This window comes from Bacillus sp. ATD, assembly GCF_050585765.1.
Classification (GTDB): domain Bacteria; phylum Bacillota; class Bacilli; order Bacillales; family Bacillaceae; genus Bacillus; species Bacillus stercoris.
Window position 1 is genome coordinate 56848 of record NZ_JBOBQH010000005.1, and the last position, 57671, is coordinate 114518.

A 57671-nucleotide genomic window follows, 5' to 3' on the forward strand; every position below is an offset into this window, starting at 1 on the left:
AACACCTTGCTTTATTTCGCTTGTTAATCGGCTCTATGGCATTATTGCTTTTTGCTGTTTTGACTCGGATGCGCCTACCCGACTTGAAAGACATTCCTGCCATTTTTCTTTTAGGGTTTTTAGGTTTTGCACTCTATCACATTTTGCTGAACATTAGTGAAAAAACAGTTAGTGCCGGAGTTGCAAGCTTACTCGTTACTACAGCACCGATCTTCTCAGCCATGCTATCCCGCCTGTTTTTTAGAGAGCATTTTGGATTTGCGAAATGGATTGGCTCTATGATCAGTTTATTGGGTGTGTCATTGATTGCATTTGGGTCTGGAGACTATACTTATTCAATGAAAGGTATTTTGTTCATCCTGCTGGCCGCTTTTTCGGAGAGTATTTATTTCGTTTTTCAACCCCGCTATATAAAAAAATATGGCTTTATCCGATTCGTTACATTTTCAATTTGGGGCGGAACAATACCTATGCTTATGTTTCTGCCAGGCTTAGGCGGAGAGATGATAAACGCCTCTACGAACGCAACATTGTCAATTGTTTATTTAGGTTTATTGCCAACAGTTGTGCCATACTTTGCCCTTGCATATGTCACTTCACTCGTCGGGGCTTCAGAAGCAACCCTTTCACTTTATGTTACACCCGCTTTAGCCTTGGTCATATCTTGGATTTGGATCGGCGAGATACCCACATTGATCTCTCTGCTCGGCGGAGTGGTTACAGTTGGCGGGGTATGTTTTACCTACCTAAAAGTAAATAAAATGAATAAAATTTTCATCACCCATTTTTCTGCTAAAAGGATTAAAAAACTCTAAAACAAAAAAGATACCAACATCGTTTGGTATCTTCTTTAAAGGCTCTTTCTTAAGATTATCCAGAAAAGTAAATAGAGTATTCAGTTACCGGCTTAAATCCTAGTTTAGCTGCTAATGCAATGGACGATTTGTTGCAAACATCACAATCCCAGCCAGGAACAATCCCATTTTCCATACAAAACGCTATAAACCTATTTGCTACGCAATAAGCTAAGCCCAGTCCTCTGTATTCTTCAAGTGTATAGATATCCATTTCCGCTAATCCATGCCCTACAAATATAGAAGTACACTCACTTACTACATGATTGCCACGTAATACGGCAAATCCAAAGCCTTTTGAAGAAAACTGTGAGACAGAATCCCAATACTCCTCATAATAAGCGCTGTTAAAAGCTGGGCTGTTTGACATGATGTCTTCATCTATTCTTTTCAATACAAGCCCCTTTGGAAGTTCAAAAGGCGGTTTAGAGGGTTTTTGCCGAAAAGAAAATGCCATTCTCCTCATTTGGTTCATGTCATCTTTCAATATGGTTTTCAGTACGCTATCCCATCTCTCACTGGAAGAAAACAGGGTAAATCGTTTTGTTGATTTCGCTTGTTTTTCATAATATTCAGCAATGAAATCATTAAAAACTCGATTCCCCGGGTCTCCCGCAATAAAATAAATGCCTGATTTCGTTCCTATAAAAAACGATCTAGGAAATGTTTGGTCATCTACATAAACAACTCCCGGAATGGCTTGGTCTAATATTGAATAGACAAATGTGGGACAATATTTGTCAGCAAACGTTGTTTTTAAGCTGCTATATTTTTCTTTCGTTAATTCCTTCAAACAAACAACCCCTTTACAACTCTTCTCCTTCATGATTCTGTTAACAAAATCACTTTTCCTCCGTCACAAGCTAAATAACTTCTCTGTTACGGATCTCAGACAAATGAAAACAAAAAACAGGTCTCTGCACTCAGCTCGCAGACACCTGTTGAACAGCACTTTTATTCCCGAGTTTCAGCAAACGGTTTTAAACGGTCACGCGGATTCTTTGGAAAAACGTCTTCTGTTCCGTGTGCTTTTGCCGGATCATCAAATCCCCAATTTATCTGCTGCACCCCGCAGAGTGTAACAACGAAATCAGCATTGTTTAAAATGTTCGGATCAATGATATCCGTTGTTGATTTGAAATATCAATCCCTGCTTCTTTCATGGCTTTGACAACATTCGGATGTCATCTATGAGCTTCGATTCCTGCGCTGTACACATTCCACTTGTCTCCAAGTATTTCCCCCCACCCTTCAGCCATTTGGCTGCGGCAAGAGTTACCTGTGTATTGTTTTCCTTGATATATTGACTTGTCCTTTTAGAAACAAGAATGGATGATCAGCAGCCAAATATACAGGCCGACAAGTGTGATCAATAAAGTGGGTATCGTGAGGATAATTCCTGTTTTAAAATACGTGCCCCAGGAAATCTTCATACCTTTTTGCGAAAGGACATGAAGCCATAATAATGTCGCCAAGGAACCAATCGGCGTTATTTTAGGCCCTAAATCTGAACCGATCACATTTGCATAAATAAGCGCTTCTCTCATCATCTCATGTGTATCTGTACCGGCAATAGCCAAAGCGTCAATCATAACAGTCGGCAAGTTATTCATAATGGAAGAAAGAATGGCCGCAATAAAGCCCATTCCAATTGTCCCGGCAAACATCCCGTGATCAGCTGCGGCTTGAATGACATCTGAAAGGACATCAGTTAATCCGGCATTTCGGACACCATATACAACAACATACATGCCAATTGAAAAGAATACGATAGCCCATGGCGCTTCTTTCACCACTTTCTTTGTATGGACGGCCGGACTCTTTTTCGCAGCGATTAAAAAAATGATTGCAATACTGCCAGCTACCATTGATACAGGGATAGATAAAAATTCACTTACAAAATATCCAATTACCAAAAGCCCTAATATATACCATGACAGTTTGAACATGTTTTGATCTTTAATCGCTTCAATAGGTTTCTTCACCTCAGACAGATCATAACGTTTTGGTATGCTTTTTCTAAAGAAAAGGTAAAGCACAATGATGCTCGCCAGCAGTGAAAACAAGTTCGGGACAATCATTCTGGATGCATATTCAATAAATGTAATATGAAAATAATCCGCTGAAACGATGTTGACCAAATTGCTCACTACTAATGGAAGCGAGGTCGTATCTGCAATAAATCCGCTGGCAATGATAAAAGGAAAAACTAATTTTTCATTGAAATGTAATGCTCTGACCATTGCTAATACAATTGGTGTCAATATAAGAGCGGCACCGTCATTTGCAAATAACGCAGCGACGATAGCTCCTAATATAGATACATAAACGAACATCCGCACACCGTTTCCTTTTGCAGCCTTAGCCATATGAAGCGCTGCCCATTCAAAGAAACCGATATTATCAAGAATTAACGATATCAGTATGATAGCCACAAAAGCCAATGTCGCATTCCAAACAATCCCTGTCACAGTTAACACATCATGAAAATTGACAACACCTGCTACTAGAGCTAAAGCTGCGCCTCCACAGGCTGACCACCCTATTGATAAATTTTTCGGCTGCCATATGACCAATACTAGAGTTAATAAAAAGATGAATACCGCCAAAATCATTGATGTCAATCTAATGCCTCCTTACTGGCAACACGCTTGAGTTTCCTTTTGTTTGATGTGGTTTAACAATTCATCCTCCTGATCGATTTGATGTAAGATCAATTGCAATGTATCAAACTCAGGACATGAACCATTTATTGAATAATAACGCCATCGGCCTCTTCTGTCCTCATTCACAAACCCTGCGTTTTTTAATTTTCGCAAATGCTGGCTTATTTCGAACATATCAACCAATTGACAGACACAATATTCTTGTTCAAGAAATCATTTCATCATTATAAGCCTTGTTTGATCACTAAGTGTTTTTAAACAGCGAGTCATCGCCGCAACATCAAAAGTCATATGCACTCGTCCTTCACAACTCGTTATATAAGCAACAAATGTCTATACATTCCCCTTTACGTTTCTTTAGACAGCGCTCTGTTTGTCTAAACGAAAGCATGAGTCTCTCCCCGCGTTTTTTTAGCGCCTCCGCCATTATATAAACTATTATTTATATAAACAATCCCTTATATTTGGAACATCAAAGCTTTTTGATTCCTTAACACCAACCTCATTCTGAAAACCCTTTGCATTGCTTCATTACACATTCGATTTGATTATTTTGACATTGAAGAATGCCATTTTATTTGTATGGGACCGGCTGTTTTCAATCATAATCCAGATCATGATAAAAATGAGACGATTTCAAGTTGCAGGGAGTGGTCATTCAGCCAATGCTGAATATAGACGGAGCATCCGGTCATAAAAAAAACAGGCCTCTTTAGAGGCCTGTTTTATACTGCGAGTATTTTCTCCATTGCCATGACATCTACGAAATGGTCGTTAATTTCTCCCTGTTCTTTGAAGGCTTTCTGTACCAAATCTTTCACGTAGCTTGAACTCCTTCAAACGCATTCATCACCAAATCACGCACATAGGAGTCATTCACCTCGTCCCCTGTTATAAGCAGACGATAGAAAATCGGTCCGTATATGAGATCTATGCTTACTTCAATATCAAGATTCTCTCTCAATTCACCTTTTTGAATTCCCTTTTCTAGAAGTCCTTTCGCTTGGAGGCGGCGAGGCTGGAAAAATCGTGTGCGATATTCTTCTGCCAATTTTTCATCCAACTGCCCTGCACCTATTAATTCCTTAATAACGGTTCCTTCCCTGCTTGTCAAAAACCTTGCTAAATTCGTGGCGTGGGTTACTATATCGTGTACTGACGACCCTGTATCAGGCACAGGCAGCCTGTCCGTCGCGGTCGAAAGAAAGCTGTCCATGATAACGGCAGCCTTGTTAGACCACCATTTATAAATCGTTGCTTTACTCACTTTCGCACGCTCGGCAATTTTATCGACTGTCACCGCATCGAAGCCTTTTTCCAGCAATAGGTCATAGGCTGCAGAGAGAATCGCCTTATGCGTTCCTTCATCACGCGGCCGCCCTCGTTTACTCTGCACATAAATCATTCCTTCCCGAAATATAAACGATACGTTCAGTATACTTAACCGGAATAAAAAAAGAAAACAGAAACCCATTTACAAAACTGAACGTTTAGTATATTATTTTCCTTAATAAACAAAACTAAACGTTCAGTTTAGAAATTAACATGAGAGAAGTCATGTTACACTCAAAAACCACTTAAAAAGGAGTTCATTCTTATGGCTAATGGAAACAAACAAGCAGGTCAGAAGATCTCACCCAGTTTAACCCTTCTTCTCGCAACAGCATGCGGTATCATTGTTGCTAATCTTTACTATGCACAACCCTTGGTCGGATTAATTAGTAAGGCAATTGGACTTTCTCCAAGCAGTGCTGGATTGATTGTCACACTAACCCAAATCGGATACGTTGCTGGCTTACTATTTCTTGTCCCTTTAGGAGATATTATCGAAAACAAAAAACTTGTCGTTGCATCGCTCCTTCTAAGCGCAGCGGCTTTGACACTAACAGCATTTGTGAAGCATGGAGCACTGTTTTTAGCAGCTTCATTTTTCATCGGATTGGGGTCAATCGCAGCCCAGGTGCTTGTTCCATTTGCATCATACCTTGCATCAGACGCTGCACGAGGCCGGGTTGTTGGCAATGTCATGAGCGGCTTATTACTCGGTATTATGCTTTCCCGGCCGATATCCAGTCTAGTCGCTGATATCTGGGGGTGGAATGCAATATTTGCTTTGTCCGCCGTGGTAAGTGTTGCCCTGGCCATCGTATTATCAAAAGTGCTTCCTGCCAGAAAACCAACAGCCAATACAAACTATACGGCATTACTCGGTTCAATGTGGAAGCTGCTGCGCACGACTCCAGTCTTACGCCGCCGTGCCATCTATCATGGATTTGTATTTGGAGCTTTCAGCTTGTTTTGGACGACTGTTCCTTTATTATTGTCCGGTCCTGCTTTTCATTTTTCTCAGAAGGCAATAGCACTCTACGCATTGGTAGGCATTGCGGGTGCAGTCGCTGCACCAATAGGCGGCCGTCTGGCTGATCGCGGCTTGACCAGGATTGCCACTGGAATCGCTCTCGGTGTTGTCATTGTCTCTTTATTACTGCCGCTCATGATTCAGAGCAGCTCCCCCTTCGGCATAACAGTTCTAGTGGCCGCCGCTATTCTGTTAGATATGGGCGTATCTGCAAACCTTGTGCTCAGTCAACGTGCCATTTTTTCGTTGGCGCCTGAAATTCGCAGTCGATTAAACGGATTATTCATGGCAATCTTCTTTCTAGGCGGTGCTATAGGGTCATCTATTGGAGGATGGGCATATGCCACAGGCGGGTGGAGTACAGCATTATGGATTGGTATCGCTTTTCCGGTCATCGCTTTGCTTTATTTCGCCACAGAGAAATAATCTTTCACCAAAATGGCTTATTTTTGGCAGAAAAAATACCAAGGGTTTTGACACCCTTGGTATTTCTATAATTCAGACCTTCACCGGTTATACCACAAGCCCTCCAAAAGTGTTTTTGATTATATTTATCGGCGGCATGTCAGTTAAGGTCATTCTTTTTTCTAATGATGATTGAGATTTCTAAAATTGCTGCCCTTCACTTCAGCTACATCATACACGGTAACAAAGGCAGTTTTATCAATATCATTAATAATTTCCTTTAGTTTGGTCTCTTCTAAGCGGTTGATGACACATGTGATTTCTTTAAATTTCTCGTGGGAAAAACCCCCGTAAGCTTCTTTATATGTGGCGCTTCGGCCTAATTGTTCACGTATTGTCTCTACCATTAATGCGGGTTCTGTTGTAATGATTTGGAAGGTTTTGGACCCGCTTAAACCTTCCTCAACAACATGAATCACTTTGGATGCAATGTAGTAAGCAATGACTGAAAGCAATGCCCCTTGTAAGCCAAATACTGTGGAAACAAAAATAAACACAAAAAGGTTTAAGAATAGGATGAGATCGCTCGTTCCAAACGGCAGTTTTCGGGATAGCAGCACAGCAAGCATGTCAATGCCATCTAATGCGCCGCCATTACGCAGCGCCAGCCCCATTCCGAATCCAAGGATAATCCCGCCGACAACGGTAATTAACAAGGTATCTCCTTCTATGATAGCGGGTGTGTGGTGGAAAAAGCTTGTCCCCGCGGCAAGCGATATGATTCCGATAATTGATAATAATGCAAAGCTTTTCCCAATTTGCTTATATCCTAACCAGACAAATGGAATATTGATAACCGCAATCAAAATCCCCAGCGGCAAGTTGAAGAGCTGTGAACCAACGATACTAAGACCTGTTACCCCTCCATCAGATACACTGTTTGGAATGAGTACTGTTTCTAGTCCATATGCCGCTATGATTCCTCCAATGATAACCATGATGATTTGGAAAATCATTTTCGCTTTAAATTTCTTATGTTTTTTGGGTGTATTCATACCATTCCTCATTTCTCTTATATTTCGTTATATTTAAATATACCATAATAGTTATTTTCAGCTAAAAACATGCGTTTTTTTAAATAAAGTAATTAACAGTAAGGTAACCCTCTTTGAATGAGAACATTCATGTACGCGGCCGAGAGAACTTGCCCCCTCAGATTTACCCGCCAGGCCCTTCAAACCTCAACACCGAAAATCCTGGTTTATTCTGATATGATACTTAAAAAAGGAGGGTTAATGACAATGAATAATCTTTGCCGCAGTAAACAAGCCCCGTTTGAATACACCTTATCTCTTATAGGGGGAAAATGGAAAATGAGAATTCTCTATGAGTTAGGGTGTGAAAAAACGATGAGATACGGCGAGCTGAAAAGGGCTATGCCCTCCATTACCCATAAAATGTTAAGCGCACAGCTTAAAGAGCTGCAAACTGACGGCCTTATTCATCGGTCTGAGGTTTCTCAAACACCTCTGAAGGTAGAGTATTCGTTATCTGACAGAGGGCTGTCTTTGTATCCCCTTATAGATGAAATGTGTAAGTGGGGAATGGCACAAAGAATGCCTCATACGTAAAAGCTACTTACAAAAAAGTGCGTACTTGTTTCCCAATGAGAGGAATTTTATACTGAATGAAAATATTTCTTAGGAGGAAAAAATGACAAAACAAGTCTATATCATTCATGGCTACAGAGCCTCCTCAACAAATCATTGGTTCCCTTGGCTGAAAAAACGTCTGCTCGCAGATGGGGTCCAAGCAGACATTTTAAACATGCCTAATCCGTTTCAGCCAAAACTTGAGGATTGGCTGGATACACTCTCTTTATATCAGCCCACTTTACACGAAAATACGTATTTGGTTGCGCACAGCTTAGGGTGCCCCGCCATTTTGAGATTTTTAGAACATATTCAATTACGAAAACAGCTTGCTGGAATCATCCTTGTTTCCGGCTTTGCCAAATCGTTGCCCACTTTACAGATGCTAGATGAATTTACACAGGGATCGTTTGATCATCAAAAAATCATCGAGTCCGCGAAGCATCGTGCTGTCATTGCTTCTAAGGACGACCAAATTGTGCCTTTTTCATTCAGCAAGGATCTGGCACAACACATTGACGCTGCGTTATATGAAGTTCAGCACGGAGGTCATTTTCTAGAAGATGAGGGATTTACTTCTTTGCCTATTGTTTATGATGTTTTAACCTCTTATTTTTCAAAAGAAACTTGCTAAAATCTTTCGCCTGCTTTAGGAAAGCGGGCTTTCTGAGTTATCGTTTTATCAATACGGATAATTCACCTTCAAATACTTTTTCTTCTTTTTGATTATAAGTAGATAACAATACAGTGAGTATTCCCAATTCATTTCTCTTTGGCTGCTTATCAATAACTTCAACAATTGTAAACAATTCATCATCCGGATATACGGGTTTTATGAATGTCATATGATTCATCTCTGTTCCGGCTATAATATCGTCTCCATAGAAGCCTTCTTCAATCCAAAGTTTAAAAGATATGGCCAGTGTTTGTATGCCCGAAGCGATAATTCCATTAAACCTGCCCTTATTCGCTTTTTCTTCATCAACATGCATATACTGAGGGTCAAATTCACCCGCAAACCGCATAATATCATCTTTTGTTACTTTTAATGATTTCGTTTTGAAAATCTGGCCAATTGTAAACTCATCTAACTTCATTCTTACACCTCTATTTTTTCATTATCTATGTTTAGTTTAGCACTGTGATGAGCAAATCAAAAACTCTGGTTTTCGTTTAAGAGAATGGAATGACGCAAGGCTTATCATAGACTGGAAACTGAACAGCTCTCAACACTTAATCGTCACTTGGGTTTTTCGCAAAACTGAAAGCTCCCTCATATCTCCCAAGCGGCTTTGAGTTTTTTTATGCCTTCTCTTATGTCTGATTCAGACACCCCTGCAAATCCAAGTGAGATCCTTTTTACAGGAGGATGATGTTGATAAGAAGGGGAAACAGGATAAACTTTTACGCCATGTTTTTTCGCCTTCTCAATTAACTCTTTTTCACCAAATGGCAAATAAACGTCAAGTAAGATACGAAGTCCAGAGTTTTCTCCGCGAATCCTGACATGCTCTCCTAACTCCCTTTGCACTGCCTCTAATACAATGGCTCTTTTTTTACGGTAAAGTTTTCTCATTCTGTTGATGTGTTTCTGCCACTCTCCATTTTTTATAAATTCAGCTAGCGTTAACTGACTGTGGCAGGACACTGTCTGCTTATATAAGGACGTGATTTCATGGCCTTTTTTTAAAAGAGGCAAAGGAAGAATCATATAACTGATACGCAGCGAGGGCAAAAGAGACTTAGAAAAAGTGCCCATATAAATGACGCGGTTATGCTGATCAAGCCCCTGCAGAGAAGGAACCGGCTGTCCTGTGTACCTAAATTCCCCGTCATAGTCATCCTCTATGATAAAGGATTGATTTTCAGCCGCCCATTTGAGGAGCTGAATTCTTCTATTGATCGTCATGATTGTTCCCAGCGTAAATTGATGGGAAGGTGTGACATATACAAGATTTGGCTGCTGTTCTTTGATCTTCTTTATACAGATTCCTTCATCATCGACTGGTATCGGAACAATCTTCATGCGATTGGCTTCAAAAATCTTGCGTGCTCTTGGATAACCAGGGTCCTCATATCCTATAGAAATATTCGGCTCAAAAACTTGGCACAAGATTTGCAGAAGAATAGGGTTCCCGGCACCTATAATCACTTGTTCAGGGGCACAATGAACTCCCCGAGATTGATACAGGTACTCTGCAATGAGTGTTCTCAGCTCAAACTCCCCTAACACATGTCCCGGCCGATAAAGCTCGTGTCCATATCGGTCCAAACTATTGACCATGCTTTTTCTCCATGCGGAAAAAGGGAAGTAAGAAGAATCTACATTTCCATAGTGAAAATCAATCCATTGTTTGCTTTCTTCTGTTTCTTGTTGAATGGGTGCTGTGCTTGGCATTCTGCCATAGGCAAAATCAGAATTATGATAATCAGCAAACCACCCGCTTCTTGGCTTGCTCACTATATAACCCTCAGCAGCGAGCTGTTCATAGGCACGTTCTACAGTCGTTTGACTGATGGAAAGCTGATTCGCCAGGAGCCTTTTTGAAGGAAGCTTCATTCCTTTTTGAATACGGCCCTGATGCATATTTTCTTTAAAATACCGATAAATCTGTTGATAAAGCGGACGATCCAGATTTCTATTCAAAAAAGGCGTGATATCCATTTGCACGTTGTTCTCCTAACTGGTATGCATTTTTTTATGAAAACTGGCCGTTTAAAAAAGGCCAATTCCAGTTTATAGTCATTGTAATCCTTAGCTACCGGCTTTGTTAAGAAAATACAGACAATGAACAAGAAACATATGTGGAGTGATTATAATGAACAAAACAACAAATGGCTGGATAAATGGTTTTATAGGCGTACTCATTTTCAGCGGCTCGCTGCCTGCGACCCGTATGGCTGTGTTAGACTTCGATCCGTTATTTCTCACCGTTTGCCGTGCTGCGATAGCTGGTGTACTGGCGGGAGGTCTCCTTCTCATCTTCCGGCAGCAGCATCCTGCCAAAAGAGACCTCATTTCATTGTTAGTGGTCGCGTTCGGCGTAGTGATTGGTTTCCCGTTGCTGACAGCTTTAGCGCTTCAGCATGTCACATCCGCACACGCCATTGTCTTCATTGGACTCCTTCCACTCGCAACGGCGGTCTTCGGCGTACTGCGCGGGGGTGAACGCCCTCGGCCCGTCTTCTGGATTTTCTCAGCTGCCGGCAGCTTGCTGGTAGCAGGTTTCGCCCTGATTCAAGGGGGAGGTTCATCTCCGCTAGGCGATGTGTACATGCTGGCTTCCATCGTTGTATGCGGTCTTGGTTATGCAGAAGGGGCCAAGCTTTCACGGCGTCTTGGGAATTGGCAGGTGATCTCATGGGCACTCGTCCTGTCGCTTCCTCTTATGCTGCCATTGTCGTTCTTTTTTACACCGGACTCCTGGTCGGGCATCGGCGTTCCCGCGCTGCTCAGTCTTGCATATGTATCCTTATTCAGCATGCTGATCGGCTTCGTGTTCTGGTATCGAGGTCTTGCCCAAGGGGGGATTGCGGCGGTTGGGCAGCTCCAGCTTCTCCAGCCTTTTTTTGGATTGCTGCTTGCCTCAGTGATTCTGCACGAGAAAGTGGGCTGGACACTCGTAGCAGTAAATATCGCTGTTATCATGTGCGTTGCTGCTGCTCGGCGATTTGCAAAGTAAAGGCAGACCTTTATGCATAAACTTCAAAAATGCATGAAGGCATAAAAATACCAAGGGCCAGCAACCCTTGGTATTTTGTATGCGGTCGAGGCGGATAAGGCATATCGTATTTGTTTTGCATTTATATCCCACTCTACATTCAAAACCTGAAGAAAAAAGGGACAAAACTTCTAAAGAATTCTTAAGTTTTGGCGATGCTATTTAAGATCGCTTCCTCTTCTTAAACCGTTTTAACATCCTATCTATTCCATGGTAATATTTAGATAGACAAAACTTATATATGAAGCTGACTTGAATTAATGGAGAGGAATGAAAGAATGAAGAAACGCAGAATGATATGTTATTGCAATACTGCCCTGCTGCTCATGATTTTACTTGCTGGATGTACGGGCAGTAAGGATGAAGAAGCACATCAACCTTCAAATCAAACTTCTACTGTACAATTTGACGAAAAACACACTGAGACTGAAGACAGCACCAAAATACGCAAGGATGAATCAGAGCCAACAACAGGATCAGAAGAACCCGCAACAAAAGCTTCAAATGAGACCACTTCAGAAGAAGAGAAAAGCAAAGAAGACAATGTATTGGCAGCATACTCTTCTGAGAAAATCGAATATGCCAGAGTTTGGCTTCAACTTGGACCCAATCAAGAGATAGATGAATTACATGTTCGGCATATTTCAGCTGGTGAGCCAATTAACCCTAATGATGATACAAGTGCCAGCTATCCAGAAGATGTGACCCAGTTAGCAGGTTCTCGTTTAGTGGATGGATCAGTCACTTATCATGGTAATGGGGATGGCACGATTCATGTATACAATGTGCCTTTACGCTGGGATTCCGCTGATAATCTCGAAAAAGGCGTCATGCGGGAAGTGACTGAGAGTATCATAAAAAACAAAAAAAAAGTGTACGTTGATACAGGCGATGATGAAAAAATCAAGCGGCTCATTAACATCATGATGATTCATTAAACAGTTTACGTTTGCCTGCACCTGACTAATTCATAATTGGCAGATAAGAAAAAACAAGCATCTTACTATGCTTGTTTTTTCTTCTATAGAAACTATCCTATTAAGCTGCGTTTGCCTATATAGGCACTGTTTATCGTCGTTCGAATAGATCATTCCTAATCCTTTAATCCCTTTCCATCGAGAATTTTTTGCACATATTTTTCAACTCTTGATTCTCGGGTTTTGGATTGTTTGGCTTGAGAAAAATAAAGAGTGTATGCTCTTTGCCGTCCCGGGGTCAATGCTTCAAAAGCAGTTTTCAATTCAGGGATTTCATCGAATTTATTTTGAAGTTCTTCAGGAATGCTCAATTCAATATTGTTGTTAACTTCCACTTTCAAACCCGCTTTTTCAACTTCAATGGCTTCTTGAATATAGGCTTTCAAAATGGTTTTCATCTCATTTATTTCCTGAACATTGGTAAACCGAATCTGGCGCGCCGCCTGTACATTCTCCGTTTGTCGAATGAGAATTCCGTGGGCATCCTGTAATAAGGCACCTTTGTGAAACAGAAGCGCACAATATTCTTTAAACCCGTGTATTAAAACGACATTTTTATTATTGTATGTGTAACAAGGATGCATCCACTTAAAATCTTCAGTCAGCTCACAGTCAAGAATGATGGCTCTCAACTTCTCAAATTCTTCCTTCCACTTTTTCGCTTTATTTAAAAAATCATCAACCTTCGGATTCGTTCTGCTATTTGTCATGAAGGAATTCCCCTCTTTCCAGGCATTTTTAATTAAGGCTTATTGGTTCCTCGTCTTCTATATGTTCCTGCTCTTATTATGTAATAGATTAAGCTGAAAGTGGAGATGATGCAACAACATAAAAAGAGAAGGCCCACATAGCCTTCTCACCTTGTTTTGTTTCCAATACATAAAGTCACTGCAACACTAGCTATACTGACTAAAGTGCCTGCAATAGAAACCATAATTGTCCAAAAACCATTGGGAATAAGAAATCCAATTGGAATGAGCCCCAGAAAAGTGAAAACGATAAAACATTGGTATACCCCTGATATGATTCTTACAACCCCGTTATCGAAAAAAGACATGGCTAATGGCGGGATAAATAAAAATACAACGATCCCAATTGAGATCAATAAGATAATAGGCTGATCAAATGAAATGACGTGATCTCCAGGGGAGTCTTTGGCAGCCACTAAAACAGCAACGATGGACATCATTAATGTAACAAAAACAAGAGAAATTCTTTTTAACAACGTTATGACTCCTTCACCTAAAGCGAGTATTCCGGCCTTTTTTTAACGCCGATTACCATTTTATGTTACCTAATGAAAGGTATGCATTCATATGTCACAGCGATAAGTCATATTTAGCAAAATGGCTTATTTAACTAGATTTAAAGAAAAAACTCATATTTGGTTAGAATATTAAACGACTCACAAACCTTTATCTAACAATATAACAAATTAATGGAATCTAAACAATCCTACACCTTAGCCGCCCTAGACCATACCACTACTGGAATAAGTAATAAGGACAAAATCCCTCCAGTAAGTGATAATGCGAGGAAACTTGAACCTGCCACAATCATTCCAGATAATGCTCCGCCAGCAGCTCCTGACAAGGCAATCAGAACATCCACTGTCCCCTGCGTTTTAGCTCGTGTGGCAGTATCAGTTGAATCTACAATAAGGGCAGTCCCGCTTATCAAGCCAAAATTCCACCCTAATCCAAGTAAAGAAAGAGCAATGATAAGAAAAACCATAGAATCACCTGGAGCAAATGCTGCTATTACACCTGACAGAAGAAGCGTCGTTCCAGAAGCAATCGCCATCGCAGTACGTCCCAGCTTATCAACAAGGGCACCTGTAACCAGTGAAGGGAGATACATAGCACCTATATGAAAACCAATAACAAGACCGACAGCACCCAAGCTATGCCCATGATGACTCATATGAACCGGTGTCATTGTCATAATAGCTACCATTACAATTTGAGTAAGAATCATAACCGTTGCCCCAACGATGATGCCTTTTTTGTTTTCTGTATGCTCAGCAGCCGCCACATGTCCTTTATTACCAGGCTCTTCATTTGCCGCTTCTATTGTTCTTGCTATAACTAAAGGATCTGGACGAAGCATGATGAAAAGGACTGCACCTGCTAACATATATGCTGCTGCGGCTAAAATGAACGGACCAGCAAGTGAAGGAACACCAATAGAAAGAGCAAAATCACCCATCACATTCACTAAGCTTGGACCCGCTACTGCACCAAATGTAGTAAAAACCATTGTCATACTAACAGCTGTCGCTCGCTGCTTATGATTTGCTAAGTCTGTACCTGCATAACGGGCTTGTAAATTTGTGGCTGTTCCTGCACCATAAATAAGCAATGAAGCAAATAACAAGAAAATACTATTTAAAATTGCTGCCATCAACACTCCTATTGCTCCAAGTCCGCCAATCATAAAGCCAGCTGAAAGACCTGTGCGACGGCCGTAACGTTGAGAAAGCCTACCAACAATGAATGCGGATCCTGCTGACCCTAAAGTAAATAAAGCAGAAGGCAGACCCGCAAACGCATCGGTGCCTAGCATTTGCTGTGCAATAAGCGCACCGACAGTCACCCCTGCCGCCAGCCCTGCACCGCCAAAAATTTGTGAGATACTCACAACGAATAATGTACGCTTGTATAACGATTTTTGTTTTTCTGGGGAATTGATGTAGCTTTGTAACGAAGCTGTATGGACGTCTATTGCTTTTACGCTGTCCTTGTCTGCCATATTCTGACCTTCCTTTCTAAAAGCCTAAATTTGTATAAACCTTCCTCTAGATGTGGATCATCATAACATGCACAAAAAAGCCATACAATGTCATAATTGTATGGCAAACAATATTAGGTAAGGCCGTCTAGCAAACGTTTTAAGATCATTAATCCTTGCTCAAGCTCTTCAAGTGTTTTCGGTGCACAGACAGAAACCCTTACAGCTCTTTCAGGACAACTATTTCCCACTACAAAACGTTCAGCCGCATACACTTGCACGCCATGTCGCGCAGCCAACTCTTCAAATTCGGCACCGGTCATTTTACCCGGTAACAACAACCAACGAAAAATGCCTGTTTCAATGCCTAAACATGTATATCCCGCAACATATCGGTTTACGAGTTGATTTCTGCGAATGGTTTGTTCACGATGACGCTCAATTAAGACTTCAAATTGATTTGATACAATCGTGCGAGCAGTAAGTTCAGCTAATAGCGGAGAAACGGTTATATTTAAATTATAAAGCGCCTTTGATATTGGCTCCTTATATTGCCTCGGCACTGCTACATAAGCCAAACGCAGGCCTGGCGCTAACGATTTTGATAAACTTGCAATATGGATAACCTGTTGCGGTGCGAACGAGGCGAGTGCCGGAAGCGGATGTTTGTTGAGAAGATGGTACGATGCATCTTCAATAACAAACAGATTATATTTCTTTGCAATATCTGCAACCATTCTTCGATTCTCAACAGACATAAAGGAAGTCGTCGGATTATGATAATCCGGGATTAAATATAAACCTTTAATATTTTCGTTTTTACACGCATATTCAAGTGACTCCGGACTCATTTCATCGTTTTCTGATTTTATCGGTACAATTTGCACACTAAGCAATGATGCAACAGTTTTTAAGCCAGGGTACGTATGATGGTCAACACCGATGCGATCTCCAGGCTTACAAAGACTCGCCAATGTTGCAGCAATCGCATTCTGCCCTCCATTTGCAAATAAAATGTGATCAACGGATGTTTCAAATCCGCCTCTTTGGATGAGCTTTACAGCTGCATCCTTTTGCCAAAGGCTTTCACCTGCCCGGCCGTAGCTAAACCATTTTTCATAATCCTCCTCCTGAACCATGTTTTTCAGCTGGTGTAACAAGGGCTCATATGAAGCGTGATCTGGAAGTATTGCTCCCATTTCAATTAAATGTGTCGGCTTTGTATCCTCAAGTAAATACGCATTCGATAACGCATCATACGATACAAATGTGCCGCTCCCTACAGTCGCACTCAGCAGCCCCTTTAACTCACACACTTTAAACGCTTTGGAAATCGTACTCACATTTAAATCTAAATAATCGGCCAATTCTCGCTGCGGAGGAAGTTTTGTTCCAGGTAATAATACTCCGTTTATAATATCCTGTTCCAATTGCCCTGCAATTGCTTTATAAATAGGCTTTTCAGCTTTATCAATCGATGGCTTCCAGCTCATCGGATAGTTTTCAAAAGAATTGATAGGCATGATTCGCATCCTTTTTCCCTCAATTATAGGAATGTGCTGCTTATAAGACAATTATAACTTTCTTTTATTGATGCCTTTTGTGAACAGCATGCTTCAATAAAACCTGTACAAATACAAGTGAATCACTTCCTTTATTTCATATAAGTCATCCTGCAAAACTGTGCACAGAATGTCGGGTATATACATTTCACTCCTGTTATTCTTTGGTTAAAGGAGGCCAAATAAATGGATTTGCTTAAAAGTATGAACAGGGCATTACAGTATATTGAGGAAAATCTCACTCATGATATTGATTTTAAAGAAGCAGCAAAGCTTGCTTTCTGCTCTGAATATCATTTTAAAAGGATGTTTTCCTTCCTTGCAGGTATTTCATTATCGGAATATATTCGTCGCAGACGACTTACTCTTGCAGCTTTTGAACTGAAAGACAGCCATGCAAAAGTGATTGATATCGCAATCAAGTACGGTTATAACTCACCAGATTCTTTTACACGGGCATTCCAAAACTTACATGGCGTAAACCCATCAAAAGCCAGGCTTAATGGCCATTCGCTTAAAGCTTATCCAAAAATGACCTTCCAATTATCAATAAAAGGAGGAAGTGAAATGAACTATCGCATTGAAGAAAAAGAGGCATTTCGCATTGTTGGAATTACAAAAAGAGTTCCTATTATTTTCAAAGGGATTCATCCGGAAATTGCAGCTATGTGGGAAAGTTTAGATGAAGAAGCAATAAGTGAACTAAAAGCGATTTCTAATGTAGCACCATTAGGGCTCATTAGCGCATCCACAAATTTTTCTGAAGGTCGGGCGGAGGAAAAAGGAGAACTTGATCATTATATTGGTGCAGCTACAACAAAGCAGTGTCCAAATCACCTCTCACAGCTAGAAGTTCCTGCCTCAACATGGGCGGTATTCGAAGCTATCGGATCATTTCCGGATACACTGCAAGAAGTGTGGGGACGCATTTATTCCGAATGGTTTCCATCGTCAAATTACGAACAAATAGAAGGCCCGGAAATACTGTGGAATGAGCATAAGGATGTAACATCACCATCATTTAAAAGTGAAATTTGGATACCAATTGCAAAAAAGTAATACTGTTTTCGATCAGGGAAGAGGCATTGAAGGTTCTTGAAGAAATCATACCAAGGGCGGCAATCCCCTTGGTATCCCTGATGCAGCCGAGAGGGCTCAAACTCCACCAGTGTTTTTCATTGCTGGACCGTTCAAGCCCTTATATATCCCGATTTGCATGATTCCTAATCTTTCATATCGACTTTTTACTCTGCATAGAAGTCTCTTTATTTAAAGCCAATATTAAAGTTATCCCAATAATACAGAAAGCACCGACCCATTGAAAAAAACCAAATGGCGCTTTTAACCAAACGACAGTTGTTACAACTGCTGATAGAGGCTCTAGACTGCCAAGCAGGCTTGTTTCTTTGGGAGAAAGGCTTTCCAAGCTTTTTATGAAGAACCAAAACGCAATCATTGTTCCAAATAATATCACGAATAAGATATATGCATACGCCTCAACGGGTAAACGCTGAAAATCCAGCTGCCATGGCGGGTGGATAAAGCTCAATGCAACACCGCCGATTATCATTGCCCACCCCACTACAACAAGAGAATCAAATTTATGTAATAAACCAACGGCATATAAAGTATAAAAAGCTGCCGCGAATCCTGATAAAACTCCCCATACTACTGCAGCTGCCGGCACTGAAAGTTGAGACGTTGACCCATTTGTTAACAAAAAGAAGCAACCCGCTAAAGCAAGTACAACAGTAATGATATCTTGTTTAGTAAGAACAGTTTGTTTTCGCACAAGCGAGTAGATAATAACGATTACTGGGGATAAATATTGCAATAATGTAGCAACGGCAGCATTCCCGTGTTGAATGGATGCCATATATGTGTACTGCACAGCAAGCATTCCCAATAAGCCGAAAATTAGAAGCTGACCAGCTGACGCTTTGTTTTTCCAAACCCCAATAACCTGAGACCGGTCCTTTCTGAACAATTGAAGCATTAAAAGTAGCATTCCAGCCGTAAGCAAGCGTGTCGTTACAAGCCAATTGACATCAATTTGATAGTCTTGAAAAAGTTTTTTTGCTACCGTGCCTCCAATTCCCCAACATGTAGCCCCTGTTATAACATAGAACAATCCCATTCCTCTTTTGGAAGTATTCATACATGACTCCTCACTAATAAATATAATAATAGTGTTATGATAAATGCATACCTTTATAAAAAATACTCAAATATAATAAAAAAATATAAATATATTGAGGTGGGGATGTCCGAATGAAGAATTTTGTGATCGATCAAAATTTAAAAGAATTAACAGAGCACCGGACGGTAGAATTACCGGTTGCCTGTTACGAGACAAGGATCAATCAAAATATAAATGGCTATATTCCGCTTCATTGGCATGATGAAATTCAATTTGTTTTGATACTAAAAGGGATAGCTGTCTTTCAAATAAATGAAGAAAAAATAGTGGTTCAAGAAGGGGATGGATTATTTATCAATAGTGGCTGCCTGCACATGGCAGAAGAAAAGGATGGCTCGGATTGTACGTATATTTGCTTAAATGTGTCACCCCATTTCGTTTTATCTCAAGAACTTTATTCAAGCTATGTTCAGCCCTATATGTTTTCAACCAATTTATCCTATTTATATTTGGACGGAAATCAACATTGGGCAAAAAACATTCTAGAAGCTGTAAAAAAAATAAATCAATTGATTCAACAAAAGACATCACTTTATGAGATTGACATTACCATGCAATTAACGTTAATGTGGAAAAACCTGGTCATTAATGGCTTTCAATTGGAGTACGATCAATCTGAAATGATAAAAAGCCATCGAATGAAACAAATGTTAAATTGGATCCATCTCCATTTTGCTGAAAAAATCACATTAGAGGACATTGCAAAAGCTGGCCAACTGAGCCGTTCTGAATGCTGCCGTTATTTTAAACGAATGCTGAATCAAACGCCATTACGTTATGTAATGAATTATCGAATTCAAAAAAGCTTATTATTACTGCAGCACCCTGACTCCAATGTGACAGAAGTGTCTTATCAAGTTGGATTTAACAGTACCAGTTATTTTATAAGTAAATTTCAACAAGCGATGAAAATGACACCATTAACATACAAAAAAATTCATACGAAGCATTAATTTATAAAGTTTAGAAATGGGGTTCCTGTTAATGGTACCCTTTAAAGTGTTTACGGTTTTAAAAACGGCATTGTATAATGAGAAACAACTTAAAAATCGAGGTGATATCAACATGTTTTTAGCTCCACTATTTGAAAATGATGTTCCAGTAGCACTTCTCCGCCCTTAATGGAGTAAAGTGACTACTTCTCTCCGTTAGGGCATGTAATGACCTAATTTTAAATACGGAGGGAACAAAAAAATGAAAAATACCTTGTTAGGTTCTATATATTTAGCTTTAGCCGCTAGTATCTGGGGTGGCATGTATGTTGTGGTTAAGGTTGTTGTCGCAGTGATTCCGCCTTTTGAATTGGTTTGGATGAGGTACGTCATCGCCATCCTTGCACTTCTAATCATTGGTTTCATAAAGAGACAATCTTGGAAAATTCATAAACGCGACCTTTTATTAATAATTGCCATTGGAATTGTTGGCAACACGATTTCAATTGTTACACAAGAATATGGAACGATGTTGTCTACAGCACAAATGGGAGCAATTATTACGTCTTCAACACCAGCGTTTATGGTTATATTCGCTCGTCTATTACTCAAGGAACCATTGACTATCAAAAAAGGAATCTCAATTATTTTAGCGACCATAGGTGTATTATGTATTGTGGGAAACGGACATATTGATACATCTCATCAGCTTGGCGGTATTTCTCTGCTTGTTGCAGCACTTACATGGGCACTTATGTCAGTGCTGATCAAACGCGTTCCAAGCAGTTATTCACCTATACTTGTTACAACGTATTCAACTTTTGTTGCCATTGTGGCGCTAACTCCTTTTGTAAAACCTAGCACTATGTTTACGTCACAACTGCTTGACCCTAAAATTCTAGGTGGTCTTCTGTATTTGGGAATTGTTTCAACAGCTTGTGCCTTTTTATTGTGGAATCGCGGGTTACAGCTATTAAACGCTTCAAGTGGAGGCCTCTTTTTCTTTTTTCAGCCTCTGGTTGGAACATTACTTGGGTGGCTTCTGCTGGGAGAACAAATAGGCGGGACATTTTGGATAGGTTCGTTTTTAATTCTTAGCGGTGTTTTATTAGTGATTAAAGAGAAAGAAAAAGAAGTGAATTCATAACCAAAAAAAAGCAAACTATTTTATATAGTTTGCTTTTCAATTAACTTTGTTTCTTTCCACTTTACTTTGTCTTCATTTATAATATCTTCTTTCTTTATTTTTCTTCTCGCCTCCATACTCATTTGATGGTTGTCAAATTCCCTGTCAGCAAACCTTTTTCTGTCCGCAAGATAAGTGAACATGCATCATGAAGTAAGTGGCCGTTTGTGGGCAGTAGATCATTTAAAAATAAGCACAAAAAAATCCCAAGGTCTTCATCCCTTGATATCATTGGTTGGGCCGAGAGACTTGAACCATCACGGGTTATTCACCAACTAAGTCCTCAACATTTAAAACCATATCACTAGTTATGAAAGCTTGTTTTCATTGCACTCTCTATCCACGAATTATTGTTAGAAATTTATGATTAAATTTGTGCCCATATCGATTAGCAAACATGCCACTGGTAACCTGTCTGTTAAAGTAACCGCCTGTCTAATTTCATACCAACATTTTTTTATGAGCCAAGTCATGAATTCCTAAGGGAGATTGAATAACTCATTTTCAATGAAAAACTGATCTATGTTAATAAGTCGAGGTTTCAGGATATACACGGGTCACTTGACCTTTCCTTTATTGGGAATCCGACACGCTCCCTATTGTTTTGATGTTGTTTTTGCTTAATCTGTTTTTTTGAAAAAAGTTATTGACACCAAAAATTCGATCATGTTATTATTAAAAGTTTGATATTCCACCTCCATATATGGTAATCTTAAGAAGGTTACCATATATGGAGGTGGATGATATGTTTCAAATTGGCGATAACATTGTTTATCCAATGCACGGAGCAGGTATAATTGAAGCCATAGAAGAAAAAGAATTCTTAGAGGAAAAACAACAGTATTATGTCATAAGAATGTCAATCAGTAATATGACAGTTATGATTCCAACGCGTAAAATATTGAGTTCAAGTATACGACCAGTTACTGATATCCGTGCATTAAAACACATTATACACATTTTTCAGCATGGAGAATCAGATAGGTTACTGCCGTGGAAGCAAAGGTATATAGTAAACACGAACAAAATAAAAACGGGTGAAATACAAGAAGGCGCTGAAGTTGTACGTGATTTAATGCGCATGAAGAAAGAAAAAGCACTTAATTCAAGCGAAAAAAAAATGTTGGAAAACGCATATGAATTTTTGATTAGTGAACTGGAAGTAATTAAAGGAATCACTGAAAAACAAATAAAAAGTTTCTGCTAAGGTTAATTATGTATTGCATGAATATCCTGAATTTTCAATAATATTATGTTAAAAAAGTAAATCCATTTCAAAACGTTCAACTTCTTCAACTTACTTTTAGAGTATTAACCTCTTTTGTTATTCTACAATCTAATCCATTTTTATTATATTAAATTTCTTCTACGAACTTTTGAAGTTTTATCAAAAAACTTGATAAAATAGTCACTTAGCTATTATAATCCTGATTCACACTGGCACGGACAAGGAGCCGTAAGGATGGAAGAGAGGTAGGGCTTCCATTGTTTTAGGTATCTCTAAGTGATTATTTCCAGAAGAAAAATGAATCAATTTCCACTCTATCTTTAAGAATTTCTTATATCCACTGTTTTTTTTGCTTCCTCGCTAAAATAGTATTGGTCCCGACTAACGGCTACTAAGCATTTGGACAGGAAAAGAAAATATCTTTTTCTATCGAGGTTATCTGCAAATGGTTTTTTGTAGGACTTGAGATTATGAAGTCTTGTACTTATATTTACGGGCAGTTAGTGAAAAATGAAAATGCAGTTGTATTCGAAAAGAAAAGTAATTAATTTATATACATTCCGCATATTGTCAACCCAGTATGTTATACTGTAAACAAACCTTTGAAGTTTTAAATCTTTTTCTATTACCTTGTAGCATCTCCCTACTCGAACGTTGAGTAGGGTTTTTTATTGGGTATGATATAGACATAAAAAAACAGGCCCTATATAAAGAGCCTGTTTGTATAAACGATTTAAGATTAAGCTTTTTGAACGTTAGCAGCTTGAGCTCCACGAGCACCTTGCTCAACGTCAAACGTTACTTTTTGACCTTCGTCTAAAGATTTGAATCCGTCACTTTGGATTGCAGAAAAGTGTACGAATACATCGTCTCCATTTTCGCGTTCGATAAAGCCAAAACCTTTTTCTGCATTAAACCATTTAACTGTACCTTGTTCCATTTTTGTTGCCTCCTAGTGTGTGAACACACAATATATACTATCCTTGCCCAAAGTATCATCAAGACGAAAAGTCAATATTCATACTATCCTTTACACCGAACAAAAATAATTCTTCTTTATTATATCAGGAATCGGAAATAACTGCAAATTAATATTTCCGTTTTCCTCATAGCATTATTTGTTAAACATGTGGATACCCTCATTGCTTCATTATCATTGTCCAAAACCTCTTTCCTCAAACAATCAATGTTCACGGTCTAAATAAATCGATTCCCATAGGGGAGCATTGAGAGAGTTTGACCCGATAAAGTGCTGGGTATAATCTTCATACGCTTTTTGTATCCCGGCTGACTCTGCTAATAATAAACTGGAAATCAGTTTATTATTTCCAATAATTTCACAGATGGATGGGAAGAATACTTATCATATATGTGGTGTATGACGTTGGGCCTTCAAAGGCTATAAAACGTTTTCTACACTTAGAAGATCACCAGGGAAGGAGAAACTTTTAAAAATGAAAGAACAAAACCTAAGGACTTTGAGAAAACTGGTTACACCTTATGAAAAGTCCGATTTACACAAAAGTATTTGTCAAATCATTAACACATTGGTACCGTTTTTCCTGTTATGGTATTTGGCATATAAAAGCTTGTCGATTTCTTATTTCCTTACATTAACGATTTCTGTCGTTGCGGCGGGTTTTTTAGTGAGAACCTTCATCATCTTTCATGATTGCTGCCACTATTCCTTTTTTAAAAACAGAAAGGCGAATCGAATCCTTGGAACATTAACAGGAATTCTGACTCTGCATCCTTTTGATCATTGGGCACACGACCATTCTGTCCATCATGCGACAAGCAGCAACCTGGACAAACGCGGTACAGGCGATATTTGGGTACTGACCGTTGAGGAATATAAGGAAGCCTCAACTAAGACAAAAATAATGTACCGTTTGTACAGAAATCCGTTTGTTATGTTTATTATTGGACCGATTTATGTCTTCGGCATTACCAATCGTTTTAATCGAAAAGGGGCAAAACGCAAAGAACGGATGAATACGTATGTAACGAACTTGGGGATCGTCGCTTTGGCAGCACTTTTAAGTTGGGCTATTGGCTGGCAGAACTTCCTGCTGGTTCAGGTGCCGATTTTTATGATATCGGGCTCTCTAGGAATTTGGATGTTTTATATTCAGCATACGTTTGAGGATTCTTATTTTGTAGAAGATGAGCATTGGGAATATGTAAAAGCAGCAGTTGAAGGAAGCTCTTTTTATAAACTTCCAAAAATCATGCAGTGGCTAACAGGCAATATCGGTTTTCATCATGTTCATCACTTAAGCCCAAGAGTCCCAAACTATAAGCTTGAAAAAGTGCATAACAACACTGAACCATTGCAAAACGTCCCGACCATTACACTGGCAACAAGTCTTAAGTCGTTAAAGTTCCGCCTATGGGATGAAGAAAGCAAAAAATTTGTTGGTTTTAGCCACTTAAAAAAAGCCTCTAAAAGCCAAGTATCAGCGCGGCTAACAACGGATTAAAATAAACTCCCCCATAATCGATGATAAGGGACAGTGTATCTTGCAGAATAAAAGTGCAGACTCGCGCAACGATGTTGTGCAGAGGTCAGCACTTTTTTAGTTCCAAATACACTCATATAAGGAGACGATATGACATATACTTGGAGGCTGCTTTAAGGAGTAGACATTTATGTCTACTCCTTATTTATGACTAACCATCAACTTACAGCCAAGAGCAATAAATACTGTTCCAGATACTTTATTGAGAATATGATTGAATTTTTTGTTGTCTTTAAGTGTTTTTGTGGCCATCGTTGAAAAATACGTTACTAAGATGTACCACACTAAGGCTATAACGGCGAAGACGCTCCCTAATATAAGAAATGACAATGACACAGTCGACCCTGATGTTGATGCAAACCTGAGGCAAAAACGATAAGTAGAACAGAATGTTTTTAGGGTTAGCGATATTTGTAATAACCCCCTGGATATAATGTTTTTTAAGCGTCTCGTTAGCTGTATCCTTTAAAGTTATTCCGTCACTTTTCTTAAGAAGTGCTTTCATTCCAATGTAGATCAAATATAGCCCACCTACTATTTTTATAGCAGTAAACAGAACAACCGACTTCGCTAAGATAATGGATAATCCGACAGTAGCAAGTATTGTGTGAACAAAAGCGCCGGTAGCAATTCCAGCAGATGCAGCAAAACCACTAGCTCTGCCGTTCGAGATGCTTCTGCTTAATACAAACACAGCGTCTATGCCAGGAGCAGCTATAAAAACAAATGATGACAATACAAACAAAAAAAGATCATGAATTCCAAACATAAATTTCAACTCCTAAAATTCCACATTTCATCTAGTCAAATTTCAATAACTAAATGTCAATGAACCAACTTTTTTGCACAACTCCATGCTAAAAACTCACAACAGTTTTAAAAATCGTTTCCGCCAATCCTCTGCGAGTGCATCGATTTTTAATATTTCTTCAATTGATTTTTGATCCTCTTTTTGATGAAACAGAACTTGTGTGGCAGAAAGTACAGATATATCACATGGGTCCTTTTCAACAAGCTCTATGTCTGAATGAGAATCAACCGTCCCTTCTTGGAGCACCCGAAAAAAATAACCGGTTAGACATGTTTCAACCACTTTCTTCAGAAAATCTCTCTCTTCATTGTATTTCGATATAGTTGCACATGGCACTCTTCCTTGTGTTACTTGAATGATGGTACCACCTATTCTATACACATCACCTATACAAACCTGTTCTTCCAACATGCCTGTTGCAGTAATGTTTTCTCCAAAAATAGGCGGAGTCATTTTTTTGTTAAACATTCGTTCCCAATACGCATAATGCTCAAATGGATATAAACATACTGCTCGATCAACGCCGCCGTGAAATTTGTGGTTTGCAACATCATCACCAACAATGCCGGCTTTTTTCAGCTCAATAGATGATACAGTCGACTTGCCTATCGCGGACATTTCTTTTCGATGATTCCAATCATATTCCTTAGGTTTTCCAACAGCTAAATGAATGATTTGTCTATTCATGATACCCCTTCAATCGCCATGAGTTAGTTTGTCCAGTTTCAATCAAGATCTCACTCGTTATTTGACATACATACAGTTTCTTTAAGCGCACTAATAAAAGCATGGGTTGCAGCACTCAAATATTTATCTTTTCTATACACAACTCCAATTTCACGAGAAAGATTAGGTTTTAAAATTGGAATGATTCTTATATGAGGGTGATTAAGGTACTCTAAATAAGGTTTAGGAAGGATTGTTACTCCTACCCCTTTCATAACCATATTGATTAAAGACTGCATGGTTGTAATTTCAAAAATCGGCTTCGGAAGGAATCCTAAGTCTTTACAAGCTTCATCTATAAGATTCCTAATAAAATACTGTTGAGGGAGTAAAATTGAGGGTGTTGTCTTTAACACCTCTACATCTAACATATCCTGATTCTCTAACGGGTGACCTTCAGGCACTGCAAAAGCCATTTCTTCTGTGGATAAAGAAATTGATTCTAATTCATCGCCTTTCATGGGCAAGAATACAATTCCCAAATCCAACTTATTTTCTATGAGTTGTTTGTGAATGTCCCCGGTACGCAGCCCAAAAACGGATACCTTCACACCAGGGTATTTTTGATGAAAACTCAGTAAAGTAGGCGTGATCAGGTAATCCTCGACTGTCAGCAAAGTGCCAACCAAAATTGTCCCTCTTTGAAGTCCATTTAATTCATCTATTGAGGTCTTAGCCTGTTCTACCTCATAAAAAATTTTGCGAGTATACTGTAAGAGAAGCTTTCCTGATTCAGTAAGTGCTGTTTTTTTACCAATACGATCAAATAACGGAGTGCCAATTTCATGTTCTAATAGCTTAATTTGTTGACTTAAAGAAGGCTGAGAAATTCCTACTTTTTCAGCTGCTCTTGTAAAATGAAGTTCTTGGCATACTGCATAGAAATATTCAAGTTGTTTTAATTCCATCTCGCGCCTCCTTTAGGAAATGAATAGTACTTTATAGTCTGTCTCTATTAGATTGACTTTAAACTCGAGCCCTTGATTGGCACATATTCGTTTTTCGCTGCCCTTATTCCCGAGATCAAAACAATTACTGAAGTAAAAACTAACATATATAAAGGAGCCGTCCAACTATGTGTAACGTCATGTAACCAACCAAATAAAACAGGCCCTATAGCAGACAGAAGATAACCTAAAGATTGAGCCATACCTGAAAGTTCAGCTGCCTCGTTCGCATTTTGAGTACGCAGGCTAAAGAACATCATAGCTAAACTAAATGCACATCCAATTCCGATTCCAATTATGATCATCCATAAAGGCATAAGAAGTGTATCCCCATACATGATAGCAACAAACCCAAAAATTAATAGAGAAGCAGCTGCAGCTACTAATAACCGCTGGCTTTTTAAACGTCCAGCTAAAATAGAAACGAGAAATGTTACAGGAAGCATAGCAAGTTGCATTAAAGACAACGTCCAGCCAGCTTCATGAGTGTTTACCCCTTTTTCTTCAAGAATTTCAGGTATCCATGTAATCACTGTGTAGAAAATGAAAGATTGAAACCCCATAAATAACGTCACACTCCATGCTAGCCTAGAACGCCATAAGCTTATGGATTTCACTTCCTCTCCTGTTTTTTCAACCTGAACAGACTTTTGTTGATATTGCAGTTGTGGCAGCCAAATAAAAATGGTGAGCAGAGATAAAAGTCCCCAACACCCAAGGGCCCCTGACCATCCCAAACCTAAAGATGACGAAATCGGAATACTTATACCGGAGCCAACAGCTCCAAATAAATTCATAGATACTGCATAAAGTCCTGTCATCATACCTAGTTGTTTCATAAAGTTATATTTGATAAGACTGGGTAATAAAACATTGCCAATGGCAATAGACGATCCGATTAAAATCGTTCCTATAAATAATGTTTCTTTTCCAACAAAAGAACGTATTCCAATCCCAATTGTTAATACCACTAAGGACATCAATAGGGTTAACTCCATACCAAAACGCCGAGCTAAATGAGAAGCAAAAGGGGATAAAAATGCAAAAGCAAGTAAAGGTATTGTGGTTATGACTCCTGCCAGTGCATTAGAAATCCCCAAGTCATCACGAATTGCAGCTATTAGCGGACCAACCGATGTTAGGGAGGCTCTGAGATTTGCGCCAATTAGGATGATACCTATGATAAGCCATCCTATCCTAGGCTTTAAATCCAATCGCGATTGTCCTCCGTAATTTGTTAATTGTGAATTACCCATGATCAATATTGACCCTCCGTATCACGCAATGACACCATTCAGTTTCAGAATGTTTCCTGTTTCAACTGTACTTCTGTTTCATCTGTAATTAGATTACGAGCAGTGAAATCATCACTGGTTTGACTCTTACAATCAATTGATCGGAGAACGACATGGCCCTACTTTTATTCCCAACGAGTTATAGTGGTTCTTTATATTCATTATTGCTTGACCGCTTGTAACTTCAATAATGATATCGTTTAATTTCCTAAGATCAACTGGTTGATTCAACATTAATTGATGAAATAGTTGTTTAATCTCCTTTGGATATACATTCCCAACCATACTGGACAGCCCATTACAGCCATTAAGTATTTTTTCCGGAAGATTGACATCACCACCAGCGAACATCACAAAGTCATCCGGTAGTTTTGTACTTGAATGACGTTTGGCATCGCTCTCTTCTTTAAGCCCTACAAGATTTGAATGTTTTTGATTGATAAGCGTTTCAAATGATTCAGCACTTAGCTCAAACCCTGTTCTAAAAGGATTATTGTAAAGCACTACATGTTTAGTTGTGTGTTGCAGCAACTCATTCATATAGCTGATAGCCTGTTTTTGAGTTGGTTGAATATAAGGTGGGAACTGAATCAAAATGGCGTCAAAGACAGAGTCCTCAAGCTCCTTAATGAGTGTTATGGCATCTTTGGTCCTTGTTGCTGATACACCAAACATAAGCTCAACATTTTTGAATTGTTTTTGGTTAAAATAATGAATAATCTGGATTCGTTCTTCAATGCTCATTGAATTTTGTTCACCAGTAGTAGCAGATACAAGAACAGAATCAATCCCATTTTCTTTTAAATAGTCCAGAATGTCATTAAAACCTTCTACAAATAAACTCTCGTCGTTATGAAATGGAGTTGGAATCGCAACATTAAAATTTTTCATACAATACCTCCGTGGTTTTTTCGGAATTAGCATTAAACAATTGTCTTATACCTTGATGGTTTCTCACAAAGTCAATTTTCAATAAAAGTATAGGTCAGCCTAACTTATAATACAATTCAATTATTTATATAGAAATGATAGGTACGGCCTATCGTTTATAATCAAAAAAATAAAGTTAAACCGACTAAATTGTTAAAAACCGCATTGAATTCACAGGACATCATTTTATAGACAGAAAAAAAGAGGAGCAAACACATGGTTTACTCCTCTCATTACCTTTGGCTTCTTCGTATGGTGTTTTCTTTCATAAGCTAAGACGATCCCATCCAAAAACTGCAAAAGACACCGGTGTAAGACCAATTAACATGATTTCCGACAACACATGCCGTCCTTTTAATAATCATTTATAAATATAAAATGGAACCCCTATTGTCTAGGAGCTCCCTTATTATATTAAAGCCCCTATTCAGGAAAATCATTTCCCGCAGATGAATCAACAAAGGGATTTCCATATTTATCACAAAATTTATAAAAACCATAACGATTCATATACATCAATTTCTCTATGTTCTCAGGAGTATCAAAATCAATCATCTCTAAAATCAAACTAGTAAATTCAATAGGGGCGGTTCCATTTGCGGTAACCAAATTTTTATCTCTTACTGCTTGTTTCTCTACAAAACTGCTAATCGGTTTATATTGTTCATAATCCTTCCATAAGTAAACTAAATTACCTGTATGGCTATGATTATTCAGCAAACCATTCTTCGCCAAAAAATCCACTGCACCGCATATCGCTGCTATTGGAATGTCTTTTTGAAATGCAGTTTTTACGAAATGTAAAAGTTTTTTGGTATGTTTTTTTCTTAAGATAGCACCTCAAAGATGCCAAGAAATTATCATCAAAAAAGGTGAACTTGTATCACCGTTTTTAACCATGTTTTTGTTGTTAATTTAAAACAGTAAAGTTATTAATAACTCCATCGGATTTTTCCCAGCTTTTTGCAAATTCTTTACTCTGTATAATGTAAGAGAAAATTGTTCGTTCTTTTATTTCTCTTCCAGTCGATTCATCAGTGTATGACTTAGCTTTTGAATCAATTCCTAAGAAATAAACCTCTTTTCCATCAGATGAGTATTGAGGAAATGATTGACTAAGTAATTTGAACTTCCCATTCTCTTTAAATAAAGGTTTGTATTTATTTGTTCCCAAATCTAACTCATATACCGTTCTGAACTCATTATCTGATTCTGAGCCAGACGTAAATAAAACCTTGTTGCCTTTTGGTGCAATTGCAACATCTTGTATAGGTTTAGTAAGGCTTCCAATTTGCTTTGTTTGTTTTGAACCAATAATTGAAAAGAATGTTTTAGGAGGTTTTAGCGGGTCTCCTGTTAGATTTGCTTTTTCAACATTTTTCATATCTTCGGTTAAAGAATAATGTAAAACAATTTGATTATTTTCACGTGAATTATATTGGAAAAAGGCTACATTTTGATCTTCATTTGATTTATCTGGAAATATAATTGCGGTTTTTTTAGTGATCAAATTAAGTGAGGCCAAATGGAAGTTGCGATGGTTTGGTAGATTTACTCTCATATATATTGTTGTTCCATCAGAAGAGAGTTGCAGTTCGTCAGCGTAATCAAAACTTTTGGTTACAATTTCTTTTCTGCCCGTTTTTAATTCGAAACGTACAATATTTAATTTATTTTGTTTATCTCTTTTGGTGTAATATAATGTGCTTCGGTCTTTATTTAAAGTCATTGAAGGATATTCTGTCATTTTTTCTTGATGGAGGATATCATCATTGAAGTAGTAGGAAGTAATCAGGTGTGCATTAGTAAATGAAACCAAAAGATCAGGCTCTGAAATTTTTGACGTTATATGTTTTGTATGACCGTTATATACATTTGAAAATAAGATTAAAATACTAACTAAACCTACAACAAATAAGATGACCCACATTTTTTGGTTTTGCACGTTTACATCCACCTTTAAAAGAAGCAGGCAACTATGCCTTCTAATAAGAATATTGCCCGGCTACGAGACTAGTACTAGTGCTGTAACCTAAGGCTTGAAAAGCAGTAGGGCTACATCAAGCACAGCTAAAGGTAACGTTCCTACACCCCATAAACAGTAATTTGCTTTAAAGGTTTTTCGTTTGATTTTGCGGTTATCTTTGTGCCTTTAGGGGAGTTGTCGCCGTCGATTTTAGTTACACAATCCTCCATGATATCCAACTTTACCTACCCCATTATACCAAGAAATGTTTCCGTGGATAGTCTTTGCGTTAACTGAAAGAGGGGTACCGATTGTCAAAAAGGTAATACCAACAAGAATCATAATAATCAAATACTTTTCATGGTCACACTGCTACCAGTTTTTCCCTAATTTTCCATTCTGGCATAATTATTATTTGATTTGGGTGAGTTTCTTTCGACATGATTCACTATGAAATTACATTATCATCAATATAGAAAGATTTGATCACTCTGATGCAAAAAACAAAAAAGATACCAATATAGTTTGGTATCTTCCTTTGAGAATTCGAGTCCCTCAACCTAGCAAAAACATATCATGAGTTACAAAAGCTTTTATTCAAAGCATTTATTTATACTTATTTTCATCATTTTTCATGAATTCTGGGTACATAGAGACCAAGGAACTCTACATTTCATCAAGGAATATGTAGATTGCCCTGCTTTAATTAATTTTAAGTCCTCGCTCTATGCTCCCCTGAATTCAGTATTCAATGTAACTTTGAAATTAAGTTTATTAAAATCTATCACAAACCCTTATTTTCACAACACATCATTTGTTTTCAGCTTACCTTGCGAATATCGGATCAATGCTCAGCTTTAAGATAGTCAACCAATTTCTCCGCACTGTTCTTAACATCTGCTTCCGAAAGGTAAAGTGTCCCATATTGTGTAAATGCAGGGATAAAACGCATTCCTATATAGTTAGCAGTGACTTGAAACGGTCTGATAAGCTCGCTGATCGTGATATTATATTCTCCGCCTGCTTGATAATCAGATTCCTGTGCACCTAAGGAGATAGCTAAGAGTAGTTCTTTTCCATGCAATTTAGTTCCTCCAGTTCCATAAGCCCAGCCATGTGTTAACACATCATCTTCCCATTGTTTTAGTAACGCGGGACTGCTGTACCAATACATTGGGAACTGGAACACGATACGCTCATGATCTACCAGGAGCTGCTGCTCTTTTTCCACATCAATGATAAAATTAGGATATTCACCGTATAGGTCATGAACCGTAATGTCTTTCTCTTGCTTTAAACGATTCATCCAGGTTTTGTTGACAACAGACGTTTCCAAATTAGGGTGTATAACGATAACTAATGTTTTCATTTGACTGATTATCCTTTCTTCGCCGATTAGTTATTGCTTTTACGATAATGAATTGATTCTCATTTTAAAATAGCAACTTTATTTACACCTATTTTATTCCTTTTCATGAATTCCGGGCAACTAATTGGGCACCAAAATCAATGATGACTTAAGACATTGTTTTGTAGAAATCCGATATAACAGAATAATCCCAGTATATTCTCCATCTTTTTGGCTTTTTATCTGAACGAGAAGGGAATCCATAATCAAACCCTTTTTCGATTGTATGCTTCTTAACTGTTTCATATCGCTTCTATGTCCGAGTAATTAAAAAACGCTTCGAAAAATACCTTGTTTTCAGGGTTGCTTGTTGATTATATATGGTTTAATACTTTGATTTTTTTTCAGAATTATCATTTTTATCCTTTGAAAATCGGGTCACCTAGATCAATAATAAACAAGCTGTAGCCCATAATATGTGTTTTCATATTTTCACTCCTAGTACATGAATTTATTTAAAAATATAATGAACCTATTTCAAATTAAGATTAACTGAGAGCTTTATCTTTTTTCTTTCATAATGAAAAAAAGAACCTTTTTCGGCTCTTTTATTAGATATTATCCATTCTTTTTTTCACTTTCTTACTAAGCTTAAAGCCGAATTTATTTATATACTCTTCGTTTTTCACCATTATTGGATATGCCTCTATGATTGGCAAGGTACGAATCAAGATATAGACACCTACAGTTATCAAAACTACACAAACTGGATAGTAGGCAATTAAACCTGAAGCTATATGTTTTCTTTCAAGAAGAAACAAACTTTACTGCACTTTATTAAGAAACACTCTTGAATTCTCCGTATGAAAAAAAGCTAATTCACTTCATTATGAATTAGCTTTTTTGTACAATCAGGTCAGCAACATCAGCCATAAACACATCTAACATTTTTTTAGATGGCTTACTTTAGGTAAGTGGGCAGTAGATTATTTAAAAATAAACACAAAAAAATACCAAGGGCGTCAAAACCCTTGGTATCATTGATGCGGCCGAGAGGACTTGAACCTCCACGGGTTATTCACCCACTAGGCCCTCAACATAGTAAATCCATATCACTGGTTATGAAAGCTTATTTTCATTACACTCCTTATTTTGATTTGCCATCATTTCTATACGTTTATATGAATTATGGTTAAAAAATGGTGACCAAAACAATGAATGTCCTTGCTTTTTCATTTATATTGATTAAGAATTTTTAATCTCTTCCTTATTATAAAGAGGCTGACGAAAATGATCGTCAGCCTAATCTTTGTTCTCATATCCGCTTTCCATAAATGATATATCGCTTTGGAGCATTTCCAATGTATGAAAATGGATAACACGTAGTTAGAATGAGCTCCTCTTCACTATGCTGCAGCGTAATAATGGAAGTATCATTTTTATCAACAATTTTCATGTTCTCAATCTTATACTGAAAACTTCCATATGGCAGCTTCACCTTTAATTGATCACCTTTTTTCAGTTCTCCCGTTCGGCGGAAGACAGTATCCCGATGACCCGACAGAACAATTTGCCCGTTTTCATCTGGATAATAACTGCCTTTGTAGTGGCCGACTCCTTTTTCCAAATCATCCGCATCGGTTCCCTCTACAATCGGAAGCTCGGCGTCGATCTTTGGAATCTCCAGAATGCCAACTGCCTCTCCGAACTTAGGCTTAAATCCTTCTTTTTCTGAGCCGCCGCTTTTTTCAGAAGGGCTCTTTAGTGCAAGTTTTGCTTCATCTAATGTTTGTTCTGTCTTATGACTGATGTCCACCACTTCCCAGACTCCGTAACCTATTAAAACGAGTCCAGCAATAATGATGAATAGAGGAAGATATTTCTTCATGCAACATCAGGCATTTCTTTTTCTTCTAAAGTACCAGAGTGCAGTTCCAGCTACTAACAGCACCAAACCAACTAGGATCAGATTATACGTATTTGTTGCTGTATTTGGAAGTTCATTTCCTGCATTTGTCTTTCCACCTGTTTTTTCTGGTGTTGATGGCGTTGGTTTACTTGGCTCATCAGAAGGATTAGAGTTGCTTGGTGTTTCAGAGCCTTTCGATACAACATTCATCTCTGCTTTAGGCTTATCTGGCTTATCAATACTGCTGCCTTCTACAGTTGCCACGTTTGTAATCGTTTTGCCTTCATATCCAGACTCAATTTTCGCTTGGAATGTCACAGTATGCCACTCAGTATCAGTGACATCACCAAAGTTAGCAGTAATCTTGCCATCCTTGATTGTTGCTTCTCCGCCGTTGCTCGCTTTCAAGCTGCCTTCGACATACTTCAATCCAGCTGGAAGATCATCTGAAATCACCAGGTTTTCTACTTTACCGTCGGATACTGTATTTCGGGTTTTAATGGTGTAGACTACCGTATCCCCTGCTTCATACTTTTCCTTATCTGAATCCAAGTTCTTCACTGTTTTTTCAGATTCTAAAACAGGATTTCGCGGATATACCTTCACTTCATGGCTCGGTTGGTCAGGGGTCTTGATATTGTCACTGCTGATGTTTGCAGTGTTGACGATATCTTTACCTGCTTGCCCAGACTTCACTTTTGCTTCAAATGTTACAGAGTGCCATTTCGTATCGGTCACATTACCAAACTCTCCTGACGTCTTACCGTCGGCATAATATCCATGATCATCGTCTTGATCATCACTTACTGCTGTACCATCCACTTTCAATGTTCCTGCAACATATTCTAATCCTTCCGGAAGAGAATCCGAGATGACAAGATCTTTGACAAGGCTGTCATCAACCGTATTCCGGGTTTGGATTGTGTAAAGAAGCGTGTCGCCAGATTCCGGATGGTCCTCATCTTTATTTCCATCAGCTTTTTCCTTAATGGAGGCTGTTTTCTTTGATTCTAGTTTTGGTTCCTTAGGATCAACTTTCATGTCTGTTCCCGGTGTATCTGGTGTGTCGATATTGCCGCCGTCAACGGTTGCCACGTTTTTAATCGTTTTTTCCGCATATCCGGACTCAATTTTCGCTTGGAATGTCACACTACGCCACTCGGTATCAGTCACGTCACCAAAGTTAGCTGTGATTTTGCCGTCCTTGATGGTTGCTTCTCCACCGTTGCTCGCTTTCAAGCTGCCTTCGACATACTTCAATCCGGCTGGAAGTTTATCTGAGATAACAAGATCAGTTACTTTACTATCAGCTACTGTATTTCTTGTTTTAATCGTGTAAACAACCGTGTCTCCCGCTTCATATTTCTCTTTATCTGAATCGAGATTTTTCACTGACTTTTCCGACTTTAAGATCGGATCTTTCGGAGAAACTTTTACCTCATAGCTTGGTTTATCCGGTTTATCAGTATTATCACCGCTAATGCTAGCCGTATTGACAATATTTTCACCTGATTGACCAGCTTTTACTTTCGCTTCAAATGTAACAGTATGCCATTCTGTATCAGTCACATCGCCAAACTGGCCTGATACTTTGCCGTCTGTCACATCGCCTTTATCATCATCTCGGGCATCACTGACTTCTTTATTATCTACTTTGAGTGTGCCAGGAACATATTCTAAGCCTGCCGGCAGTTTATCTGCGATAACAAGATCAGTTACTTTACTGTCCTTAACTGTATTTCTTGTTTTGATCGTGTAAACAATCGTATCTCCAGCTTCATACTTCTCTTTATCTGAATCCAAATTCTTCGCTGACTTTTCAGACTCTAAGACGGGATTTCTTGGAGAAACTTTGACCTCATGGCTTGGTTTGTCTGGTTTATCAACATTGTCGCCTGTGACGCTGGCAGTGTTGACAATTTTCTCGTCAGCTTGTCCTGCTTTTACTTTCGCTTCAAAGGTAACAGTATGCCATTCCGTATCAGTCACATTACCGATTAGACCCAACACTTTGCCATCTGTCATAGCGCCTTTGTCATCATCTTGGGCATCGCTAACTTTTTTATTGTCTACTTTTAGCGTTCCAGAAACATACTCGAGTCCTTCTGGAAGTTCATCTGAGATAATAAGATTTTTCACCAGACTATCCTCAACTGTGTTTCTTGTCTGGATCGTATAAAGAAGGGTATCTCCCACTTGTGTCTGATTCTCTTCTTTATTTCCCTCTGCTTTTGCTTGAAGACTTGCTGTTTTCTTTGACTCTAAGGCAGGATTCCTAGGATAAACTTCGACTTCATTTTTCGGCTTATCCGGAGTTTCCAAGTTACCTCCAGTAACGTTAGCCGTATTTTGAATCGTTTCACCAGCTTGTCCTGCTTTTACTTTCGCTTCAAAGGTAATAGTATGCCATTCAGTGTCAGTCACATCACCAATTTGACCTGACACTTTGCCATCTGTCACATCACCTTTATCGTCGTCTTTGACGTCACTGACCCCTTTATTGTCTACTTTTAGTGATCCTGAAACGTATTCTAATCCGTCCGGAAGTTCATCTGAAATGACGAGGTCTTTCAGCAGACTGTCCTCAATTGTGTTTCTCGTTTCGATTGTATAAAGAAGGGTATCTCCTACTTCTGGATGTTTATCATCTTTATTGCCCTCTGCTTTTTCCTGAAGGCTTGCAGTTTTCTTCGATTCTACATCCGGTTTTCTTGGATAAATCTCAGTATCATTGCTTGGCTTATCTGGTGTCTCGATGTTACTGCCAGTAACGCTAGCCGTGTTCTTAATCGTTTCACCAGCTTGACCAGCCTTTACTTTCACCTCAAAGGTAACATTATGCCATTCAGTATCAGTCACATCACCAATTTGGCCTGACACTTTACCATCTGTCACATCACCTTTGTCATCGTCTTTGGCGTCACTGACTGCTGTACCGTCTACTTTCAGAGTACCTGGAACGTATTCCAGTCCATCTGGTAGCGTATCTGAGATTGTAAGGGCTTTTGCCTCACTGTCTTCTTCTGTATTTCGTGTTTGAATTGTGTAAAGAAGCGTGTCTCCCACTTCTGGGTGATCAGGATATTTGTTTCCTTCCACTTTTTCCTTAATTGCCGATGTTTTCTTTGATTCTAAAGCAGGGTTCCTCGGATAAACTTTGACTTCATTACTCGGTGTATCCGGAGTTTCAATATTATCTCCTGAAATGCTTGCCTTATTGATAATATCCTTTCCTGCTTGACCAGACTTCACTTTCGCTTCAAAAGTCACATTATGCCATTCGGTATCGCTTATATTACCAATCTGTCCTGATACTTTCCCATCAGCATACTGCCCCTTATCATCATCTTGAGCATCACTGACTGCTGTGCCGTCTACTTGTAAAGTGCCCGGAACATATTCTAAGCCTTCTGGCACCGCATCTGAAATAGCAAGGTTTTTCACCTGACTGTCTTCAATAGTATTTCGGGTTTGAATCGTGTAAGAAAGCGTATCTCCAACTTCTGGGTGATCCGCATCTTGGTTTCCATCCGCTTTTGCCTTAATAGCAGATGCTTTCTTTGATTCAAGTACAGGATCTTTAAAAACAACCGGGGTCGTTACTATGTTTGATTCAGTTTTTTTACTTGTATTCGTTAATAAACTGTCATAGTTTATTTGTGCTTTGTTAGAAATTTCTTTGCCGACATAACCTGTCTTAGCTTTCACTTTAAACTGTACAGTCATTCCATTAGGCAAGTTGGTCGTGTTAGGTAGATCTCCTAATGCAACATTTACTTTATTACCATCAAAATTGCCTTCATCACCATCTGCTGCATCAGTTAAATTCTTTGTTGTCGAACCGTTAATTAATTTTAATGATCCAGGAACATATTCAGTTCCCTCTGGAATTGCATCGGAAAAGCTTGCATCAGCTGCAACGTCTCCGCCTTGGTTTTTGACTTGAACTGCATATGTTAATTCATCTCCAGGATGCACCTCGCCCTGTGGAGAGACTGACTTATTTGCCGTCACACATGGTTCTGTTCCAAGAAATATATCATCCAATAAATTACCGAACTGTGGACTGCCACTTGCAGTTGAAACTGCCTCAAAACCAAACCTTGTTTTAGTTTGTCCTGCAGGCACCGTATAAGTTCCGGTATAATAATACCATTTATCATATGTGCTGGTCATTTTTTGAATAACTGGAAGTTTATCAACTGAAGAACTCGCTGATCCTATTCGAATCTGCATAGTGTCAGGACCATATTCCCCGCGATGAGCCAGTCGCCAATGAATGGTTTGTCCTGGAGTTGTATTTACATCTTGATATAACATTGCAGCTTCATGGGCATTTAATTCTGCATATTGTGTTCCTTCTGCGGCAACAACAGGAATATTTCTGTTATCAGCAGGACCGACCATGAATTTATTAGAGTTTTGCATAATTTGTATCCGGTTGTCGGATGCATCTGTTTCCCAACCTGGAACTTCATCTTCGTAAAAGTACATCCAAAAGTTCTCGGATCCCGGAGAACCTGTATCCCCAGCATTTCTTGCTTTAGGTTGTTCAAAGCCCCCATTGATCAATGCAACTGGGGCTGGGCAAGTATTTTCTGCAGCTTGAGTTACCTCTGTATTATCTTCAGCATGAATATGATTCGGCAAAACTGTCAACACATTGCCAGCAATCAATAACAAGACTGCAAAAATCATTAGGGTTTTCCTAAGATTCAGTATGTAAGCTTTAGGCACAAAGCCCTTTCTCATAGACTCCCACTCCCATTATTTAATTGTTTTATGAACCTACATCCCGATAAATTCACACGAATCGGAATATTCGTTCTTTATTTGACCTCCTCTCGAATTAAATATATATAACAAATAAATCTTTTACAATGTGACAAAATATTCATATATTTGTCATAAAATAAGGTTGGACTTCAAAAAACATCAAGTATTTGTCGTAATTTGTAAAGAGTATTTCGTCCTTTTTTGTGTAAATTTGTTTAATTAACTAGATATAAGTGGTTTTCGTATGTAAATTCCATACAAGTTACATCTCTATTGTTGAAAAATGGGATAACAATTCAACATCATCAATATAAAAAGATTTAATAACTCTGAGGCAAAACAAAAGAAGATACCAATATAGTTTGGTATCTTCTTTGTTAATTCGAGTCCCTCAACCTAGCAAAAACATGTTATCATTTACAAAAGCCTTTATTTAAAGCACTCGTTTGTATTATTTACACTGATTATCATCATTTAACATGAATTCTGGGCAGTAAATGGGCATTAACTCTATGTAAGATTTAATCATTCTTATAACGTAGGTTTGTAATATCCTATACTTAACTCTTCTTTCATTTGTTCCTTCACTTCTTTTAATTTTCCCTTTATAAAACGATCGTTTTCAATATGTTTATTCCATTTAGCTTCCTCTCCATCGGTATATTTCAAAGATACATATTCAGTTGCATACATATCATTAATCGCACGTAGTATTTCTTGAGTTAAATCAGCAATTTCATCACTAATATAAAGTTCATTCTCCATAAAAAATCTCCAAGCTTGCTGAGTAGCATTATTCGCTTTTTTTATTCTTTTTTCATCAATTATTATCCTCGCTGTATCTATTGTTTTAAAAGGGTCGAAGTTCCACCCTGCTAAAATTTCATCTATTTCTTCTTCGTCAAACTTTTCTTTTACAAGCACTTTATAAAGGGTCTCCTTTGACATAGAATCCGGAAGAGCTGTTTCTTCAAGAATATTCATTGCATCTTTTAATTCCCTCAACGCTTGTTGTATTATTCTATATAGTTCGGCATATACTTGGTGTCTTTTTTGCGTATAGAGGGAAAAGTCCTCGAATTTTCTTTGATAATCGAATTCCACATCTTTAAGAGATTTAGTTAATTCAACCTTATAACTTTCAATATTTTTATTAAATAAATTATTAACATATGTCTTTATTAAAAATATGGCTATACCGGTTGTTATTCCTCCACTGAGTAGAAAAGTCATTATATCTTTCAACTTGAATTTCTCACTTTCCTTAATTAGTTCTTAAAAATAAAAAGCTTAATCCCAGAAAAAAGATTAAGCTTTTCTCTTTGTTTTTTTTTATTTGTCTATGCTCCTACTCTATCCGCAGCTATTTTAATTTCATCATTCTGACCACTTTGGATAAATGTAGTTGTTACCACACTACCTAATATCACTGCTGCCAATAGAATCCGGCTGATTTTCATTAATAATCTCCCCTTTTTTAATTTTTCGTCTTGCTTTAATACTCATACGATAATATTCATTAGAGAGCATTAAATTTCCTTATTCATGAAAATAATCAGCGACTTCAATCGAAAAATTTTCAACATCAGCAAACATTTTTCTCGAAGTTAGATATGAAAATGCATTCTTTATTAATTGATTCTCGCCATCAGAAAAAAATAATCCCTCTAATATTTTGAATTTCGCTGAGTATTCCTTATCATCACTTTTATCGGCAATAAATTGACCTTTCCTAAAGTATGTCAAAGCAACATCATAATTTTGTTGTTTTGCTTCAACGTAGGTTAAAGTGAATAAAGTCTTTGTTAGGAAACTATGTTTTGATTTTTCAAAAATTTCTAAAGCCAAGATTAAATGTTGTGAAGCCTTTTTATATTCTTTCAATTCATCATAACAAATTCCAATATTCATGTGTGACATGGCAATTAAATGATCTATATTACTTTCCTTGGCGATTTCCAAAGAATTCAAAAATTGTTCCAAGGCTCTTTCATATTCTAAGGAATCGATCAGGTTTCCTGCTACAATAAATTGACAACGCACAGTCTGGACAGCATACTCTTCATACTCTCTAAATATTTTGAGTGCACGATTTGCATAATTCATAGAGAAATATGTTTGTTTCATATAATAATATACATAGGAAACTTTGAAAAAAAACTCTGCTTTTTCTATTTCATCCTCTACTTCTGACAACTTTGATTCTGCTATTCGATAGGCACTTATCGCCGTAGTTAATTCTTTACGCCTAAACTCGTACATACCCTTAAAAAAGTAAAAATAGTATTCCAACATGCCAGTCAATTGCCCTTGCTTCTCAATTTCTTTTATAGTTTCATAAGCATTATGGAGATCTTCTATTTCCTTAGAATTCATATAACTCAGCATTATCTCATGTCTAAAATCTAATAGCTGATAATATAACAAGGCATCTTGGTTTTCTTCCATGTTTAGCAATTCTTTCTCTACTTCTGTTTTTATAATCTCTGCTTGCTCAACTTGATCATTTTTTATTGATGTATACCAATCATTTAACTTTTTTGTAACTATGTCGTACGGAATTTTATCTTTATCTAAGAAAACATCCACAAGAAAATTCCCCCATCCTTACATAAATTGTGCGAATATTTACATTAATTGTATTATGTCAGAACACCCTTTATTTTACAAAGGTGAATTACAAAACAGTACATAGTATCTAATACTTTGCGGTTTTTTTGCGGTCATAGCAATTCTTTTGCGACTTGACGAACAAAAAAAAGAAAGACTCAGTTAATAATACAATTAACAGAATTTCAATTGGAAACTTTTTGTAATCATTTTGAGTGACTTAAAATATATGATATTATTATCGAACAAACATTTTCAAAATTTTTCAACTATTGGAGGTTGACTATGAAATACAGGTTTATAACAATAATGCATAACTTAAAACTAGAAAGAATTATGAACAGGGGAATACAACTAGATCAAAACGTTAGATTATCAAATGGTCCTGAGGTATTAAAAGAAACTATAGAAACAGATTTAATGATGGCTACTTGTGGTGTACATTCAATAAGAGAATTTGAAGATAAAGCATACATATATATTGATGGTGAATTTGATGAAATATCCACAACCGAACAAGCCGACGAAATGGGAACGGAGTATACTTTTTTCTTTCTAAGGGAAGTCCAAAGATTCACAAACTGCCTATGGAATACAAAGGATAATAATGTTTATGTACGAGATGGATTTTTAATTATTTATGATAAAAGTCTTGATGACGGAGTTACTTTTAAAGCGTCCTTATCAGAAGTATTCTCACATTCAACCTGTGAACAAAAAGAGTCAATATTCTCAGATACAGAAATCGCTTCTGCTAAAGAGAATTTTAATCTGGCTTCAATTCAAAACTATAACGAAGAAAGTTTTGGTGGTAAAATCCCTGACTCTAACCATCTTTTTAAATCCTTCGGCTACACGAGAATTGATAGAGCTAAATATTTTATATTAGGTGCTAGACGAAGCGCTATCCTACCAATGAAAATAATGTTTTATTGCAATGCATTCGAATGTTTATTCACGACAGGAAAATCAGAGATAAGTCATCAAATTTCCGAAAGAGTCGCTTCAATGTTAGGAACTAAGGATCAAAAAGTACATATATACAAACAAATGAAAAATGCATATAGTATAAGATCAACGATCGTACATGGACAAACGTTTAAGCTAAAAGAGAAACAGAGTATGGCTAGTCTTTCTAAGGATTTAGATGATTATTTAAGGAAATTAATTAATGCCGAACACGAAGTTTTTTATTCAAATAATGAAGAGATGAATACTTTTTTTATTGATTTACTGCTATCTTAAAACTCGAAGTCAAACATCAAAAAAAGAGGAGCAAACGCAAACACATGGTTTACTCCTCTAACTTAGTTTCTTCACCTTTTGCTTCTTCATAATCTGGTATCTTCTTTGACAGTCCCAGTCTGTCATTTTCTCCATTACCCGGCATATGATCAAGTTCCTTATAAGAATCACCAATCTTTTCATAATATGAGTAAGGGGCTATCTCTCTATTTGGATTATCTGTATAAAAGCCGAGCTGAATATATTTCCCACCATCAAAAACTCGAACTATTGCATTTTCTCTTTCCATTCCGTCTGTATCAAAACCATATTCTTTATCTTTCTTTTTCTCCAAACCAATAACTTTATCAATCGCATCATCATATTTGTTTCCGCCACATGCAGTTAAAACAATCATCATTATTAAACTAAGGAAAATAAAAAGGTTTTTCAAAATAAACATTACCTCCTTTTTCAATATTTAGTATAAACAAACAAATTGATCTTTTCCACCTTTTATCCATTTCCCTTAACCTGCACATTATCGACTAACCAACCATCCTTTTCTTTCTTCATAGTCGTTTGTACAATTAACACTTGATTCGTAGTGACTGAATTTGCAGTTGAGGCGACTTCAACAATGTTTAAAAACAATTCATGAGACTCATCTAACGGCTTTGAATAACTCTCTAGTGATAGTAATTCACTTTGCACGCTGACTGTGTGCTTTTGATCAGAGCGAGAAGGGAATGCATAATCAAACCCTTTTCCAGTTGTGTGCTTCTTAACTGTTTCATATCGTTTATCTATGTCGGAATAATTAAAAAACGCTTCAAAAAATGCATTATTTTCCGAAGCGCTACTTGTTGATTCTATATGGTTCAATTCCTTAATTTTATCGCTCAAAACTTCATTTTTATCTTTTAATTTTTCAATCTTATACGTTTGCTGTCCATTCGTAAAAAATCCGGTCAACAATATCAATAACAAACAAGCTGAAGCCCATGCAATATGTGTTTTCATGTTTTCACTCCTAGTTATTTAATGCGTCCAAAAGATACAAGGTGATCTCTCCAGTAACCTGATTTCAGATCAGAGTATTCGATTCCACTGTCATTCGAATTAAACATTCTGCCATTGCCTACATAGATGCCAACATGAGTAATGGCTTTTCCTTCGTATGTGCCGCCAAAGAACACTAAGTCACCCGCAGTCGCTTCTTTTTCACTTATTTTCTTTGTTGCCCCATGTTGTTCTTGTGCTGTTCTAGGAAGAGTGATTCCAGCTTTCGCAAAAGACCACTGAACAAGGCCCGAACAATCAAATCCAGTTTTCGGGTTAGAACCTCCCCAGGCATACGGTTGCCCTTCATATTTCAAAGCTTCTTTCATGACCGTTTCATAGATAACAGACACCGCACATTCACCTTATGTCATCTATACTTTAACCATTTCTTAAAAATTGTTGAAATAAATAGTATATTTTAACTTTGATGGTATAATTAAAGCAAATTTTATATTACTGGAGTGATATCTTGAATAAATCAACTTTGAAAGGAATTATAAGCACCGTTATAGGTGCAATGCTAATTAACTTTTTATTTTTTTGGAAACAAACTGACGGCATTTTTGATTTTATAATCTGGCTTGGTTCTTCCGCCATTCTAGGCTATATAATTTTTGCTCCTTTTACTATGTCAAAGAAAGAAATGAAAAACTTTGAAGAAAAAGTCGACAAATGGCTTGAAGATGACGATAGCGTTAAAAACTAATAAACTAATTCAAGACTATCTAAGCATTAAGAGTCTCTATAACTAGAGATTCTTTTTTATTTGAAGATTACTACTGCATTACGAATAGGAATAAGCCTTACAGAAGTGTTACTATAATGACCACATCATCATATCGGAGGAAAAAATGTCAGTCATTATATCAACAGATGATTTAGAACTTACATTCCCTACCTGTAACGGTACAGGTTATATTGTAGTTATTGATAAGAAGGAACCATGTTCTGGTTGTAATGGTAAAGGTGTCATTTTAACAGCATTAGGACAAACTTGACTGCACTTTATTAAGAAACACTCTTGAATTCTCCGTATTAAAAAAAGCTAATTCACTTCATTATGAATTAGCCTTTTTGTACAATCAGGTCAGCAACATCAGCCATAAACACATCTAACATTTTTTTAGATGACTTACTTTAGGTAAGTGGGCAGTTTGTGGGCAGTAAATCATTTGAAAATAAACATAAAAAAATACCAAGGGCGTCAAAACCCTTGGTATCATTGATGCGGCCGAGAGGACTTGAACCTCCACGGGTTATTCACCCACTAGGCCCTCAACCTAGCGCGTCTGCCATTCCGCCACGACCGCGTGATGATGAAATTGTGTTTGTGCTGGTTTATTAGGCTCTTAACCTAGTAAAACCAATTTGCGTGCACTTTGTAAATAAAGTGCGGGTGAAGGGACTCGAACCCCCACGTCGTAAGACACTAGATCCTAAGTCTAGCGCGTCTGCCAATTCCGCCACACCCGCAAAAAGATAAGTGGTGAGCCATGAAGGACTCGAACCTTCGACCCTCTGATTAAAAGTCAGATGCTCTACCAACTGAGCTAATGGCTCTTACTATTCGATTTCAAAAAAATAAAAATGGCTGGGCTAGCTGGATTCGAACCAACGCATGACGGAGTCAAAGTCCGTTGCCTTACCGCTTGGCTATAGCCCAACGAAATGGAATGACCCGTACGGGATTCGAACCCGTGTTACCGCCGTGAAAGGGCGGTGTCTTAACCGCTTGACCAACGGGCCGATGGTTGAGAACTTATATCGAAATCTTATGGCGGAGAAGGAGGGATTTGAACCCTCGCGCCGCTTACGCGACCTACACCCTTAGCAGGGGCGCCTCTTCAGCCACTTGAGTACTTCTCCAATATGGCTCCACAGGCAGGATTCGAACCTGCGACCGATCGGTTAACAGCCGATAGCTCTACCACTGAGCTACTGTGGAATAATGAGACAAGACTTATTATATCAGCCTTGATTTTCAGTGTCAAGAGGTAAATGTTTTTATTTATCTCTCGTAACGACTTTTATAATGTAACATAGGCTTGCCATATTCGTCAACCTTTTTCACGAAAAAATTCTTTTTATTTTCCCGCGGCATTTTCCGCATCTGTATCTGTCAGGGTTCATAGCCCGCTTCTTTATATACTGTTGTCCGCAGGCCGTACAGATATACATATAAGTTTTTTTGTTTTCCGCTTTTTTCTTAAGGGGTGTACAGAACCTCGGCGCGTTGACTTGCTGCAAAAGCATTCTAAAATCTCTGTCTCTGTGCTTGTACCCTTTTCCTTCAAGGTGAAGATGATAATGGCAGAGCTCATGCTTGATGATGCCGATCAGCTCCTCCCTGCCGTGTTCAATCAAATATTTTCTGTTCAATTCAATGTTATGGGAGGTTAACAGGTACCTGCCGCCAGTGGTTTTAAGCCTGTCATTAAAAAGCGCCTGATGGCGGAACGGCTTTTTAAAGTACGTTTCAGAAATATCCTCTGTCAGCTTTTGAAGCTCTATATTATCCATAGTGCACCTCACTTAAAAAACATTGAACGGGACAATTCACCGTTCGCATACAATATGGTAATCACTGTCCCTCTTATGATAAAAGCTGAGGAGGAATGAGCCTATGCCAAATTGGCTTAAAAAGCAGATGCAAAAAGCGTTCCTTGAAAAAGATAATTACCAAATTAAACTGCTGAATCAATGCTGGTATTTCTATAGGAAAAAACACTGCTCGTAAGCAGTGCTTTTATTTTACCATAGACAGCGATACTCTGCCTTTTTGTACATCTACGCCGTCAACCCAAACTGTCACGATATCGCCGACAGAGACAACATCAAGAGGATGCTTGACGAATTGATTGCTGAGTTTTGAGATATGCACAAGCCCGTCTTGTTTGACTCCGATATCAACAAACGCTCCAAAGTCCACTACATTGCGCACGGTGCCCTGCAGTTCCATTCCCTCTTTCAAATCTTCCAGCTGAAGGACGTCTGTTTTCAGCAAAGGCTTTGGCACCTCGTCGCGCGGATCGCGTTCTGGCCTTGTCAGCTGTTCACAAATGTCTTTCAGAGTGATTTCGCCGATTCCCAGCTCTTTTGCCGTTTCAGAAAGTGCCAGCTGATTGATTTTGTCCTTCAATTCCGCCGTGCCGATATGTTCTGTTGAAAGCCCGAGTTTTTTCAATAGCGCTTTTGTTTCTTTATAGCTTTCCGGATGGATGCCTGTTCTATCCAAAGGCTCTGTCCCTTCCTGCACTCTTAAGAAACCGATACATTGCTCGTAAGTTTTCGCACCGAGCCTTGGGATGTCCTTCAGTTCTTTTCGATTTGAAAACTTTCCGATTTCCTCACGTTTTTTGACAACGTTGCCTGCGACAGACTTCGATAATCCCGCTACATACTGAAGCAGCGCGGCAGATGCTGTGTTGACGTTTACTCCAACCTGGTTTACGACCGTTTCGACGACAAACCGCAGAGATTCATTTAAGCGCTTTTGGCTGACGTCATGCTGATACTGTCCGACACCCACAGACTTCGGATCGATCTTAACGAGCTCCGCGAGCGGGTCTTGAAGTCTTCGCGCAATAGATACGGCACTGCGCTCTTCAACCTTTAGGTCAGGGAATTCTTCTCGGGCAAGCTCAGAAGCCGAATAGACACTCGCTCCCGCTTCATTGACAATTACATAATAAATTTTGCGCGGCATATCCTTTAGTACATTGACAATGAATTGTTCTGTTTCTCTGGATGCTGTGCCGTTTCCGATCGCCACCATCTCGACTTGATATTGCTCAAGAGTCTTTTTCACTTTTTCATGAGCTTCTTTTGTTTTGTTGACTGGCGCATGCGGATAGATTACATCAATTTTCAAGACTTTTCCGGTCTCATCTGACACAGCGAGCTTACAGCCGGTTCGAAAGGCTGGGTCAACACCGAGCACAGTTTTGCCTTTCATTGGCGGCTGAAGCAGAAGCTTTCTCAAGTTTTCTGAGAAAATATGAATCGCCTGTTCATCGGCTTTTTCTGAGAGCTCTTTCCTGATTTCACGCTCGATTGCCGGCTGGATCAGTCTTTTATAGCTGTCCTCAATTGTCTCCTGCAAAATCTCTTTTACGGTCGTTGAGCGGTTTTTGATGATTTGTTTTTCTAAATACGCTTTAATGTGATCCGCAGGCGGTTCGATCGATACCTTTAAAATGTCTTCTTTTTCGCCGCGGTTCATTGCCAGCACCCTGTGCGGAACGACCTTTGCGATTGGCTCTTCATATTCATAATACATTTCATACACATTTTTTTCATCCGTGTCTGCCGACTTTCCGGCAACAGACTTAATGGTTCCTTTTTTGAAGGTTTCCTGGCGAATCCACTTTCTGAAAGACGGCTCGTCTGAGATTTGTTCCGCAATAATGTGCTTGGCGCCTTCAATCGCTTCTTCTCGTGTAAACACTTCTTTTTCTTCGCTGATGTACTGTTCTGCTGTTTTTGCCAGACGATCATCTTGGGGGAGTGTCAGGATATAGTCGGCAAGCGGCTCCAGGCCTTTGCTTTTAGCGACTGTCGCCTTTGTTTTGCGTTTTTGTTTATAAGGGCGGTAAAGGTCTTCCACTTCCTGAAGCTTCACCGATTGCTCGATTTTACGTTTTAGATCATCTGTCAGTTTATCCTGCTCTGCAATCAGCCTGATGACTTCTTCTTTTCGCTGATTCAGGTTTTGTATGTATTGCCAGCGTTCAGAAATCGTTTGAATCTGAACCTCATCCATTGAACCCGTCTGCTCTTTTCGATACCGGGCAATAAACGGGACTGTGTTGCCGTCCTCAAGCAGACGGATAACACTTTCAACATGTTTTTGTGATAAACCTATTTCTTTCGCAATTTGCTGTTTTAAAAGGGCTGACGTTTCCATGTAACCAAAGCCTCCAATTTTGTCGTTCTTTCTCTAGTGTATCAAAAACCGAAAAAAACACATAAAAAAAGACAGCTGGCGCTGCCCGTATCTTTACTCATGTTTCAATAGTTCCTGTAAGCCGCTCAGAAAATTCTCTTTTTTCATCGCAGCTGCAAAAAAGGATTGATCAATCTTCTCAACAATTGGCAAAGCCGCTGTTACTTTTTCTCCTCCTGTTTCTGTAAGAGACAGGAGGACCTCTCTTTTATCCTGGGGATTTTTGCTTCTTTCGATAAATCCTTTTTTCTCAAGCGTCCGCACAACCTCTGAAACCATCATGATATTGGTCTGGCTGAAGCTTGCAAGTTTTTTTTGCGTGACGGTTTCTCCGTGAGCAATCATATACTTGCACGAGGTCAGCAGAACAAATTGAACGTGTGTCAGGTCAAACTCAGCCAATGCTTTTCCCACTTTCCGCTGCCAGCTTTGCGTGGCCTGCCATAATAAAAAGCCCGGGCTTGTGTTCGGACCGCTAAATTTAGAGTGCCATTCCACTTATGTTAACTCCCATCGCTTGTGCTATTGTCAAAAAATCATTTTTGCTGATTTCAAAATGTCCTCTGCGAAATAAAAAGCCAAGATGCTTGGTTTCCTGAACAAATTCAAGCTTTGATTTAATGTCGTAAAAACCGATTTTATGGCATGGATAATAGTCTATATCTAATCGGTATGGAATAAAATTCGGAGCCATTTGATACGGATAGATATTTCCGCTTTTCACTTTGCCGATCGCAGTAAAGCTTCGCAGCAGTTTGCCATCTGGATATGCGTCTCTTGGAGAATAATAAATCAGCCAATCTCCCTCTTTCATTTTGGCGAGCGGGGCTTTTTTTCCATGGCACAGCTGTGCAAAACCACCGGCAGCACCTTTTAATACATGCTGCTCTGACACAACGCCGATCCAATAATTAGTGTTCATTTTATCACTCCTCCGCATAGGTGAACAAGCCTGCTGACAGCCGCCGGGATGTCTTTAGACAGTTCAGTACCAATGATTTCTCCACATTTTTTTGCTTCAGCACCTTCTAATACAATTCCATGTGTGATACGCAAACCTTCTTTTTGCTTTTGAAGCACGTAAGAAAATTCCATTTTTACATTGTTATGCGGCATGTTGGCCATGACAGAAAATGACCGATGTTTCTCCACATGCTCAAGCCAAAAAGAAACTGTATGTCCTTGCAGAAGCAATGTTCCTTCCGTTCCCTTTTGAAATGGTCCCTTCAAAGAAGCTGATGAAATACCCGCATCCCATTGATCCCATGTTTCTGTTTGCTGATAACGGCTCCAGATTTTGTCTATATCCGCATCAGCTATCGCAATGTATTCATCATTCCACATCCCATAAGCCCCCCAAATTGATAAGTTCACTTATTAATTATAATAAGCGTACTTACTAATAGTCAACCGCAAAAAAAGAAGCCGGATGTCCAGCTTCTTTTTTCTGGTTTCCTAGGACAGATGTCCAAGAATATAGGTCAGATCATCTTTTCTCGATGTCGTATACATTTTCAGCGAATTCGATATGTCTTCTACCGATTGGCCCTTTTTCAAATGGGAGCGGATATCGGGTACGTTGAGTCCATCTGTATGTATAATGAACTTTGAACCCTTTTCATAAGTGGCGGTGTGCGTTTTGTATTTTTGCGGCTTGCCTGATAAATAGCCCGAAATCGGCAGAGGATAAAAGCTTTCACCAGACGGGGAATGCAGAATAAACCGTACATTGCCGACAGAGCAGTACGTAAACTGCCTTTGTTCAAAATTGATTTTCAGGATAGATGCTGTGGCGCCTCTTTTGTTTTTCATCGCCTGATTACAGCGTTCGATAATGCTTTGTACGTCTTCATTCGCATAGTTTTCCACTAAGTCTTTGATGGCTGCAGAGGATTCGTTTGCAAGCGATCCGCTTCCAAGTCCGTCAGCAACCGCGCAAATTAATTCCTTGTCATCAGCTTTCATAAAAAAGCTGTCTCCGCAAATCGATTTTCCTTCTTTATTCAGTTGATATACTAGAGTTTGAATATGCTCGTTTTCTTCAACCTGGATCATTACATTAACTCCATCGAGGGATCTTCAATCAAGGCCTCTCTGAGCTTCTTCACAGCTTTGCGCTGCAGACGCGAGACGTGCATTTGAGATATACCGAGAATGTCCCCAGTTTCTTTTTGGCTTTTGTTTTGAATATACGTAAGGTCTATGATTTGTTTTTCACGGTCTGAAAGGACATGAAGCACGCTTTGCAGCATCATTTGCTGGTTGACTCGCTCATATCCATCCTCCTGTGATCCGACGATATCAAGGATCGTGACGGTGCTTCCGTCCGAATCCGCTTCAATGCTGTGGTCAACGGATAAGGCTTGATAGCTTTTGCCCATTTCCATCGTTTCAAGAACCTCTTCTTCAGAAACATCGAGGAATTCGGCAATCTCTTCAACTTTCGGCGATCTTTGTGTTTCAGTCGTCAGCTGATCAACCGCCATTTTGATTCTTGGCCCCAGTTCTTTAATCCGTCTCGGCACGTGAACGCTCCATGTTTTATCTCTGAGGAAACGTTTTATTTCACCGATGATTGTCGGAATTGCAAAAGCTTCAAACGATTTCCCGACAACAGGATCGTATCGCTTAATCGCGCCGAGCAGCCCGATCATGCCGACCTGGCGGAGATCCTCGTGGAAGCTTTTGCCTTTTGAATATTTTTTCGCAAGCATGTCAACCAGATTTGTATACACCCGCACAAGCGTTTCCTGCGCCTGTTCATCTTGCTTTGTTTGGTAATCGCTTATGAGCCGATCGACTTCATCTTTAGTTAGTTTCGTAGTTTTTGATGGTTGTGTCATGATCAACTCGCTCCCCATTTAAATACTTTGTCATCGCTACAGTGACGCCGGAGTGATTTTGCACTCTAACTTCATCCATGAGCGTTTCCATTAAATATAGACCGAGCCCTCCTTCTGATAATTGATCAACTGTGTGCGAAGGTGTGTACGGCCCTAGATCCTGCTGCTTTTGATCAAAGTCAAAGCTGTCTCCTTCATCCGCCACAATAACCTCTAAACGGTCTTCAAACACACCGAATCGTATTGACACTTCCCCATTTTTATCTTCTTTGTAAGCATGCTGAACCGCATTTGTGCATGCTTCACTGACTGCGATTTTCAAATCTTCAATTTCATCATACGTATAGCCCATTCTGCTTGCGACGCCTGACAGTGTCAGTCTTATAATTCCCACATACTCAGGTTGGGCCGGCACTTTCATTTCGATGTAATCAGCTTTATTCTTCATTGCACTCCACCTTCTGACTTTGCAGAAATATCAATGATGTCCTTCAGGCCTGTAATGTCAAACAGGCGGATCAGGCGGTCAGAAAGATTTTCAAGTTTTAACGAACCGCCTTGTTTTTTCACTGTTTTAAAGATCCCTACAAAAACGCCCAATCCGGTACTATCCATGTAGCTGACATCTTTCAGGCAAATTCTTAAGTCTGCGCCTTGTTCTGCCAGGGGCACAAGCTTCTCTCTAAGCACCGGCGCTGAGTATACATCAATTTCTCCTGCAATGTTTACGTGTATATCATTCTCGTTTTGCTTCACATCAACATTTATATTCATTCGTATCACCTCAAATTTTCCTTCAAGTCACTAGTTGCTTTATACCCTCGTCTGGAAGACGTTAAACCTTTCTCCGCAAAACAATTAACGTAAAATCATCATGAAGCTGAAAGTCCTGTAATTTGAGGAGGCTGTCATAAATGTTTTTGACCATTTCCTGCGCGGAGGAACACATATGTTCCTCAATGAGCTTCTGCAAATCAGGACGCTCCAAGAAACCGTTTTCTGTTCTGCATTCTGTGACGCCGTCAGAAAATAAAACGATCATATCACCCTTTTCCAGATGCTGATCGAATTGTCTGTAGTCATAATCCTGCGAGATGCCGAGAACGAGTCCTTTAGCCTCTAAATCATAAAACGCGTTGTCTTTTTGAGAATAATAGAATCCCGGTTCATGTCCCGCCGAAGCATATGTAAATCGATGCTTGTCCATATTGTAATTGGCATAAAACATCGTAATAAACATACTAGCGTCAACGTTTTGTTCAACAACACGATTTAAATTTTTCAGCACCTGAGAAGGGTGTATGCCCGTTTCCGGCAAAGAGTCCATTGCGTATTTAATCATGGACATACAGAGAGCAGCTGGAATGCCTTTTCCGATCACGTCCGCGATTGCGATATTAATGGATTCCTTGTCTTTGACGAAGTGGTAGTAATCACCGCTCATCTGTTTGGCAGGAACACTGATGGCGCCGATATCCAGCGCGTCCTCCTGCGGAATTTTTGTTCCGAGCAGCGTCTGCTGGACATTAGCTGCGATTTCAATTTCTGATTTGATTTCCTGCTGTATCCCTCTAAGGGTTTGATGCTCCTGATAAGCCATTCCATAACCAATCATGACTTCTATTAAAAAATCCAGCGAATGAAACACATCTTCCGGGAGACTTGGATACAGCTCCTTCAGCACTTTTCTATGAATACTGATGATTTCTTCCGGAGGAATTTGGTGCTCGATTGTTTTTCGGCTGAATTTTTGGGCTTGATATAAAGATGTTTCTGTTAATTCGGCTATATATCGGTTAAGCAGCTGATGATACCGCTGCTCAATAACCTCCCTAAAATCCACGTTCTTACCTCCTACCGAAGCCATTTGATGGCTTGTATCTCTGTTCCTTCCCCCGATACGGAATTTAAGCTGAATTCATCCATCAGCCTTTTGACTCCGGGAAGTCCCGCACCAAGTCCTCCAGACGTTGAAAATCCGTCTTCCATGACTTTTCGGATATCAGGAATTCCCGGCCCTTGGTCTTCCGCTATGATTTTCAGGCCCTTTTTTCCTCTGTCTGCGACCTGTTCAATTCCAATCTGCCCTTTGCCGGCATATAAATAAATATTCCTGGCTAATTCTGAAATAGCCGTTGTAATTCTAGCCTGGTCTACAGTGCCGAAACCCAGTTCTTTCGCAACGTTTCGTCCCAGCTGTCTGGCGGCTACAATATCCCATTCTGTCATGATTTTTACACAGGATTGGTCGTTCATTCGCTATTCCCCCAATTCCCGCTTCAATGTCTCAAGCCCTTGCTCTAAGTCGAGCGCTGTTTCGATTTCCTCAAGCGCGATTCCAAGTTCGATCAGCGTCACTGCCACAGCGGGCTGAATGCCGGTCAAGACAACTTTTGCCCCCATTAACTTGGACATTGTTATGACGTCGCCCAGCACTTTTGCGATAAATGAATCAATCATATCCACAGATGTCAGGTCAATGACAACGCCGTTAGCACCTGTTTCATATATTTTATTTAATAAGTCTTCTTGAAAGGTTAATGCAGTTTGGTCATCAAGTTCCCATTGAATGGACACTAATAAGCAATTATACAGTTTCAAGATCGGGATTTTTGGATGTCTCACAATGTTATTCCCCCAATGAAACGATTTTTCGATCCGTCATTTCCAACGCTGTTTGAATTCCTTTTTGCAGGGTATTCTTAGTTATAACTTGGGATAAATCAATCCCCAGGTTAACGATGGTTTGAGCAATTTCCGGGCGGATTCCGGCCAGCAGGCATTTTGCTCCGACAAGCCTTACCGCTTCTGATGCCTGAATAATATGATGGGCAACCATCGTATCGACGACAGGGACACCGGTAATGTCAATCAGCACGACTTGGGAACGGTGTTTGACAACGCCATTAAGAAGGTTTTCCATAATTCGTTTCGCGCGTTCTGTATCAATTGTTCCAACTAGCGGCATCACGGTGATATTTTCAAACACCGGAATAAGCGGTGCAGATAGCTCCTGCAACGCGATCTTTTGCAGGGATACTGTTTTTTCCCATGAGATTGAGTATTGATTAAAAATTTCTGTGTTAATCGGGCTGAAAAATCGGTCAATCTGCCAGATTAACTCCGTGCTCTCTTGATCTGGCAATCTCTTATCATTCATTTTCGTGTAGAGACGTTTCCAGAATTCAGCAAGCGCAGTAGCCAAAAACTTCAAAGAAATTCCGATTTGGACCGCTCGAAGCGCCAGTTCACTGATTTGGCTTTCAGCAGCGTTTTCGTCCTTAACAGACAGCAGCACAATGTCGATATACTCTTTAGATATATTTTCATACACTTGGTCAGTCAGCTGATAGGATTCTTGCTCGCTTAATTCTTTTAGTGTGTCAGTCCACAGTTGGAGCAGTTCATTTTGATTTTCGGCAATGAACTGGTATACAGTCTGGTTCGACATCAAATTCGCTTACCTCCCAATAAAAAACAACATATTTTTTCGTTATTTCATTATTATATCGTTTATGTTTTTTGAAAACAAAAAAAGTTGCTCTTTGTGAGCAACCTGCAAATATGTCTAAAAATCAATGAGTGCCAAACTGATTTGCAAGGCTTCATCAACCTTATCCATCATTTCATCATCCAGATGAGTAATCTTATCCGTTAATCTTTGCTTGTCAATCGTCCGAATTTGCTCCAGCAAAATAACGGAATCTCTTTCAAAACCGTAGCGTTTTGCATCGATTTCGACGTGGGTTGGTAATTTCGCTTTCTGTATTTGTGCTGTTATGGCTGCAACAATAGCAGTTGGGCTGAAGCGATTTCCGATGTCATTTTGGATCACTAAAACCGGGCGCACCCCGCCTTGCTCTGAGCCAACAACAGGAGATAAATCAGCAAAATAAACATCGCCGCGTTTCACAATCAAATGATTATCCTCCGCTGACTAAGCGCTCAACTGTCGTTTCAGCCTCGCACTCCGCAAAGTGAGCCTCAGAAGAAATATTCAGGTTGATTTTCGCCATTTCCATATAGCCGCGTCTCATCAAATCACGGTTGTGACGAGTTGTTCGTTCGCTGACATACGCTCTCACTGCTTGTGATATCAGTTCGTTTCTGCTTCGTTTCTCCCGCATCGCTACACCATCCAATTCAGCTACTAGGTTTTCGGGCAAGCTGATTTTCATTTCGGTTCTTGCGCTGGATTCAGACAAAAAACATACACCTCCACCAAACTTACGGATACGACTCTTTTATCCATCCAGTGATAATGATACCATTATTCACTCTTCAAGCAAAGCTGTTTTATAAATTCGCCATATAAGTAAGCTAATTGCTTATATTGACCTGCAACAAAGGATTTCTTACTTCCATTATACTCCCATTTTCCAAAAACATACGGGGAACGCGGGAACTTATTGTACAGGCCACTTCATAGTTAATGGTTTCGAGCCTTCCTGCAATCTCATCCATGGAAATATATTCATCTCCCTGCCGGCCTATTAATGTGACTTTTGTGCCCGGCGGATATTCCTGATCCAGCTCCACCATAAATTGGTCCATGCAAATTCGGCCGGCAATTTTTAGGCGTTTTCCCTTCACAAGGATGTCGGTCCCCTTCAATTTTCGGAGCCAGCCGTCCGCATAGCCTACAGGCACCGTCCCGATCCATGTGTCTTTTTCTGCTGTGTACTCGGCTCCGTAGCTGACGCTCTCGCCTTTTCTGATCAGTTTGACATGCGACAGCGTCGAATGCAGGGTGAATGCCGGACGCAGCTGAAACGGTATCTCGTCCGAAATGTCAGCAGACGGGCGAAGGCCATACATGCCGATGCCGAATCTGACTGCATTAAAAAAGCCTTTTTTCAGCCGAAGTCCGGCGGCGCTGTTCGCGCAGTGTACCATCAAATTCTTTAACGGCAGCGGAGCAATCAGCTCTTTAAAACGCTCAAACTGCATTAAGAAATAGCCTCTTTCCTTTTCATCTGCTGTCGCAAAATGGGTAAATACCCCTTTGCACTTTAAACGGGGGTTGCGGTCAAGAATGGCCATCACATTCTGAACTTCTTCCTCTGTTTTGACACCAAGCCTGTTCATCCCCGTATCGACCTTCAGATGAAAATGAAGAGAACCTTTTTTCGTGTGGCGGGCTGCCTCCTGAAGCCATTCAACAGAATAACCTGTTAAGGTCACGTCATACTCCGCAGCGATTGCCACATACTCCGGGGGAACCGCACCGAGCACCAATATAGGCGCCTTCAAGCCCTTTTTACGCAGTGAAATCGCTTCA

At 39.1% G+C, this 57671-nt stretch carries 57 protein-coding genes, 7 tRNA genes and 8 pseudogenes (2 of these 72 only partly in view); 15 read left to right on the plus strand and 57 right to left on the minus strand.

Going from position 1 to position 57671, the window contains the following annotated elements; translation table 11 throughout:
- Window positions 1-815, plus strand: partial view of a DMT family transporter gene (locus tag ACQXR1_RS13265; protein WP_069840371.1) — the 3' portion only. It extends 106 nt beyond the left edge of the window; 815 of the gene's 921 nt are visible here — the last part of the coding sequence; its start codon lies off the left edge, out of view; it ends in the stop codon at window positions 813-815.
- Between the two features lie 55 nt (window positions 816-870).
- Here ACQXR1_RS13265 and ACQXR1_RS13270 read toward each other — a convergent pair whose 3' ends face one another.
- The 5 genes and pseudogenes from ACQXR1_RS13270 to ACQXR1_RS13290 all read right to left on the minus strand — a co-directional run bounded on the left by ACQXR1_RS13270 (window position 871) and on the right by ACQXR1_RS13290 (window position 4916).
- Entirely contained in the window at window positions 871-1680 is an 810-nt protein-coding gene (locus ACQXR1_RS13270; RefSeq protein WP_430772296.1) for a GNAT family N-acetyltransferase, read from the minus strand.
- A 128-nt stretch (window positions 1681-1808) separates the two neighbouring features.
- Window positions 1809-2113 (minus strand): annotated as a pseudogene (locus ACQXR1_RS13275) (arsenate reductase).
- A gap of 57 nt (window positions 2114-2170) precedes the next feature.
- Entirely contained in the window at window positions 2171-3478 is a 1308-nt protein-coding gene (locus tag ACQXR1_RS13280; protein WP_430772297.1) for an arsenic transporter, read from the minus strand.
- A gap of 12 nt (window positions 3479-3490) precedes the next feature.
- Window positions 3491-3811 (minus strand): annotated as a pseudogene (locus ACQXR1_RS13285) (ArsR/SmtB family transcription factor).
- A 526-nt stretch (window positions 3812-4337) separates the two neighbouring features.
- The gene (locus ACQXR1_RS13290; RefSeq protein ID WP_430772298.1) at window positions 4338-4916 is read right to left on the minus strand and encodes a TetR/AcrR family transcriptional regulator; all 579 of its coding nucleotides are present in this window, start codon (window positions 4914-4916) and stop codon (window positions 4338-4340) included.
- Window positions 4917-5117: 201 nt separating this feature from the next.
- Between ACQXR1_RS13290 and ACQXR1_RS13295 the strand changes: the two genes are divergently transcribed.
- On the plus strand, window positions 5118-6305 hold the full coding sequence (locus tag ACQXR1_RS13295; RefSeq protein ID WP_069840368.1) for an MFS transporter: 1188 nt from the start codon (window positions 5118-5120) through the stop codon (window positions 6303-6305).
- Between the two features lie 161 nt (window positions 6306-6466).
- Here the strand turns inward: ACQXR1_RS13295 and ACQXR1_RS13300 are convergent, their stop codons facing one another.
- Window positions 6467-7339, minus strand: a complete 873-nt coding sequence (locus ACQXR1_RS13300; RefSeq protein ID WP_014662926.1) for a YitT family protein — start codon at window positions 7337-7339, stop codon at window positions 6467-6469.
- Window positions 7340-7585: 246 nt separating this feature from the next.
- Between ACQXR1_RS13300 and ACQXR1_RS13305 the strand changes: the two genes are divergently transcribed.
- Both ACQXR1_RS13305 and ACQXR1_RS13310 read left to right on the plus strand, forming a co-directional pair.
- Window positions 7586-7915, plus strand: a complete 330-nt coding sequence (locus ACQXR1_RS13305) for a winged helix-turn-helix transcriptional regulator (protein ID WP_069840367.1) — start codon at window positions 7586-7588, stop codon at window positions 7913-7915.
- Between the two features lie 82 nt (window positions 7916-7997).
- Window positions 7998-8570 carry an alpha/beta hydrolase gene (locus ACQXR1_RS13310; RefSeq protein ID WP_243572526.1) on the plus strand — a complete coding sequence of 191 codons (573 nt, stop codon included), beginning with the start codon at window positions 7998-8000 and terminating at the stop codon, window positions 8568-8570.
- A gap of 37 nt (window positions 8571-8607) precedes the next feature.
- On the opposite strand, the gene ACQXR1_RS13315 is transcribed toward ACQXR1_RS13310, so the two are convergent.
- The gene (locus ACQXR1_RS13315) at window positions 8608-9033 is read right to left on the minus strand and encodes a MaoC family dehydratase (protein ID WP_014662923.1); all 426 of its coding nucleotides are present in this window, start codon (window positions 9031-9033) and stop codon (window positions 8608-8610) included.
- Window positions 9034-9209: 176 nt separating this feature from the next.
- The gene (locus ACQXR1_RS13320) at window positions 9210-10601 is read right to left on the minus strand and encodes a PLP-dependent aminotransferase family protein (RefSeq protein ID WP_430772358.1); all 1392 of its coding nucleotides are present in this window, start codon (window positions 10599-10601) and stop codon (window positions 9210-9212) included.
- Window positions 10602-10755: 154 nt separating this feature from the next.
- Here ACQXR1_RS13320 and ACQXR1_RS13325 point away from each other — a divergent pair, with 154 nt between their 5' ends.
- Window positions 10756-11619, plus strand: a complete 864-nt coding sequence (locus ACQXR1_RS13325; protein ID WP_014662921.1) for a DMT family transporter — start codon at window positions 10756-10758, stop codon at window positions 11617-11619.
- A gap of 317 nt (window positions 11620-11936) precedes the next feature.
- On the plus strand, window positions 11937-12596 hold the full coding sequence (locus ACQXR1_RS13330; protein ID WP_430772299.1) for a hypothetical protein: 660 nt from the start codon (window positions 11937-11939) through the stop codon (window positions 12594-12596).
- A gap of 155 nt (window positions 12597-12751) precedes the next feature.
- On the opposite strand, the gene ACQXR1_RS13335 is transcribed toward ACQXR1_RS13330, so the two are convergent.
- The 4 genes from ACQXR1_RS13335 to ACQXR1_RS13350 form a co-directional block, all read right to left on the minus strand.
- Complete coding sequence (locus ACQXR1_RS13335; RefSeq protein ID WP_040084082.1) at window positions 12752-13345, minus strand: YdeI/OmpD-associated family protein; 594 nt, start codon at window positions 13343-13345, stop codon at window positions 12752-12754.
- Window positions 13346-13491: 146 nt separating this feature from the next.
- A complete protein-coding gene (locus ACQXR1_RS13340) occupies window positions 13492-13860 on the minus strand; it encodes a hypothetical protein (RefSeq protein WP_168781310.1) in 369 nt (122 codons plus the stop codon).
- A 230-nt stretch (window positions 13861-14090) separates the two neighbouring features.
- The gene (locus tag ACQXR1_RS13345; protein ID WP_430772300.1) at window positions 14091-15386 is read right to left on the minus strand and encodes an MFS transporter; all 1296 of its coding nucleotides are present in this window, start codon (window positions 15384-15386) and stop codon (window positions 14091-14093) included.
- A 113-nt stretch (window positions 15387-15499) separates the two neighbouring features.
- Complete coding sequence (locus ACQXR1_RS13350) at window positions 15500-16888, minus strand: PLP-dependent aminotransferase family protein (RefSeq protein WP_430772301.1); 1389 nt, start codon at window positions 16886-16888, stop codon at window positions 15500-15502.
- 225 nt (window positions 16889-17113) lie between these two features.
- Between ACQXR1_RS13350 and ACQXR1_RS13355 the strand changes: the two genes are divergently transcribed.
- The gene (locus ACQXR1_RS13355) at window positions 17114-17986 is read left to right on the plus strand and encodes an AraC family transcriptional regulator (protein WP_040084085.1); all 873 of its coding nucleotides are present in this window, start codon (window positions 17114-17116) and stop codon (window positions 17984-17986) included.
- Window positions 17987-18158: 172 nt separating this feature from the next.
- Here ACQXR1_RS13355 and ACQXR1_RS13360 read toward each other — a convergent pair whose 3' ends face one another.
- Entirely contained in the window at window positions 18159-19085 is a 927-nt protein-coding gene (locus ACQXR1_RS13360; protein WP_306645483.1) for a DMT family transporter, read from the minus strand.
- 113 nt (window positions 19086-19198) lie between these two features.
- Here ACQXR1_RS13360 and ACQXR1_RS13365 point away from each other — a divergent pair, with 113 nt between their 5' ends.
- The 3 genes from ACQXR1_RS13365 (at window position 19199) to ACQXR1_RS13375 (ending at window position 22452) form a co-directional block, all read left to right on the plus strand.
- Window positions 19199-20080, plus strand: coding sequence for an AraC family transcriptional regulator (locus tag ACQXR1_RS13365; RefSeq protein ID WP_069840358.1), 882 nt, complete (start codon window positions 19199-19201; stop codon window positions 20078-20080).
- A 241-nt stretch (window positions 20081-20321) separates the two neighbouring features.
- The gene (locus ACQXR1_RS13370; RefSeq protein ID WP_430772302.1) at window positions 20322-21206 is read left to right on the plus strand and encodes a DMT family transporter; all 885 of its coding nucleotides are present in this window, start codon (window positions 20322-20324) and stop codon (window positions 21204-21206) included.
- Between the two features lie 784 nt (window positions 21207-21990).
- Entirely contained in the window at window positions 21991-22452 is a 462-nt protein-coding gene (locus tag ACQXR1_RS13375; protein ID WP_080488105.1) for a CarD family transcriptional regulator, read from the plus strand.
- A 760-nt stretch (window positions 22453-23212) separates the two neighbouring features.
- On the opposite strand, the gene cspC is transcribed toward ACQXR1_RS13375, so the two are convergent.
- Together cspC and ACQXR1_RS13385 are read right to left on the minus strand one after the other, a co-directional pair.
- Window positions 23213-23413 (minus strand): cold shock protein CspC, encoded by a 201-nt coding sequence (gene cspC, locus ACQXR1_RS13380; RefSeq protein WP_013351108.1) that lies wholly within the window; start codon window positions 23411-23413, stop codon window positions 23213-23215.
- 243 nt (window positions 23414-23656) lie between these two features.
- Window positions 23657-23818, minus strand: a complete 162-nt coding sequence (locus tag ACQXR1_RS13385) for a molecular chaperone TorD family protein (protein ID WP_139236140.1) — start codon at window positions 23816-23818, stop codon at window positions 23657-23659.
- Between the two features lie 109 nt (window positions 23819-23927).
- Between ACQXR1_RS13385 and ACQXR1_RS13390 the strand changes: the two genes are divergently transcribed.
- Entirely contained in the window at window positions 23928-24956 is a 1029-nt protein-coding gene (locus ACQXR1_RS13390) for a fatty acid desaturase (RefSeq protein ID WP_430772303.1), read from the plus strand.
- A 180-nt stretch (window positions 24957-25136) separates the two neighbouring features.
- Here the strand turns inward: ACQXR1_RS13390 and ACQXR1_RS13395 are convergent, their stop codons facing one another.
- The 16 genes and pseudogenes from ACQXR1_RS13395 to rapI all read right to left on the minus strand — a co-directional run bounded on the left by ACQXR1_RS13395 (window position 25137) and on the right by rapI (window position 42292).
- Window positions 25137-25313 (minus strand): hypothetical protein, encoded by a 177-nt coding sequence (locus tag ACQXR1_RS13395; protein ID WP_430772359.1) that lies wholly within the window; start codon window positions 25311-25313, stop codon window positions 25137-25139.
- Window positions 25228-25764 carry a LysE family translocator gene (locus ACQXR1_RS13400; RefSeq protein WP_430772304.1) on the minus strand — a complete coding sequence of 179 codons (537 nt, stop codon included), beginning with the start codon at window positions 25762-25764 and terminating at the stop codon, window positions 25228-25230. The genes ACQXR1_RS13395 and ACQXR1_RS13400 overlap by 86 nt, the downstream gene beginning before the upstream one ends.
- A 96-nt stretch (window positions 25765-25860) precedes the next feature.
- Complete coding sequence (locus ACQXR1_RS13405) at window positions 25861-26493, minus strand: MOSC domain-containing protein (protein ID WP_430772305.1); 633 nt, start codon at window positions 26491-26493, stop codon at window positions 25861-25863.
- 50 nt (window positions 26494-26543) lie between these two features.
- Window positions 26544-27440, minus strand: a complete 897-nt coding sequence (locus ACQXR1_RS13410; RefSeq protein WP_430772306.1) for a LysR family transcriptional regulator — start codon at window positions 27438-27440, stop codon at window positions 26544-26546.
- A 47-nt stretch (window positions 27441-27487) separates the two neighbouring features.
- On the minus strand, window positions 27488-28735 hold the full coding sequence (locus ACQXR1_RS13415) for a CynX/NimT family MFS transporter (protein ID WP_430772307.1): 1248 nt from the start codon (window positions 28733-28735) through the stop codon (window positions 27488-27490).
- Window positions 28736-28867: 132 nt separating this feature from the next.
- The gene (locus ACQXR1_RS13420; protein ID WP_069149004.1) at window positions 28868-29665 is read right to left on the minus strand and encodes a dihydrodipicolinate synthase family protein; all 798 of its coding nucleotides are present in this window, start codon (window positions 29663-29665) and stop codon (window positions 28868-28870) included.
- A gap of 462 nt (window positions 29666-30127) precedes the next feature.
- Window positions 30128-30517: pseudogene (locus ACQXR1_RS13425) on the minus strand (DJ-1/PfpI family protein); the annotation flags it as partial.
- Window positions 30518-30614: 97 nt separating this feature from the next.
- On the minus strand, window positions 30615-31649 hold the full coding sequence (locus ACQXR1_RS13430) for a hypothetical protein (RefSeq protein WP_430772308.1): 1035 nt from the start codon (window positions 31647-31649) through the stop codon (window positions 30615-30617).
- Between the two features lie 40 nt (window positions 31650-31689).
- Window positions 31690-32012 (minus strand): annotated as a pseudogene (locus ACQXR1_RS13435) (hypothetical protein).
- Window positions 32013-32514: 502 nt separating this feature from the next.
- Window positions 32515-33039, minus strand: coding sequence for an NAD(P)H-dependent oxidoreductase (locus tag ACQXR1_RS13440; protein ID WP_430772309.1), 525 nt, complete (start codon window positions 33037-33039; stop codon window positions 32515-32517).
- A 214-nt stretch (window positions 33040-33253) separates the two neighbouring features.
- Window positions 33254-33460: pseudogene (locus tag ACQXR1_RS13445) on the minus strand (hypothetical protein); the annotation flags it as partial.
- Window positions 33461-34333: 873 nt separating this feature from the next.
- Window positions 34334-34906 (minus strand): class D sortase, encoded by a 573-nt coding sequence (locus tag ACQXR1_RS13450; RefSeq protein ID WP_430772310.1) that lies wholly within the window; start codon window positions 34904-34906, stop codon window positions 34334-34336.
- 6 nt (window positions 34907-34912) lie between these two features.
- A complete protein-coding gene (locus ACQXR1_RS13455) occupies window positions 34913-39679 on the minus strand; it encodes an isopeptide-forming domain-containing fimbrial protein (RefSeq protein ID WP_430772311.1) in 4767 nt (1588 codons plus the stop codon).
- A gap of 555 nt (window positions 39680-40234) precedes the next feature.
- On the minus strand, window positions 40235-40948 hold the full coding sequence (locus tag ACQXR1_RS13460; RefSeq protein ID WP_430772312.1) for a hypothetical protein: 714 nt from the start codon (window positions 40946-40948) through the stop codon (window positions 40235-40237).
- 95 nt (window positions 40949-41043) lie between these two features.
- Window positions 41044-41163 (minus strand): phosphatase, encoded by a 120-nt coding sequence (locus tag ACQXR1_RS13465; protein WP_095292624.1) that lies wholly within the window; start codon window positions 41161-41163, stop codon window positions 41044-41046.
- Window positions 41120-42292: pseudogene (gene rapI / locus ACQXR1_RS13470) on the minus strand (response regulator aspartate phosphatase RapI). The gene ACQXR1_RS13465 and the pseudogene rapI overlap by 44 nt, the downstream one beginning before the upstream one ends.
- 306 nt (window positions 42293-42598) lie before the next feature.
- Here rapI and ACQXR1_RS13475 point away from each other — a divergent pair.
- Window positions 42599-43558: a hypothetical protein gene (locus ACQXR1_RS13475; RefSeq protein WP_430772313.1), complete on the plus strand. Its 960-nt coding sequence runs from the start codon at window positions 42599-42601 to the stop codon at window positions 43556-43558.
- Window positions 43559-43607: 49 nt separating this feature from the next.
- Here the strand turns inward: ACQXR1_RS13475 and ACQXR1_RS13480 are convergent, their stop codons facing one another.
- The 3 genes and pseudogenes from ACQXR1_RS13480 to ACQXR1_RS13490 all read right to left on the minus strand — a co-directional run.
- Window positions 43608-43991 carry a cystatin-like fold lipoprotein gene (locus ACQXR1_RS13480; protein WP_268374796.1) on the minus strand — a complete coding sequence of 128 codons (384 nt, stop codon included), beginning with the start codon at window positions 43989-43991 and terminating at the stop codon, window positions 43608-43610.
- A 62-nt stretch (window positions 43992-44053) separates the two neighbouring features.
- A complete protein-coding gene (locus tag ACQXR1_RS13485) occupies window positions 44054-44560 on the minus strand; it encodes a hypothetical protein (protein ID WP_430772314.1) in 507 nt (168 codons plus the stop codon).
- Window positions 44561-44574: 14 nt separating this feature from the next.
- Window positions 44575-44940: pseudogene (locus ACQXR1_RS13490) on the minus strand (C40 family peptidase); the annotation flags it as partial.
- A gap of 131 nt (window positions 44941-45071) precedes the next feature.
- On the opposite strand from ACQXR1_RS13490, the gene ACQXR1_RS13495 reads away from it, so the two are divergent.
- Both ACQXR1_RS13495 and ACQXR1_RS13500 read left to right on the plus strand, forming a co-directional pair.
- Window positions 45072-45308 carry a hypothetical protein gene (locus ACQXR1_RS13495; protein ID WP_087992948.1) on the plus strand — a complete coding sequence of 79 codons (237 nt, stop codon included), beginning with the start codon at window positions 45072-45074 and terminating at the stop codon, window positions 45306-45308.
- A gap of 145 nt (window positions 45309-45453) precedes the next feature.
- On the plus strand, window positions 45454-45600 hold the full coding sequence (locus tag ACQXR1_RS13500) for a tryptophan RNA-binding attenuation protein (RefSeq protein ID WP_426497854.1): 147 nt from the start codon (window positions 45454-45456) through the stop codon (window positions 45598-45600).
- A 228-nt stretch (window positions 45601-45828) separates the two neighbouring features.
- On the opposite strand, the gene ACQXR1_RS13505 is transcribed toward ACQXR1_RS13500, so the two are convergent.
- The 8 genes from ACQXR1_RS13505 to ACQXR1_RS13540 form a co-directional block, all read right to left on the minus strand.
- Window positions 45829-45912, minus strand: a tRNA-Leu gene (locus ACQXR1_RS13505).
- A gap of 81 nt (window positions 45913-45993) precedes the next feature.
- Window positions 45994-46075 (minus strand) — tRNA-Leu (locus ACQXR1_RS13510).
- Window positions 46076-46086: 11 nt separating this feature from the next.
- Window positions 46087-46162: transfer RNA gene (locus ACQXR1_RS13515), tRNA-Lys, on the minus strand.
- Between the two features lie 28 nt (window positions 46163-46190).
- Window positions 46191-46265: transfer RNA gene (locus ACQXR1_RS13520), tRNA-Gln, on the minus strand.
- Window positions 46266-46276: 11 nt separating this feature from the next.
- A tRNA-Glu gene (locus ACQXR1_RS13525) sits at window positions 46277-46348 on the minus strand.
- 29 nt (window positions 46349-46377) lie between these two features.
- Window positions 46378-46468, minus strand: a tRNA-Ser gene (locus ACQXR1_RS13530).
- 4 nt (window positions 46469-46472) lie between these two features.
- Window positions 46473-46547 (minus strand) — tRNA-Asn (locus ACQXR1_RS13535).
- A 122-nt stretch (window positions 46548-46669) separates the two neighbouring features.
- Window positions 46670-47122, minus strand: a complete 453-nt coding sequence (locus ACQXR1_RS13540; protein ID WP_071581000.1) for a SprT family protein — start codon at window positions 47120-47122, stop codon at window positions 46670-46672.
- A gap of 103 nt (window positions 47123-47225) precedes the next feature.
- Here ACQXR1_RS13540 and cmpA point away from each other — a divergent pair, with 103 nt between their 5' ends.
- A complete protein-coding gene (gene cmpA, locus ACQXR1_RS13545; RefSeq protein ID WP_003225207.1) occupies window positions 47226-47339 on the plus strand; it encodes a cortex morphogenetic protein CmpA in 114 nt (37 codons plus the stop codon).
- Between the two features lie 9 nt (window positions 47340-47348).
- On the opposite strand, the gene ACQXR1_RS13550 is transcribed toward cmpA, so the two are convergent.
- From ACQXR1_RS13550 to alr, 15 genes and pseudogenes are all read right to left on the minus strand, one after another.
- A complete protein-coding gene (locus ACQXR1_RS13550) occupies window positions 47349-49508 on the minus strand; it encodes a Tex family protein (RefSeq protein ID WP_430772315.1) in 2160 nt (719 codons plus the stop codon).
- Window positions 49509-49601: 93 nt separating this feature from the next.
- Entirely contained in the window at window positions 49602-50045 is a 444-nt protein-coding gene (locus tag ACQXR1_RS13555; RefSeq protein ID WP_071581002.1) for a MarR family winged helix-turn-helix transcriptional regulator, read from the minus strand.
- On the minus strand, window positions 50029-50469 hold the full coding sequence (locus tag ACQXR1_RS13560) for an EVE domain-containing protein (protein WP_040084111.1): 441 nt from the start codon (window positions 50467-50469) through the stop codon (window positions 50029-50031). Before ACQXR1_RS13560 ends, ACQXR1_RS13555 begins: the two co-directional genes overlap by 17 nt.
- Window positions 50466-50701: pseudogene (locus ACQXR1_RS13565) on the minus strand (hypothetical protein). The gene ACQXR1_RS13560 and the pseudogene ACQXR1_RS13565 overlap by 4 nt, the downstream one beginning before the upstream one ends.
- Before the next feature lie 301 nt (window positions 50702-51002).
- On the minus strand, window positions 51003-51602 hold the full coding sequence (gene rsbX, locus ACQXR1_RS13570; RefSeq protein ID WP_040084112.1) for a phosphoserine phosphatase RsbX: 600 nt from the start codon (window positions 51600-51602) through the stop codon (window positions 51003-51005).
- The gene (gene sigB / locus ACQXR1_RS13575; protein WP_014662857.1) at window positions 51602-52390 is read right to left on the minus strand and encodes an RNA polymerase sigma factor SigB; all 789 of its coding nucleotides are present in this window, start codon (window positions 52388-52390) and stop codon (window positions 51602-51604) included. Before sigB ends, rsbX begins: the two co-directional genes overlap by 1 nt.
- Window positions 52356-52838, minus strand: a complete 483-nt coding sequence (rsbW, locus tag ACQXR1_RS13580; RefSeq protein ID WP_014662856.1) for an anti-sigma B factor RsbW — start codon at window positions 52836-52838, stop codon at window positions 52356-52358. The genes sigB and rsbW overlap by 35 nt, the downstream gene beginning before the upstream one ends.
- A complete protein-coding gene (gene rsbV, locus ACQXR1_RS13585) occupies window positions 52835-53164 on the minus strand; it encodes an anti-sigma factor antagonist RsbV (protein ID WP_095432086.1) in 330 nt (109 codons plus the stop codon). Before rsbV ends, rsbW begins: the two co-directional genes overlap by 4 nt.
- Before the next feature lie 61 nt (window positions 53165-53225).
- Window positions 53226-54233: a phosphoserine phosphatase RsbU gene (rsbU, locus tag ACQXR1_RS13590; RefSeq protein WP_095432087.1), complete on the minus strand. Its 1008-nt coding sequence runs from the start codon at window positions 54231-54233 to the stop codon at window positions 53226-53228.
- A gap of 11 nt (window positions 54234-54244) precedes the next feature.
- Complete coding sequence (gene rsbT, locus ACQXR1_RS13595) at window positions 54245-54646, minus strand: serine/threonine-protein kinase RsbT (RefSeq protein WP_003240352.1); 402 nt, start codon at window positions 54644-54646, stop codon at window positions 54245-54247.
- Window positions 54647-54649: 3 nt separating this feature from the next.
- Entirely contained in the window at window positions 54650-55015 is a 366-nt protein-coding gene (gene rsbS / locus ACQXR1_RS13600) for an RsbT antagonist protein RsbS (RefSeq protein ID WP_003225190.1), read from the minus strand.
- Between the two features lie 4 nt (window positions 55016-55019).
- Entirely contained in the window at window positions 55020-55844 is an 825-nt protein-coding gene (gene rsbRA / locus ACQXR1_RS13605; protein ID WP_095432088.1) for an RsbT co-antagonist protein RsbRA, read from the minus strand.
- Between the two features lie 114 nt (window positions 55845-55958).
- Window positions 55959-56309, minus strand: coding sequence for a type II toxin-antitoxin system endoribonuclease NdoA (ndoA, locus tag ACQXR1_RS13610; protein WP_003156187.1), 351 nt, complete (start codon window positions 56307-56309; stop codon window positions 55959-55961).
- A 4-nt stretch (window positions 56310-56313) separates the two neighbouring features.
- Entirely contained in the window at window positions 56314-56595 is a 282-nt protein-coding gene (gene endB, locus ACQXR1_RS13615; RefSeq protein ID WP_003225183.1) for a type II toxin-antitoxin system antitoxin EndoAI, read from the minus strand.
- 115 nt (window positions 56596-56710) lie between these two features.
- Window positions 56711-57671 carry the 3' portion of an alanine racemase gene (alr, locus tag ACQXR1_RS13620; RefSeq protein ID WP_172640219.1) on the minus strand. The gene runs 209 nt beyond the window's last position, so only the last 961 of its 1170 coding nucleotides appear in the window; the start codon falls outside the window, past its right edge; the stop codon is at window positions 56711-56713.

Bases quoted from the DNA above. Each gene is read 5' to 3' on its own strand.
- ACQXR1_RS13270 (WP_430772296.1), bottom strand. From the start codon at position 1,680: ATGAAGGAGAAGAGTTGTAAAGGGGTTGTTTGTTTGAAGGAATTAACG.
- ACQXR1_RS13295 (WP_069840368.1), top strand. From the start codon at position 5,118: ATGGCTAATGGAAACAAACAAGCAGGTCAGAAGATCTCACCCAGTTTA.
- ACQXR1_RS13300 (WP_014662926.1), bottom strand. From the start codon at position 7,339: ATGAATACACCCAAAAAACATAAGAAATTTAAAGCGAAAATGATTTTC.
- ACQXR1_RS13305 (WP_069840367.1), top strand. From the start codon at position 7,586: ATGAATAATCTTTGCCGCAGTAAACAAGCCCCGTTTGAATACACCTTA.
- ACQXR1_RS13310 (WP_243572526.1), top strand. From the start codon at position 7,998: ATGACAAAACAAGTCTATATCATTCATGGCTACAGAGCCTCCTCAACA.
- ACQXR1_RS13315 (WP_014662923.1), bottom strand. From the start codon at position 9,033: ATGAAGTTAGATGAGTTTACAATTGGCCAGATTTTCAAAACGAAATCA.
- ACQXR1_RS13320 (WP_430772358.1), bottom strand. From the start codon at position 10,601: ATGGATATCACGCCTTTTTTGAATAGAAATCTGGATCGTCCGCTTTAT.
- ACQXR1_RS13325 (WP_014662921.1), top strand. From the start codon at position 10,756: ATGAACAAAACAACAAATGGCTGGATAAATGGTTTTATAGGCGTACTC.
- ACQXR1_RS13330 (WP_430772299.1), top strand. From the start codon at position 11,937: ATGAAGAAACGCAGAATGATATGTTATTGCAATACTGCCCTGCTGCTC.
- ACQXR1_RS13335 (WP_040084082.1), bottom strand. From the start codon at position 13,345: ATGACAAATAGCAGAACGAATCCGAAGGTTGATGATTTTTTAAATAAA.
- ACQXR1_RS13345 (WP_430772300.1), bottom strand. From the start codon at position 15,386: ATGGCAGACAAGGACAGCGTAAAAGCAATAGACGTCCATACAGCTTCG.
- ACQXR1_RS13350 (WP_430772301.1), bottom strand. From the start codon at position 16,888: ATGCCTATCAATTCTTTTGAAAACTATCCGATGAGCTGGAAGCCATCG.
- ACQXR1_RS13355 (WP_040084085.1), top strand. From the start codon at position 17,114: ATGGATTTGCTTAAAAGTATGAACAGGGCATTACAGTATATTGAGGAA.
- ACQXR1_RS13360 (WP_306645483.1), bottom strand. From the start codon at position 19,085: ATGAATACTTCCAAAAGAGGAATGGGATTGTTCTATGTTATAACAGGG.
- ACQXR1_RS13365 (WP_069840358.1), top strand. From the start codon at position 19,199: ATGAAGAATTTTGTGATCGATCAAAATTTAAAAGAATTAACAGAGCAC.
- ACQXR1_RS13370 (WP_430772302.1), top strand. From the start codon at position 20,322: ATGAAAAATACCTTGTTAGGTTCTATATATTTAGCTTTAGCCGCTAGT.
- ACQXR1_RS13375 (WP_080488105.1), top strand. From the start codon at position 21,991: ATGTTTCAAATTGGCGATAACATTGTTTATCCAATGCACGGAGCAGGT.
- cspC (WP_013351108.1), bottom strand. From the start codon at position 23,413: ATGGAACAAGGTACAGTTAAATGGTTTAATGCAGAAAAAGGTTTTGGC.
- ACQXR1_RS13390 (WP_430772303.1), top strand. From the start codon at position 23,928: ATGAAAGAACAAAACCTAAGGACTTTGAGAAAACTGGTTACACCTTAT.
- ACQXR1_RS13400 (WP_430772304.1), bottom strand. From the start codon at position 25,764: ATGTTTGGAATTCATGATCTTTTTTTGTTTGTATTGTCATCATTTGTT.
- ACQXR1_RS13405 (WP_430772305.1), bottom strand. From the start codon at position 26,493: ATGAATAGACAAATCATTCATTTAGCTGTTGGAAAACCTAAGGAATAT.
- ACQXR1_RS13410 (WP_430772306.1), bottom strand. From the start codon at position 27,440: ATGGAATTAAAACAACTTGAATATTTCTATGCAGTATGCCAAGAACTT.
- ACQXR1_RS13415 (WP_430772307.1), bottom strand. From the start codon at position 28,735: ATGGGTAATTCACAATTAACAAATTACGGAGGACAATCGCGATTGGAT.
- ACQXR1_RS13420 (WP_069149004.1), bottom strand. From the start codon at position 29,665: ATGAAAAATTTTAATGTTGCGATTCCAACTCCATTTCATAACGACGAG.
- ACQXR1_RS13440 (WP_430772309.1), bottom strand. From the start codon at position 33,039: ATGAAAACATTAGTTATCGTTATACACCCTAATTTGGAAACGTCTGTT.
- ACQXR1_RS13450 (WP_430772310.1), bottom strand. From the start codon at position 34,906: ATGAAGAAATATCTTCCTCTATTCATCATTATTGCTGGACTCGTTTTA.
- ACQXR1_RS13455 (WP_430772311.1), bottom strand. From the start codon at position 39,679: ATGAGAAAGGGCTTTGTGCCTAAAGCTTACATACTGAATCTTAGGAAA.
- ACQXR1_RS13465 (WP_095292624.1), bottom strand. From the start codon at position 41,163: ATGAAAATCAGCCGGATTCTATTGGCAGCAGTGATATTAGGTAGTGTG.
- ACQXR1_RS13475 (WP_430772313.1), top strand. From the start codon at position 42,599: ATGAAATACAGGTTTATAACAATAATGCATAACTTAAAACTAGAAAGA.
- ACQXR1_RS13485 (WP_430772314.1), bottom strand. From the start codon at position 44,560: ATGAAAACACATATTGCATGGGCTTCAGCTTGTTTGTTATTGATATTG.
- ACQXR1_RS13500 (WP_426497854.1), top strand. From the start codon at position 45,454: ATGTCAGTCATTATATCAACAGATGATTTAGAACTTACATTCCCTACC.
- ACQXR1_RS13540 (WP_071581000.1), bottom strand. From the start codon at position 47,122: ATGGATAATATAGAGCTTCAAAAGCTGACAGAGGATATTTCTGAAACG.
- cmpA (WP_003225207.1), top strand. From the start codon at position 47,226: ATGCCAAATTGGCTTAAAAAGCAGATGCAAAAAGCGTTCCTTGAAAAA.
- ACQXR1_RS13550 (WP_430772315.1), bottom strand. From the start codon at position 49,508: ATGGAAACGTCAGCCCTTTTAAAACAGCAAATTGCGAAAGAAATAGGT.
- ACQXR1_RS13560 (WP_040084111.1), bottom strand. From the start codon at position 50,469: ATGAACACTAATTATTGGATCGGCGTTGTGTCAGAGCAGCATGTATTA.
- rsbX (WP_040084112.1), bottom strand. From the start codon at position 51,602: ATGATCCAGGTTGAAGAAAACGAGCATATTCAAACTCTAGTATATCAA.
- sigB (WP_014662857.1), bottom strand. From the start codon at position 52,390: ATGACACAACCATCAAAAACTACGAAACTAACTAAAGATGAAGTCGAT.
- rsbW (WP_014662856.1), bottom strand. From the start codon at position 52,838: ATGAAGAATAAAGCTGATTACATCGAAATGAAAGTGCCGGCCCAACCT.
- rsbV (WP_095432086.1), bottom strand. From the start codon at position 53,164: ATGAATATAAATGTTGATGTGAAGCAAAACGAGAATGATATACACGTA.
- rsbT (WP_003240352.1), bottom strand. From the start codon at position 54,646: ATGAACGACCAATCCTGTGTAAAAATCATGACAGAATGGGATATTGTA.